This window comes from Rhizobium sp. BIGb0125, from assembly GCF_024810055.1.
In the GTDB taxonomy this organism is placed as follows: domain Bacteria; phylum Pseudomonadota; class Alphaproteobacteria; order Rhizobiales; family Rhizobiaceae; genus Agrobacterium.
In genome coordinates this window covers 573,650-629,134 of the sequence record NZ_JANUDV010000002.1, presented here as the reverse complement: position 1 = coordinate 629,134, position 55,485 = coordinate 573,650, and the positions used below count along the sequence as shown (strand labels likewise).

Genomic DNA, 55,485 nt, shown 5'->3' with positions numbered 1-55,485 from the left:
GTGGCATCCACCAAAGCCTTTCGGCGCAACGGCTCCATTCCAATCTTCGGCATGACTGTCTCCTGATATCAGTCAAAATTACATTTGATTGATTGATCAATCAATAAAAATAAATGGCACCTTTAAAGGCGCTTATTTGATGTTGCGCTAAATCAATTGCAGTCACCTATTAGGTGTATATGATGAAATCATACCGTGCGGATGGAGTGTCAAAAATGTCCGATTTCCAGCCTTTGAAAATGTCCGGTATTCACGCCAAATGGGGGTGGTTTGTCGCTCTCGGGGTTGCTCTTCTTGTTTTTGGTATCATCGCCTTTGCGAACCTGATGGTCGCGACCGCCGCCTCAGTCTTTTATGTCGGCCTGCTGATGCTGATGGGTGGTGTCATCCATCTTATCCATGCCTTCCAGGTCAAAGGTTGGGAAAGCATCCTGTTCTGGACGTTAAGCGGTGTCCTTTATCTGCTGGCAGGCATCATTGCGTTTCAGAACCCGAACCTGACAGCTGCCGTGCTGACTTTGATGATGGCCGTCGCCCTAGTCATTGCCGGTGTGTCGCGCATATGGCTTGGCGTGAAACTGCGTCCGCTGAAAAGCTGGGGTTGGGTGGTTGTCGCGGGTGTCGTCACCGCACTGGCGGGCTTCATCATCGCGCTTGGCTGGCCAGTCAACAGCATCTGGGTGCTGGGCCTTTTCCTGTCGATTGATTTGATGATGCAAGGCTGGGCGCTGATTGCGCTTGGGCTTGCGCTAAAATCCTGAACATCAAAATGCAGGTAAAATAACAAGGGCGGCGGAACCTGCAGCGTATCGTCTGCATTATTGCTCGGCTCAACCGGGTGCGCTTGCGTCGAACATTCATCCCGAATGAGTTTTGTAAGTTGCGGTAGTTTGTGCTAATATAATGTCTTCGGATTACCAATGTCCGGTGCCACGGTCAGGCTCAAAATAATAAGACCGCAACCAATCCAAAGCTGGCCCAATTTTTCGGCAGTTCTGCCAAGGGGCATGATTTGAGAAAAAGGGAGAAACAATATGCCTATGGTCACTGTGTCAGTTTCCCCGGAGCAGGCGGCGAGAATGCGCCATGCTGTTGAATGTGGTGCATACGCATCCGGCAGCGAGGTTGTGCGTGCCGCATTGCGTTTGTGGGTCGCATCGTCGCAGACAAACGACTTGGACGTTGCTGCTAAAGGTCAGCAAAATCATGAAGATGAGCGAGTGAATGTTGCAGAGCTTTTTGCAGCTCACGCAGACAAGAAGCGGTGCGGCTGATGCAGCGTCTTGTCTGACAATATTGGCCGGCTGAAGTGTGACAGTTATGTCATAAAACTTTCATCCAACATTCACATACGGTCAATCTTTTATTGACCAGTTTTCAGGATGCTTCTCCGTAAAAAGCGGTGTTGTCGCCGTGCCCAAAAGGCCGCGTAAACCCGTATAATTATGGTACGGAGAATAATCATGACAACGGCTCTGGCGTTGGATCACCCTTCGATACGTCGTTTTGCCAGCGGACAGATGATGTCCATGTCTAAATTGGTTCTGGAAACGGCATTTCAGCCGATTGTGGAAACCACAACAGGAACGGTGTTCGGTTACGAAACCCTGATGCGCGGTCACGAAAAGCTGGGCTTTTCTTCTCCCTTGGCGCTGCTTGATCAGGCGGAAAGTGACGGCCAACTTGTCGCGCTGGAAAACCTGCTGGCCAGCAGGGCACTGGCCAAGTTTTCGACCTTACCTGATTTTACCTCTGCCACGCTTTTTCTCAATCTTGATGTTCGATTGATACGTCATGGGGATGCCATTCTCGACAAGCTTGTTTCGCATCTTTCGGGCGCCGGTATCGCGCCGTCTTCAATCTGTTTTGAACTGTCTGAACGCTTCGACAATACCAGCGTGCCGGAATTTTCTTCGCTGATCGCCAGAATGCGCAAGGAAGGTTTCAAGATTGCCATCGACGATTTCGGTGTCGGTCATGGCGAAATGAAACTTCTTAGCGACTACCAGGTGGATTATCTTAAGATTGACCGCCACTTCATCGATGGTGTCGACAGCAATGCACGCAAACGCCATCTGGTGCGCCACATCGTCAACATTGCGCATGTTCTGGGTGTGCGGGTTATCGCTGAAGGCATTGAAACCGAAGCGGAATTCCTTGTATGCCGCGAATATGGCGTTGATCTGGTACAGGGCTGGCTCATTGCCCGGCCGACAACCTTTACCACTGAATTGCAGCCGGCCTTCCCACATCTCCAACATTTGGGCGAGAACCGTCGCAGCAGCCAGTCACTGGATGAAATACTCATCCGTAAACAGATTGAACGTCTGCCGACCGTTTATGAGAACGACAGCATCGACAGCGTGTTTGAACTGTTTCGCAGAAACCCTGCCCAAGGCTTTTTCCCGGTTCTCAATGCAAATGGCGAGCCGCGCGGTGTTATTAACGAGCACCACCTAAAAGAATATATCTATCAGCCCTTTGGTCGCGACCTGCTAAAGAACAAGGTCTATGAGCGCACCATATCGCACTTTGTCGACGCCGCGCCGATCGTTGGTCTGGACGCTGATGCAGACCAGTTGATGTCGATGTTTGCCAGCATGGATGGCAGCGCCTGCGTGATCTTGACGGAAAATCTACGTTACGTCGGTGTTGTCTCTGCGGCCTCGCTTATCAAGGTCGTCAATGAGAAAAAGCTGAAAATGGCGCAGGACCAGAACCCGTTGACGGCACTACCTGGCAACCGTGCCATCAGCAGCTTCATTGAAGAGGGCTGCCGCGACGACGACGATACCCGTTTCCTGTGTTACTGCGACTTTGACAACTTCAAGCCGTTCAACGACAAATACGGTTTTCACATCGGAGACCATGCAATTTCATTATTCGCCGCTCTTATGCGGCGTTACTTCTTTGCTGGCGGCTGTTTCCTCGGCCATATTGGCGGCGATGATTTCTTCATTGGCGTTCGTGGCTGGTCGCGTGAGGAAATCTTGGAGATTCTTGAAAGACTGCTCAGCGATTTTCACGGCGACGTCATCGAACTCTACTCTGAAGATGACCGGGAAGCAGGCCGTATCGTTGGTCACGACCGCTTCGGAACAGAGCGTTTCTTTGCGCTGCTGCGTTGTTCTATTGCCGTTCTGGAGCTGCCGAAAGGTCTGATGATTGGCGACAGCGAGCGTATCGGAAGTGAAATCGCTGCTATCAAGAAAGCCGCCAAGGACAGCAAGGACGGCCTGACGGTCCGGGTATTTAACGGGACAAAATGACGCCAGTGGCAAAGCGTCTTCTTTTCTTCGCCATACCATTCCTCTAAGCCTTTCCCCCTGCATTGTTTCAGGAGGATTGTTCTATGGCATTGCCGCATGAAATGAATTTTGTCGATCTGCCCTCTTTTGGCGGCGCCGAGGTTATGGTCTTGGCCAAGGGGCCTGTACCTCAACCGAAGACGGGCGAAATTCTGGTCCGGGTTGAAGCGGCAGGAATCAACAGGCCAGATGTGGCGCAGCGGCAGGGAACCTATCCGCCTCCCAAGGACGCCAATCCGATTCTGGGCCTGGAAATCGCCGGCGAAATTGTTGCGCTGGGCGAAGGCGTAAACGGTTTTGCCATCGGACAGAAGGTCTGCGCGCTCGCCAATGGTGGCGGTTATGCCGAATTTTGCGCCGTTCCGGCTAGCCAGACATTGCCGTTTCCCAAGGGATATGATGCAGAACGTGCAGCTGCATTGCCGGAAACCTTCTTCACCGTCTGGGCAAACCTGTTCCAGATGGCAGGTCTCGGCGAAGGCGAGAGCGTTCTTATTCATGGCGGAACAAGCGGCATTGGCACCACGGCCATCCAGCTTGCCAAGGCGTTCGGTGCCAAGGTCTATGTCACGGCGGGTTCTGCTGAGAAATGCGAAGCCTGCCTCAAGATCGGGGCCGATGTCGCCATCAATTACAAGACCGATGATTTTGTCGCCATCATCAAGGAAAATACCGGTGGAAAGGGTGTCAACGTCGTTCTGGATATGATCGGCGCTGATTATTTCGAGCGCAATCTGGCAAGCCTTGCCAAGGATGGTTGTCTGTCCATCATCGCATTTCTCGGCGGTGCGGTTGCCGAAAAGGTGAACCTGACACCAATCATGGTCAAGCGACTGACGGTAACCGGTTCTACCATGCGGCCGCGCACCGCGGCTGAAAAGCAGGTTATCCGGGACGAATTGTTACAACAGGTCTGGCCGCTCATCGAAAACGGAACCATTGCGCCTTGCATTCACAAGGTCATTCCATTCAGCGATGTGGTTGAAGGACACAGGCTGATGGAAAGCAGTCAGCACATCGGCAAAATCGTACTTAAGTTGAATACGTAAGAAAGCCCTTGAAATCGCCCATGGATGGATTACCTTTCTCTCATGTTCAACGTAGCGAAAGGAAGGTGATCCAATGTCTAATGAGATTTCGATCTTTGTACTGGGCTTGGGAAAGGAGAAGGTTTTGACGGGGCAGCCCTCGGCCTGACCAACCTTCCTTCGGACTGCCATCTTGAATGACAGTTCGGGTCCTCTATCAGGATCAAACTCATGGAAGGGTCGCGTGAGCGGCCCTTTTCCTGTTTTTACGACCTATCAAATCGCGATATTGCCGGTGCGTTGCATACCAAACCAGCCAAGGCCGGGGACCTTTATGCCGGGATTGACCACATCGATACCGGCGACAAGCCCAAGCAGATGGACTTCAAATCCGCTGCGCACGCCAGCGGCAACCCCGATCAGACCTCTCCAGGACACATGGACATCTTTCCAGTCGTCATCGACATGGAACAAGGCGGCATTCGGCACATAATCCCGCCCGACCGCATCTGGCGGCAAGGCTACACCCAGTTCCGGTACCGAGCGCAGCACATGCGCAACAAATGTATTGGAGTTGGGGCCGGGGTAGATCTGATAACCACCCTGTTTGGCGTACGGGTACGCGGCAATCGCCTTTTCGATTTTCGGGATCAGCCACTCAGCTTCATCACCCTTGATCGCAATGACCTGACGTGGCGGATTGGAATACCAGAAAGCGTCAGGCGGATAGTTGTTCACCCTGATAGGATTGCCCCAGCCAACCTTGTCATAGCGGTTGTAGCGCGCCGCGTTTCTTTCCTTGGTAACGATCCATGCATGGCTGGCCAGCGCGCCCTTAAAACCGCCAGTCATCGCGGAAAACACATAAACCGCAGCGTCCTTCTGGTCATCGGTTTTCGGCAATAGCCCAGATGATGACCACTTTGCCTCACGCCAGCTGGAGGGCTTGTCGCGAATGGCCCATAACCCGGCAGATGCGATGGCCGGTAAAAGGAAGATGACAAAAACCAGAACGAAGAAACGTTTGACGTATCTCATATTGCCCCGTGCGTTGTATCCACTACCTTTCAAAGCGCAACGCCTTCTGTACACTGCGCAAGGGAAGCTGGAATGGCTGCATGATCCATGCCTTGAATCAGTGCGATTTAAGGCGTCATGCGGTAGGAACCTATATTATCTGGAGTTTTTTGAGGCCGTTATGAACAATCCTGTTACTGTTGAAGTTACCCGCGGAAATTTGGTCGAAAGCCGTCATCATGGAATGGCAGTGGTGGTCGATGGTGACGGCAAGATCCTGTTTTCCGCCGGCGATATTGAAAGCGGTGTTTTCCCGCGTTCGGCCTGCAAAGCCATGCAGGCTCTGCCACTGGTGGAAAGTGGTGCCGCAGACGCCTATGGCTTCGGTAACCGGGAACTAGCGCTGGCCTGCTCGTCGCACAATGGCGAAGATGCCCATGTCGAGCTGGCGGCCTCGATGCTGGCAAAAGCAGGTCGAGACGTGAATGTGCTGGAGTGCGGCGCCCATTGGTCGTCCGATCAGGCAACACTCATTCATCAGGCCCGTACCTTGGAAAAACCGACAGCCCTGCACAACAACTGCTCCGGTAAACATTCCGGTTTTGTCTGCGCCTGCTGCCACATGGACGTCGATCCGCAAGGTTACGTCGGTTACGACCACCCTTTGCAGCAGGAAATCCGTACAACCATGCAGGCGCTGACTGGCGCCGTGCTGTCCCATGAAACTTGCGGCACCGATGGCTGTTCCATTCCCACCTATGCGGTTCCGTTGAAGGGGCTTGCACATGGCTTTGCGAAAATGGCAACCGGCACCGGGCTTGAGCCTTTGCGGGCGAAATCGGCGAAACGCCTGATCGACGCCTGCATGGCTGAACCATTTTATGTCGCCGGGACGGGCAGAACCTGCACGCGCCTGATGCAGGTTTCACCCGGTCGTATCTTTGCCAAGACCGGAGCGGAAGGTGTGTTCGTCGCGGCGCTGCCCGAGAGCGGAATTGCCATGGCGGTGAAATGCGAAGACGGAACAACGCGTGCGGCAGAAGCCATGATTGCGGCGCTGTTGGCGCGTTACTCTGAAAAGGGAAGTCAGCAACAGGCCGACCTGCTGGCCATGTCGAACCGTGGCATGAAAAACTGGAACAAGATCCACGTCGGCGACGTCAGGGTCGCTGCCGGTTTTTCGCAGTGAGGTCGCGAAACTTCGTCCTTGAGTGAAATTAAAGGAAATCGAAAATGTTTACGCTGTTTTCCATGCCGGGCACCTGCTCGCGGGCCAGCCATATTACGCTTGAAGAATCCGGTTTGCCCTACAAGGTCAAGCGGGTGGATTTCAGCAAGCAGGAGCAACTTTCGCAGGCGTTTTTGGCCGTTAATCCGAAGGGCAGGGTGCCAGCGCTGGTGACATCCAGCGGTGTTTTGACGGAAACACCTGCCATTCTGTCGTTCATTGCGCAAATGGCACCGGCCGCCAAACTGGCGCCGCTGGATGACGCCTTTGAATTTGCGCGCATGCAATCCTTCAACGCTTATATTTCATCCACCGTGCACGTTGCGCATGCCCATGGCCGTCGTGGCAGTCGGTGGGCGGATGAGGCGTCATCGCTGGAAGACATGAAACGCAAGGTGCCGCAGGTCATGAGCGACTGTTTCGAGATTATCGAGCAAGGTTTTCACGGCGGCCCATGGGTGCTGGGCAGCCAGTATTCAGTGTCCGATCCCTATCTGTTCGTGATGTCGGGATGGCTGGAAAGCGACGGTGTCGACATCGCCCGTTTTCCAAAAGTGCATGACCATTACCAGCGCATGTTGGCGCGCGCTGCCGTCATCAGGGTGCTTGAGGCTGAAAAGCAGGCTTGAAACATCAAGCCACCCCGGTCAACATTCGGGGTGGCTTGTTTTATCATTGGCGTGTCATGCGGCTTCAGCGCCACGTGCATCCCACATCGCCTTGAAAGCCGGGCGGGACTGGCAGCGTTCCAGCCAGGCTTTAAGTGCAGGATATGTGTCGATCAGTGCCGTATGGGCCTGCGCATAACGGACCACCTCAGCAACATTGATGTCGGCAACGGTAAAACGATCACCGATCAGGTAGTCGTGTGACGAAAGATGCTGCTCGAGAACACGCAACGGCCGTTGCAGCAGGCGGGCTGCGACATCAATCACCGCCTTGCCAGCAGCCGTTTCGGCCAGATCCTCAGCAAAGGTGGTGGATATTTTCAGTGACTGCGTTTCAATTTCGGTCGCAGCGAAGAATGACCACTGCATCACTGCGCCATCTTCGGACAGGTCTTTAGGCGCAAGCGCGCCACCATATTTGCGCGCAAGGTAAAGATTGATCGCCATCGATTCGTATAGAACTATGCCGTCATCTTCGATGCAGGGTATCGTCCCCATAGGATTGATTGTCAGAAAAGACGGGGAAAGCGTGTTCAGAGGTGCTGTGTCGGCAAGAGGGTTGTCGAGACGTCGGGCTTGAATGACCGGCACATGTTTGTAGGCGATACCAAGTTCTCCAGCCAACCAGAGAGTGCGCGTGGCGCGGGAGCGGTAAACACCGTAAATAGTCAGCATGAGGGTCCCCTGTGTGCAGTCGCGTCTCGCAACTGCGAAAGAAAGCAAATTATCTCAAAACCTTAAGGCCATGTAGGCGGCACTTTTGTGCTCTACAGCGGCCAGTTTTCGCGGTGAGCCTATTGGCGCTTTTGTCTAAACGAAAGGAAATTTAGACCGTTTATCATGAATTTTTCTGAACCTGCTATCCGGATCAGATTGCTACCTTTTCCGTTAATTTGTAATATTTTCTAACAAATCGGTTGCATGGTTGGTTTTTCCGGGAATCTTTAATCAAGCATAAGCAAATATTCGCTATGTCCTATAGAATAACGACGCAGATCAAATGAATTACCTGTTTTAAACGTGCATTTGAGGATGCGCAGAAAAATTTAAGGCAAGTTTGGATGGGTATTTCCTGAAACAGGCCGTGAAGAGATGGCGAAGCCCATGACAAAAGTTCTTGATGTATCTTTTCTCAGGAGTAACGGCGGCTTTACCGAAGCAGATCAACTTCTTGGCTTGGTCAATCTTTTGCCTGACATGGTGTTTGTCAAGGATGCCGCAGGTCGATTTATCTTTGCCAATGCAGCACTTCGCAAGTATCTCGGGCTGAGGTCTGACGAACCGCTGAACGATTTTCACGAAAGTCATTTCCTGCCCGAAAAGTCAGTCAGCAATATTCTTAGCGCCGAAGCTCGAATTCTGGAGACAGGCGAGTCGACTTCCGACGTGGAAGAGTGCTTTTCTTTTAGCGGCAGGCCTGTTTGTTGGCTTTCGACGACGAAAATTCCACTGCGAGACGAGCAGGGTCGCATCAACGGTCTGGTTGCCATTTGGCGCGACATTACCGAAAATAAAAGACAGGATACGATACGACGCGGCAGTGCAGCATTGTTCGAATTGATAGCGCGCAATCAGCCGCTGGACATGATCCTGCATGCACTGACTTTGCTGGTCGAGAGCATGGTTGAGGGCATTTGCGCGTCGGTTTTGCTATTTGATCAGGAAACCGGAAAGCTGCGTCACGGTGCTGCCCCCAGTTTGCCGGAAGCCTATTGCCGCGTGATCGATGGAATTACATTCGGCCCGAAGGTTGGTTCTTGCGGGACGGCTGCCTGGCGTAGTGAGCCGGTTATCGTCGAAGACATAGAAAATAGTCCGCTATGGGAGGACTATGTCGATATCGCAAGGCCGTTTAAGCTTCGCTCATGCTGGTCTACGCCGATCATGAACGCCAACAGGCAGGTGCTCGGCACCTTTGCGCTTTATTCCGGTGAGGTGCGCAAACCTTCCGCTCACGAAAAAGAGCTGATCGATATGGCGACCAGCATTGCCAGTATCGCGATTGATCGTTGGCACAATGAAGAGCGGGTGCGTTTCATGGCGCATCATGACCCGTTAACAGGCCTGTCCAACCGCACGCTGTTCTGGACGCAGTTCAATCGTGCGCTGCACGAGGCCAAGCGCGAGAACCGCATGGTGGCAATCACCTATCTCGATCTCGATGACTTCAAGCAGGTGAACGATCTGTTTGGCCACGCCGCCGGTGATGAGGTGCTGTGCAGGGTGGCGGACCGGCTCGTCTCCTGCATCCGTGCTGCCGATATTGCCGTACGTCTTGGCGGAGATGAGTTTGCGCTGGTGTTCAGCAATCCCAAGCATGATGAAGAGGGCGTGCGTCGACGTCTCGCGCAGATCAGGGAAAAGGTCGGCATGCCGATTGATGTTGAGAGCGCTCGACTCAAAGTCGATTGTTCGATCGGCGTTGCGTTTTACCCCGGCGATGGCCAAACGGCCGAAGACCTGCTCGCCGCAGCCGATGCCGATATGTACCGTGCCAAGAAGGCAGGTCGTAACCGATTGACGGTGGTGCAGGTCGAAGAATGATCTGCAAAAACGGACTTCAACGGTAAATCGCAGCCTGCGGCATTATGTGTCAGTCGCATGTGCAGTTTTCTCGCCATTGATTTTGTTGATGTATTTTTGATTTTGAGTCCGGGCGGAATGCTTGGACTGCGCGCGCATTTGATCTCGCTCAAATTCAGACAAAGCCGCCAGGCCTATAGTTTTCGTAAAGCATATCATTCGCTTTAGAGCTTTACGGAGATAATAAAATGTCACGCACAGATGCCGTAATCGATGCTTTCGCAGGTCCGGTTCTGGCCGGTTTCGCGATTGTTCTTCTTCTGTCTGCCCGTCATGCAGAGGCCTGGAAGCCGAGAAAAGGCTACCGCCAGATCCCGCACCACGCGCCACCGGCCGCCATTGCACAGCAGGGACCTGTCAGGCCGACAAGTCATGTGCGTTTCGCCCGTTTTGAGGGCTGACTCCCTTTGGCAAACCTGTCGTAAACGCTGATCACACCAGCTTCGCGCCAGCCGAAAGGTTCATCATGAGGGCAACGATATCTGTGTGAAGCGGTTCAATGACAGACAAATTCAAGAAAACCTGCCGTCGCTCGCTGTCCGTAGCGGCCTTGATGGTTCTGCCTTTTTTGGGGGGGTGCCTGTTCGTGACGGACACCAGCCGCATGAATGCGGATGTTTTCGTGCGCGAAACGGCACCGGTGTTCCAATATAATGATGTGAACTCCAACCGACAGCCGCCACGGGAGCGTCTGCCCGGCCAATTGTCGCCGCAGCCGCCAGATCTATTCCGCACACGCTTCCATCAGCAATATGGCTTACCTGTTCCGGGCCAGCCGTTGTCTTATGGCTTGCCAGTATCCAATCCGCTACACCGCGCCATGTATGGCGTGGTCAATGATGATGGCCACACGCTTCCAGCCATTCCCTACAGCCGCATCGATCAGCGTTTCCTACGGCAGGAAGTCAGTTATCAGACGAACGAACCGCCGGGCACGATCGTTGTCGATACCAACCAACATTTCCTTTATCTGGTGCAGGATGGCGGCAAGGCCGTCCGTTATGGCGTTGGGCTTGGAAAAGACGGATACGCCTGGTCTGGCCGTGGCAAAATTCAGTGGAAGGCCAAATGGCCACGTTGGACACCACCGGATGAAATGGTTCAGCGCCAGCCTGAACTCGCTTCCGTCTCTGCCCGCAATGGCGGGATGGTGCCCGGTTTGAACAACCCGCTCGGTGCGCGTGCGCTTTACATTTTCAAGGACGGCAAGGATACGCTGTACCGCGTTCATGGAACGCCTGACTGGCAGTCCGTTGGCAAGGCAACATCATCCGGCTGCGTGCGCCTGCTCAATCAGGACGTGATCGATCTCTATGAACGCGTGCCGCAGGGTGCGCCAATTGTGGTTATTTGAGCACGGTCGCCATTTGATCGTATCGCCGTGACTGCGGTTTAAAGCACCGGTTGCTGGAATTTAGGGATGCCTTAACTAATGTGGGAATAAATCCTTGACTGCGAAATGAGTACCGCACGTCAGTATGTGATGTCCCGCTTATGAAAGAATTCCGGCCTTCATGATGAACCCCGACCAACCAGATTTTTCCAAAAGATCCTTCCTGTCTTTGCTTGGCCTGTCTTCCGCGGCCCTGCTCACGGGCTGTGCATCTTCCGGCAACTACAATCCTTCCGCAGTCGCCAACAATATATCCGGTGGCGTTCGCCAGTTTTTTGGCGGTCGTTTGAGTGACGAAGAACTGAATGTCATGTACGGCTCGATTGAGGATGGCGGTTATGTCATCCCAGCCGTGCCTTTCAGGCAGATCGACTCGCGTTTTTACCGCCAGCGGGTTGTCGACCCGACCGGCGAACGGCCCGGCACCGTGGTTGTGGATACGCGGTCGCGCTTCCTCTACCTTGTTGAGCAGGGTGGTTCGGCCATGCGCTACGGCGTTGGCATCGGCCGCCAGGGTTTTGCATGGCAGGGTGAGGGCGTTATCCAGTGGCGTCAGAAATGGCCAAAGTGGACCCCGCCAGATGAAATGGTTGCCCGTCAGCCAGAACTCGCCAAATATTCTTCCAAGAATGGCGGCATGCAGCCTGGTTTGAAGAATCCGCTTGGCGCGCGTGCGCTCTACATTTTCCAGAACGGGCAGGATACGCTTTACCGCCTGCACGGTTCTCCCGAGTGGAATTCCATTGGCAAGGCCGTTTCCTCAGGCTGTGTACGCCTGATGAACCAGGACATCATTGACCTCTATGAGCGCGTTCCCAACAAGGCGCGTATCGTCGTCTGGCAGTAATTGTCCTGATATTAATATATGATTTCAAAACGCCGTATGCAGTTCGCATGCGGCGTTTTAGTTTTGGGTGTCGTTGAGCCGTGCGCTGAGGTTCTTGAGCGTGTCGCGTATGGCTGCCAATTCGTCAAATCCGCAACCGGTTGCCTGGCCAATCGCCTGCATCACGCCAACCGCATCTTTCTTCAAGTCCCGTCCACGATCGGTCAGCGTAATCAATACCTGACGCTCGTCTTCAAGGCTGCGCTTGCGACTGATCAGCCCTGCTTGCTCAAGCCGCTTGAGGAGGGGGGAGAGGGTGCCTGAATCTAGGCCCAACATTTCGCCGAGCGCCTTGACGGTGGCGGTCTCTTTTTCCCAAAGGGCCATCATGGCAATATACTGCGGGTAAGTCAGGCCAAGCGGATCCAAAAGAGGTTTATAGGCCCGCGTAAATGCGTGGGCCGCACCGTAAAGGGCAAAGCAAATCTGATGTTCCAGTTGTAGATGCTTCTCAAGTTCATCCCTGTCCATGGCGTCTCCTGCAAATCCCTCGCGTAATGGAACAATCGGCGGGGCTGTAAGTTCCTTGGTCATGTCGCCAAAGATTATTTCTGACGTTGTTCTGCTTTTCACAGATAATATTTTTGATGGCAATGTGCAAAATTATATTGCGCGCAATTAAATTGAGTGATAGGTAATGCTTATTAAATCAACCGAAGGGAGTTAATGCCATGCCAATTCTGTACAAGACAAAAGCAAGTGCAACCGGTGGCCGCGCTGGCCGCGCCGTTTCGGAAAATGGTGTTCTGGATGTAACACTGACAGTTCCTAAAGAACTCGGCGGCGACGGCGCAACCGGGACGAACCCAGAGCAGCTTTTTGCAGCCGGTTATTCGGCCTGCTTCCTCGGCGCGCTTAAGGTTGTTGCTGGCAAGGAAAAGGTAAAGATTTCTGAAGACACCACTGTGACAGCAACCGTGGGTATTGGTCCGCGCGAGGATGGCGGTGGTTTCGGAATTGATGTTGCTCTCAGCGTCCATATTCCAGGCGTCGAGCGCGAAGTGGCTGAAAAACTGGCTGCTGCAGCACACATCGTGTGCCCATACAGCCACGCCTTGCGCACCTCGACGGAAGTGCCTGTCACTGTTGAGTAATTGCAGTAATACGAACATAAAGCCGGCGGTTCATCCCGCCGGTTTTTTCATGGGTTTGTATGAAGGATGTTATCTGGAGATGTCGAGCAGGTCCTGCCGCAAACGGCTTGGGTCACCGCTGACGATACCCCGTTCAACATCCGCATGGACACTTTCCCAGATCGGAAAGGCGCTGACCAGCAGTTGCATGCCCGCTTCGGTCAAGCGCAGTCTTTTTCCCCGCTTGTCTCTGGGGTCGGGCTCAATGCTGACGAGGCCTTTTTTCTGAAGAGGTTTGAGGGCGGCCGTCAGTGTGGTCCTGTCCATGGCGAGCAGTTGCGCCACTGGTCCCATCGGCGGCGGTTCCGGTCTGTTGAGCGACATCAGCAGTGAGAACTGGCCATTGGTCATGCCCAAGGGCTTCAATGCATTGTCGAAACGCCGCGCCAGCGCACGCGCTGCCCTTTGTGCGTGAAGGCAAAGGCAACTATCGCGCACTAGAAGCGTTGTTGAAAAAGGAATCGCTGTAACATTTGACATGGCTAATATATGTTGATATCAACGTAAATAGTCAAGCAAAAGCTGATCGAAGGAGGATTGATCATGTCTCATGCTGTCGTTTCCCAAAAGGAATGGCTGGAAGCCCGTAAAAACCTTCTCGTGCTGGAGAAGGAAGCCACACGTGCGCGAGACCGGCTGAATGAAGCGCGACGAGAGCTGCCCTGGGAGAAGGTCAGCAAGGACTACATTTTCGACGCACCGTCTGGTCCCAAAAATCTTTCCGAACTATTTGATGGCCGCAGCCAGCTCATCATCTATCATTTCATGCTGGCACCGGACTGGGAGGAGGGCTGTGTCGGCTGTTCTTTCTTCGCCGATCACGTCGATGGCTCTGTCATACACATGCAGCATGCCGATGCCACATTCGTTGCCGTGTCTCGTGCGCCACTGGCAAAGATTGAGGCCTACAAGACACGTATGGGCTGGAAGTTTCCTTGGGTCTCGGCCGGGGACAGCGATTTCAATTACGACTATCAGGCGTCTTTCCGGGATGAAGAACTTTCAGACGGAGGGATCACTTATAACTACCGCGAGATACCGCCCATGGGCGACCTCAAGGATTTGCATGGTATCAGCGTGTTTGCAAAAGACGAAAATGGCGAGGTTTTCCATACCTATTCCACCTATGCCCGCGGCTGCGAACAGACCATCGGTACTTTGATGCTGCTGGATCTGGTGCCCAAGGGACGAAACGAAGACGGCGTGATGAACTGGGTGCGACGCCACGATCAGTACGAAGATGTACCGAAGGCCGCAAGCTGCTGCCATTGAAACATCATCTGGAAAGGCTGCAACACCGCCAACCGGATCATGCGTCAACAAAAGGATTCGGAGTGCTTAACACCCTTACGTAATCTCTGGAGGAAAAGATTATGGAAAGTGCCAAGCCGCAAAAACAGCATGAGTTCCTGCAACGGATCGTGGGTGACTGGGTTATGGTGTCCACGTCAGGCCATGAAAGCTATAATCCCGATGATCCCGAGCAGGTGTTTACCGAAACTGTTAAATCCATCGGCGGTCTTTGGATCGTTGGCGAAGGCAAGGGAAAGATGCCGGATGGCAGCCCGATGACTGCGCTTATTACGGTTGGCTATGACCCTGATAAGGGAGATTTTGTCGGCACCTGGGTCGGGTCTATGATGACCAACCTCTGGGTCTACAAGGGCTGGCTGGAAGCAGACGGCAAAACACTGACGCTGGAAGCCGAAGGTCCCGCCATGGATGGCACTGGCGGCACCGCCGTTTACCACGATGTCCTGACATTGCATGACGACAATAACAGAACATTTTCCGGCAGCGTCAGGCAGCCGGATGGCAGTTTCAAACAATTCATGTCTTCTGAATTTCGCCGGAAATGACAGCGGTTACGTTTGTGCCGCTTAACATGTGACCAATGGGAGAGTGCAATGTCTGATACGCATGGCAAGTTCATCTGGTATGAACTGATGACGCCCGATACCGAAGCTGCAGCACGGTTTTACGGTTTTGTTGTTGGATGGACGGCGGCGCCATTCGAAAATGCCGCCATGCCCTACACCATTTTCGAGACCAATGGCCGGGGTGTCGGCGGAATGATGGAGCTGACCGACGAGTTAGCGAGAAGTGGCATACCACCGAACTGGACCGGTTATGTCGCCGTCGACAATGTAGATGAGACTGTGCGCAAGATCGACGCCGAAGGCGGAAGCATCATGCGCCCTGCGGAAGACATTCCGGAAGTCGGCAGGTTCGCCGTGGTGAAAGATCCTGACGGGGCGGTTCTGTGCATCATGACACCTCTGCCTATGGATAACCAGCCACCGGAAGCAGCTCCGGATGCACCCGGCCATGTCGGCTGGAGCGAGCTTTTCACTGACGATGTCGAACGGGCGAGTACCTTTTATGGCAGTGTCTTTGGTTGGACGAAGGACCATGATATGGACATGGGTGAAATGGGGCCATACCGCATTTTTGCCTATAAGGGCAAAGCCATTGGCGGCATGATGAAACGCTTGCCACAGGTTCCCGTTTGTCACTGGGGTTACTACTTCAATGTCGACGCCATCGATCAGGCCGTTACACGTGTCAGCACCGGCGGCGGCCAGGTAATAAACGGTCCAATGGAAGTGCCCGGCGGCAGCTGGATCGTCAATTGCCTTGACCCAAATGGGGCCTATTTCTCGCTGGTCGCACCACGCAAGTAAACGTAGTGCTCGCGCGTGTCAGATATGTCCCCTTTGCCCTGACCAGGCAAAGGGGACATTTTTTATCCGAAGGACGCAAAGAAATCTTCGGGGTCATCGACCTCAATCAGTTTGCGTTTTTCGATCAGCCAGAAGCGGTTGGCAACATCCCTGATGAAGCTGCGGTCATGGGATACCAGAACGCAACTGGTGGTCTTGCCGGTCAGCTCTTCGCCAAGCGTTTCTTGGCCCTCGATGTCGAGATGGTTGGTTGGTTCATCCAGCAGGTAGAAATTGGGTGCCATCAACCGCAGCACCAGCATACTGAGCCGTGCCTTTTGCCCGCCTGACAACAGGCTGGTGGCGCGCTGTTGCATGATGATGCTGATGCCGGCCCCTGCCAGCAGGGTGTGAGCCTGCTGGTCGGAGATATCAAAACGCCGGGTTGTTGCGGCAAGCGGCGTTTCCTCTAGTGACAACACATTCAGCGCCTGATCAGCGTAGCCAAGCACCAGCGACGGTGTTGCGCGGATAATGCCGGTAGCCAACGGCTGTTCAATCGCGGCCTTCAACATCCGTATCAGGCAGGATTTTCCAACACCATTGCGACCCAGCAGGACAATGCGGTCGCCTTGGCGAATGTATTGTTTGCCGGTCCTGAACAACGGCGTTCCGTCCGGTGTCGTCACCTCGGCATCGTCAAGGCTAAGCAGCACCTTGGCGTGTGTACTGCGGCTGGCCAGTGCAATGTTGCCGCTCGACTGTTCGCGGTGGGCAGGACGCGAAGCGTCCTCCAATTTTTCTGCGCGCTCCTTCAGTTGTTTTGTTTTGACGACAAGCAGGTCGCTGCCGGAATTGATGCCAATGTTCTTCAGCTTGGCGGCCTGGTGGCGCAGTTGCTGCGCCACCTTGATGTTGCGCTGATAGAGGCGTTCTTCCGAGGCATCCACTTCATCAAGTGCAATACGTGCCTTGCTGTAGGGCAGGGCAAAGGATTGTGAACGTTCCGGCCGCAGGAACAGGGTGCTGCGAGTTGTTGCGTCCAGAAACGCCCGGTCGTGGCTGGCAATGACGATTGCCGTTTCTCGGGGCAGTCCGGCCAGCCAGTTCTCGAGGACAGCTATTCGTTCCAGATCGAGGTGATTGGTCGGTTCGTCCAGCAGCAACACGTCGGGCTCGCGTATCCAGACCCTGGCCAGAAGGGCCTGCCGTTGCCAGCCGCCACTCAATTCAAAAAGCGGCCGGTCCCTCATCTCAGCTGGTACCTCGAGCATGTCCAGCAGCATGTCGACACGCCAGCTTTCCATGGTCGCCTGCTCGTCAGGCAGGCCACTGGAGACCATGTCGTGAAAAGAAAGCTTCGCCAGTGCCGGTGTTACATGCTGGGTAACATGGCCGATGGTAACACCGCGCGCCGAGGTAAGCTGGCCTTCAGTTGTGTCGATTTCGCCTGCCATTGCCCGCAACAAGGTCGATTTACCGCGCCCATTGGCGGCAACAAGGCCGATGCGGTCACCGGCCGAAATGCTCAGATTGAGGTGCGTAAAAAGGGGCGTGGTGAGTGTGACGCCAAGGTCACGAATATTGATCAAAGTCATCGAAATTCTCGGGTCTGCCAAGCCGGAACCCATGGGGAATTACCCATGAGAACATGCTGATGGTGCCTTGGGCAACACGACAGCAAAATCCGGCGATCAACAACATGCAGGCACAACGCAAAAGGTCGTGCTGCGTCTAACCGCTACGGTAGGCAAACCAGAGTGATATGTGTCCGGTCAGCCCCGCAAACGCATTTGCAGGGCAGAAAGGTGCGTGATCTGGCAAAAACGCCAGAAGCATGAAATGTCCATGCGAAGCCTCCTTTCAAAACCGGTTTCAGATGCCAATTCATAACACAGGCTGTTTTCTGAAACAATCAACCGACATTGGTCACTTGGCGGTCAACTGCGCCGTGGCAGCCGGACGTGGTCAATGAAGGCCCGAAGTTTGGGCGCCAGGTTACGGCGGTTTGGATAATAGAGATAAAACCCCGCAAAGCTCGGGCAATAACCATCCAGTAACGACACCAATTGCCCACGTTCGATGTATGGGCGAAATGTCTCTTCCATACCGAAGGTAATGCCGGCACCGGCACAGGCCAACTTGATCATCAGCTGCATGTCATTGGTGGTAAATTCCGGTTCCACCGCCACGGCAAATTCACGGTCGTTTTCCGCAAACTCCCATCGATATGGGGCAACGCCGGGGCGGGCACGCCAACCGATGCATCTGTGGTCGATCAGCTCTGCAGGGTGTGAGGGTAGGCCATGCCGATCTCTGTAAGCCGGTGCGCAGACCGCAAGCTGACGCTGCTCGACCGAAACAGGCACCGCGATCATGTCTTGGGCAATCAACTCACCCAAGCGCACGCCCGCATCGTATTCTTCGGCAACAATGTCGAACTCCTCATCGGTGACGACAATATCCAGCTGAACTTCTGGATAGGTCTCGGCAAAACTGGCCAGCAGTGGCCCGGACAGAAAGCGTTCGGCGATCGACGACACCGCCAACCGCAATTGCCCGCGCACCGCACCGCTGAACGACGATGTGGTGAGGGTGGCCTGTACGAGATTGGCGATTGATGGTGACACGTCGGCATAAAGCTGTTGCCCTGCTTCGGTCAGGCTGACGCTGCGTGTCGTGCGCTGGACGAGCGCAATGCCCATCGTTTCCTCCAGCTTGCGAATGGTCTGGCTGACCGCGGAGCGCGTGACACCAAGACGGTCGGCTGCGGCGCGAAAATTACGCTCCTCGGCGACCAGGCAAAAAGCTGACAGTGCATTGAGATCGATATTCATTGGTTAGAAAATCTACCTACTGAGTTCATGATTGAGGCGGTTATCACGACAATGCCTGTGAATTATCTTCCTTGCAACAGCAGAGGCCGGAAAGGTCGAGCTGGCAAACCAAGGAGATGAAACATGGTAATGAACAAAGTCGTTCTTATTACAGGCGCATCCAGTGGTATCGGTGCAGGCATTGCACGCGAACTTGCTGCCGCTGGCGCCAAGCTGGTTTTGGGCGCCCGTCGCATGGATCGCTTGGAGGCATTGGCAGACGAGTTACGTCTCGCTGGTGCCGATGTGGTCGCCCATCCGTTGAATGTGACACACCGAGAAAGCGTCGCAGACTTCGTCGAGGCTGGTCGTAAGGCTTTCGGACAGGTCGACGTTATCGTCAATAATGCCGGTATCATGCCCTTGTCGCTGATGTCGTCGCTGAAGGTTGCCGAGTGGGACCGCATGATCGACGTCAACATCAAGGGTGTTCTCTACGGTGTTGCAGCCGTCCTGCCGGAAATGATCAACCGTAAGTCCGGTCAGATTATCAATATAGCCTCGATCGGTGCACTTGCAGTGTCTCCGACGGCAGCGGTCTATTGTGCGACCAAATTTGCGGTACGCGCCATCTCCGATGGTCTGCGTCAGGAGCACAAGGATATCAGGGTGACCTGCATCCATCCCGGCGTGGTGGAAAGCGAACTGGCCGACACCATCACCGATCCGGCAGCCGCCGAACTGATGAAAACCTACCGCGCCATTGCGTTGAAGCCAGATGCCATTGGCCGCGCCGTGCGGTTTGCCATCGAACAACCTGATGGCGTTGACGTTAATGAAATCGTCGTGCGCCCGACGGCTGCGTGACGCGGGGAGATCAAGCAAATGAAAATGGTTTCAACATCAATTGCGATGGCGCTCGCATCTGTCGCTGCAGATGCCAGCCCGTCCAGAGCGAGCTCCATGATGAAAACAGAAAACACCGAGCAGACGTCGCAAGCGGTTACACATCCTTACATTGGCATGTGGGTGACGAGCGATGGTCAGATCCGTCAGGAACTTTTGGCAAACGGGCGCTATGATGAGGCGCGCGGCCAACGCAAAAGCGCCTATCAGGGGCGTTACGAAGTCACCGGAAATCATATCGATTATTGGGATGACACCGGCTTTACTGCGGACGGCAAGTTTGTTGACGATGTGCTCTATCATGGCGGCATGATTTTTTACCGCGAGAAATAAGCCGTCGCCAGAACGTCAATAGATGCCACCGCCCGTGCCTCTCTGGCCGGGCGGTGGCATATTTTATCGCTTGAGGCTTCCGAGAATGCCACGCACAATCGCCCGACCGACCGATGTCGCGACCGAACGGGCGGCACTTTTCATTGCAGCTTCAATCACCGTCTCGCGCTGGTAACCACCGGTACGGCGTGGCGCAGAACCGCGCGAACCGGTTGTTGAGGCTTCTTTCGGTGCATCGCCAAATCCCGGCAGGGTCCAGCGTCCGGCAGCGCTGTCCGGCTGCGCGGCCTGCTCTTCGGCGGCACGCTTGGCGGCTTCGGCCTCAGCTGCTTTTTGAGCGCGGGCAGTCAGAATTTCAAACGCGGATTCACGGTCGAGGTCGGTGTCGTACTGTCCGGCAACCGGGCTGACATTCATCACGCTTTTGCGTTCCGCATCGGTCGAGGGACCGGCGCGACCAGAGGGGGGGCGGATGAGCGTGCGCTCCACGATTGAAGGGGCACCCTTCTCCTGCAGGGTGGAAACCAGCGCTTCACCGGTGCCAAGCGTGGTGATGACCTCAGCCGTGTTGAAGGCGGGGTTTTGGCGGAAGGTGTCGGCAGCGGTCTTGACCGCCTTCTGTTCGCGTGGGGTATAGGCGCGCAAGGCATGCTGCACACGGTTACCAAGCTGCGCCAATACTGTCTCTGGCACATCGAGCGGGTTTTGGGTCACGAAGTAGACGCCAACGCCCTTGGAGCGGATCAGGCGCACAACCTGTTCCACGCGCTCAATCAGAACCTTTGGTGCGTCGTTGAACAGCAGGTGTGCTTCGTCAAAGAAGAACACCAGTTTTGGTTTGTCCGGATCACCCACTTCAGGCAGTTCTTCAAACAGTTCCGACAGCAGCCACAACAGGAAGGTGCCGTAGAGACGAGGATTCATCATCAGCTTTTCAGCCGACAGAACAGAAACAGCGCCACGTCCATCATCGGTAACACGCATGATGTCGCTGATTTTCAGGGCTGGCTCACCGAAGAAATGTTCAGCACCCTGTTGCTCCAGCACTAGCAGACCACGCTGCAACGAACCGACCGATGACTTGGAAATCAGGCCAAACTGTCCCGAAAGCTCGGAGGCATTTTCCGCCATGTAGTTGAGCAACGATTGCAGATCTTTCAGGTCGAGAAGCGGTAGGCCACCCTTGTCTGCAATCTTGAAGGCAATGTTAAGCACGCCTTCCTGCGCCTCGGAGGCATCCATCAATCGGGCCAGCAAAAGTGGTCCCATTTCGGCGATAGTTGCGCGCACCCGGTGGCCTTTTTCACCATAGAGATCCCAGAAAATGACCGGGAATTCCTGGAAGGTGAAATCAGAAAAACCGATCTGTTCGGCGCGTTTGCTGACCCAATCTTTTGCCTCGCCAATCGCGGCAATGCCGGAGAGGTCGCCTTTGATATCGGCGCAGAATACTGGCACGCCGGCATTGGAAAAGCTTTCTGCCAGAACCTGCAAAGTCACGGTTTTACCGGTGCCGGTCGCACCGGTTATCAGGCCGTGCCTGTTGCCAAATTTTAGATCCAGATATTCGCCCTTGTTGAGAGTGTCGTCCGGATTGCGGCTTGTGCCGATGTAGAGTTTTCCATCCTGCAACATGTGGGCATCTCTCCTGTTAGGCGTCTGACTGTAAGCCGGTACACTCGTAAAAACACGAGGCACCCTTCGTTGTTTATCAATCTATTGCAATGTTCTTGTAAGGCTGCAAGCAATGTCCAACAACAAGTTGCTGTGCGCCATGCTAAACGCTGCATAGTTTGCCTCAGTGGCTTGAGTCGGCAAGATATTTGTTTTACCTTGACGTTAACGTCAAAATAATCAGGAGGTGACGATATGAACCAACTCGTAACGCAGGTGGCCGACAAGGTCGGTATCAGCCCGGAAGTGGCTGAAAAGGCCGTTGGCATGATGCTGGGTTTTCTACAGCGCGAAGCCGATGACGGTGCGATCGCCCGCATGATCGAAGCCATTCCCGGTGCGACCGAGCTGGTCGCGCGCTTTAACGGTGAAGGCGCCGGTGGCGGCGGCGGTCTGCTGGGTGGCTTGATGAGCGCCATCGGTGGCGGTGGCATCATGGGTCTTGGCCAGCAGCTAATGAGCCAGGGCCTTGGCATGGGCGAGATTACCGCTCTTGCAAAGGAAACCATCGCAGTTGCCCGCCAGCACGCTGGTGATGAAGTTGTCGATCAGGTTATCGCCTCCGTTCCAGGTCTCAGCCAGTTCACCTGATCGGGAATTGATCGCTTGAAGTTTCAAAGGGTGCATCTGCGGTTCGAACGCAGATGCACCCTTTTTGATTGAGGCAAGTCAAGGGACAGGGCAGGGCTCAGCCGGACGCTGCCGCAAAATTGCGCCGCGCCTTTTCAATTTCGGCGTGATGGGTCTCCGCCCAGATCCATACTCCGCAAAATGCACCACCCAGACTGCGGCCAAGATTGGTCAGGCTATAGTCGACATGCGGTGGAATAACCGGATGCACGGTGCGTTTCACCAGCCCGTCACTCTCCATCTGCCGAAGTGTCTTGGTCAGCATTTTCTGGCTGATGCCGCCCACCAACTTGCCCAGTTGTGTAAACCGCACGGTGCCGTGTTCTTCCAGAACCTCCAGAATGAGCATCGTCCATTTGTCTGCCACCTTGGCGATGATGTCCTGCACCAGCGCTTCAATCACCGGGTCAACCTTATCAGGTATCTCATCATGCAGGCGTTTTTCGATGATCGGATCGACGGAATGCCTTTTCATGCAGACACTCTCCTTTTGGTAAGTATAAATCTTTTGGGTGCCTTCTTTCGATTGGAGAGGATGATAGCTAATCTTTGTCCAGACAACAAGGAAAGGTCATCGCCATGAAAACCACAGGTAACACCATTCTCATCACCGGCGGCGGTTCCGGCATTGGTCGTGCATTGGCGGAAGCATTTCATGCCCTCGGCAATCAGGTCATCATCAGCGGTAGACGTGCTAACGTGCTGGACGAGGTCACCAAGGCAAATCCCGGCATGGCATCCTTTGTCATGGATGCGACGGACGCAGCCGACATCAGCGCATTCGCCGACAAAGTCGTGGCTGCCTATCCCGCCCTCAACGCCGTCATCAACAATGCCGGTATCATGAAAAACGAAGCCATTCCGTCAGCGCCTGACTACCTTGCGATTGCGGAAGAAACCATTGCCACAAATCTTCTGGCGCCCATTCGCCTGACGGCGGCATTGCTTCCGCATTTCCTGAAACAGAAGAACGCGACCGTGTTGACCGTATCGTCAGGTCTTGCCTTTGTGCCGATGGTTGCAACCCCGACCTACAGCGCCACCAAGTCGGCCATCCATGCCTATTCGGTGACGCTGCGCGAGCAGCTGAAGGCAACGCCGGTCGAGGTTATCGAGATTGTTCCGCCTTATGTGCAGACCACACTGCAGGGTGAGCATCAGGCAACGGACGAACGCGCCATGCCGCTGGAAGCCTTCATCACGGAAGTCATGGATATCCTGACAAATCGTCCGGATGAAAAGGAAGTGGTGGTCGAGCGCTGCAAGCCGCTGCGTTTTTCCGTTGAAAACGGTGCTTTCGACAAGGTCTTCCAGATGGTCAATGCCATCCACGCATAAACAGGCGCGATCCAGACAGACAACATCCGGCAACCATCACCCGTTGCCGGATGTGCTTTTATCCAGAACCTCCTGCAGCGCTGATATGAATACGCTGACCTTGGCTGGCAGCAGCTTGCGGGTGGGATAAACCGCCCAGATAGCGATTGTCTGAGGCGCCGCATCCTCAAGCTTGACCTCTACCAACCGCCCGGACTGCAAGTCCTTCTCGACATTCCAGTTGGCAAGCAGGGCAATGCCGCCACCGGCAATACTGACCGCGTGGCATCCCTCGATGCTGGTCGCGGAAAAGCGCGGGTTCAGCCGCATGTGTCGTTCATGTCCATCGGCGACGAAGTTCCACTGCTGGATGTTGGCAATTGGCAGGCAGTCATGCTGTTGCAGTTCTTCGAGTGTGCGCGGCGTGCCGTATTTTCTAAGGTAATCGGGCGACGCCACAAGAACACGCGGATTGTCTGCCAATTTGCGCGCAATCAGATTGCTGTCCTTTAACCTGGCAATACGAATGGCCAGATCCATACCGCTGGACACCAGATCGGGCAGGGCATCATTGAGATCAAGGGAGATGCGCAAGGAGGGATGGGCCTCTAGCAGTTGTGGCACTAGAGGTGCCACAAATTGGATGCCAAAAGCCACAGGAACCGACACGCGCAGCAAGCCGCTGGCCTTTTGTGTGCCGGAATTAAACTGGGCGAGTGCCTCTTCGGTATTTTCCACCAGTGCCTGCGCGTAAGGCAGAAATGTTTCGCCCTCCGCTGTTAGCGAAAGCGAGCGGGTGGTACGGTGCATCAGGCGCACCCCAACCGTTGCCTCTAGTGCAGCCAGGCGACGTGTGGCCGTCATGGATGGCATACCAAGCCGTCTTGCCGCCTCGGACAGGCTACCAGCAGCAACAGCCGTGGTGAAAACCAACACGTCTTGGATATTCATTATATCAATTTCCGTTATACAGGTTGAACTACATAGGTCACTAAATCTTATTTTGATTAAATTGTATATCTGCGCCAACTCTTCGGCCAGAAAGGCGTGAAACATGAACACGACGAAAACCAATGCACCGCAGGCTCATGCGGGCTTAAGCAAGTGGAGCTTGCTGGCAATGGCGATTGCCAGCGGCATTGCCGCCGCAAATATCTATTACAGCCAGCCGATGCTCGGCATCATGAAGGCAGGTTTCCCGCATGATGCGATCACCAGCTTTGTACCGACCGCCACACAGCTCGGATTTGCATTCGGCCTTTTGCTGCTTCTGCCGCTCGGGGACATCGTAAACCGCCGATATCTCATCATCGGGCAATTTGTGGCTCTGTCTGTCGCGCTGGCGGCAACGGCCGTCGCACCAACCGCATGGATCTTGGTCATCGCCTCATTTGCCGTCGGCGTCGGGTCCGCGGTTGCTCAGCAGATTGTGCCCTTTGCAGCCTCGCTGGCAGCGCCGGAAAAACGTGGCGCCACCATCGGTGCCGTTATGGCCGGTCTCCTGTCAGGCATTCTGTTAAGCCGCACCCTGTCCGGTTTTGTCGGCCAGCATGCCGGCTGGCGGGAAATGTTCTGGATCGGCGTGCCGATGGCGCTTTTTGCCGCCGCATTGATGTTCGTTGCTCTTCCAAACCACAAGCCATCGTCGCGTATGCCTTATCGTCAGGCGATGGTGTCCTTGGTGCACATCTGGAAGCGTGAACCGGATTTGCGTATCGCTGCATTGGTGCAGGCGGCGCTGTTCGGCTCCTTCTCGGCATTCTGGACCATCCTTGCGCTTTACCTGCAAGGTCCTGACTTCCATCTGGGTGCAGATGTCGCTGGTCTGTTCGGTGTGGTGGGTGCTGTCGGCATCTTCGCAGCACCGCTGGCAGGTCGTATCGCCGACAGTCGTGGACCAGACTTCGTGGTATGGTCAGGCGCGGTTCTAGCTCTTGTCTCCTGGATTGTCTTTGGCGCATGGGCGTCGCTGGCAGCACTCGTCATTGGCGTCATCATTCTCGACTTCGGGGTGCAGAGTGCCCTCGTGTCCAACCAGCACATCATCTATGCGCTGGATCAGGAAGCCCGTAGCCGTATCAACACCATCTTCATGACCAGTATGTTCCTGGGAGGTGCTAGCGGTTCTGCTCTCGCAACCGCCGCCTGGGGTTATGATGGATGGACTGCCGTCAGTGTTCTGGGCGCGGTCCTTGCCATTGCTGCTCTCGGCGTTCGAGTGTTCGACCATCGAACCCGCACCGCATTGGCGCGGTAAGATAGGCCCGATAGGCAGGGAAAGGACGGCTTCGGTCGTCCTTTCCTTATGCGGAAGGAACATTTCAGGCGACACTGCGTTTGGGGCAAAGGTGCAACCTGACATGAGGTGTCCGGAGCATTCTGTTTGCGTGCATCAGAAGCTCGTTAATTAGTATTTCCTTTCAAATTGAAACATGTCAAAAACATTGTCGCAACCGGTGCCTGAAATGTCGTTCAGCTACGACACCGGATTGTGGTCTTTGAAGAATGACGCCCGGCAAGATGGGCTCATCCACTGAAGCCACCCTGAGAAAAGAGCGCGCTTCACCTCTGCTGATGCTGGTGTCGAAAAGCCTTTCCGGCACCGGTGATTTTTTCAGATCTGCGAAAGGAGAACACATGTTTGTTCTCATTATTGGGGTTGTTGCAGCCATACTGGCTCTGGCGATACTGTATCCCGGTGTTCAACTCGCAATGGCTGGCGGAAGCGTCTTTTATGTCGTTATCGGTATTGGTCTGTTGCTGGCGTCCATCCAGCTCATTCGCCGTCGTCAATCTGGCTATTTTCTCTATGCACTGCTTCTGATCGCCACCTTCGTGTGGACCATCTGGGAAGTGGGTTTCGACAAGTGGCAATGGATACCGCGCGGTGCATTGCTGACCTTCCTCGGATTATTGCTCAGCCTGCCGCTGGTGCCCTATGGCTTAAAAACCAAAGGCAAAAGCGTTGCTTTGTTGCGCACCACAGTGTTTGTCATCGCTGTATTGGGTGTCGTGTCATGGTTTGTGGACCCGAGGCTGATCGATGGCGAACTTCAGCCGCAAACCGCCCAGGCCGAGCCCGCTGCGACTGGCACGCCGGCTTACCCGGCAGATGACTGGATTGCCTATGGCGGCAACAATCTTGGTCAACGTTATTCCTCCCTCAGTGATATCAACGTCGATACTGTCAAGGGGCTGACCGTTGCCTGGGAACACCATACCGGCGATTTGAAAACTGCCAATGACAGCAAGGAGTTTACCTTTGAGGTGGCACCTTTGAAGGTCAACGGACTGCTGTATCTCTGCACACCACACAACATTGTCGAGGCACTGGTCCCGGAAACGGGCGAAGTGAAATGGAAGTTTGACCCTGAGCTGAAACCCAGCACATTCTTCCAGCACCAGACATGCCGTGGTGTGTCCTATAATGACAGCAGCGATTTTGTCGCCGCCTCCGCAGCATCTGCTGCCACATCAGTTCCTGTAGCACCCGCTGCTCCAGCAACCGATGGCACGACACAGACCCAGCCACAAACGCAGACTCAAAGCCAAACACCGCAAGTGGTCGCGCCGGCTCCGGCTACATTGACCTGCCCACGGCGTATCATCTCCACCACGGTTGATGGTCGCCTTTATGCGCTGAATGCCGATACCGGTGCACTTTGCACCGAGTTTGGCGAAAATGGTTATGTCAATCTTCTGGCGCAAATGCCGATGTTGCATGAATCCTCTTACATGCAGACCTCAGCACCTCTGGTGACGAAAAACCTCATCATCATCGGCGGTTCGGTGTCTGACAATTATTACGAGGACAATACCTCGGGCGTGATCCGCGCCTATGATGTGCGCACGGGCAAAATCGTCTGGAAATTCGATGCCGGAAAACCGGATGACACAGCGCCTTTGGCCGCCGGTGAAACCTATGAGGCCAACTCTCCCACCGCATGGACAACCTTCAGTGCCGATGAAGCCCTGGGTCTTGTCTATGTGCCTTTCGGCAACAAGTCTCCTGACCAGTTCGGTATGAACCGCACTGAAGAGGACACACAATTTGTCGATGCGCTGGCAGCACTCGATATTGAAACCGGCAAGTTGCGCTGGAAATTCCAGACCTCCTATCACGATCTCTGGGACCGCGATAATCCATCGCAACCGACACTTCTCGACCTTCCCAAGGATGGCAAGAATGTACCGGCGGTGATCATGCCGACCAAGGGCGGCAACTTGTGGGTTCTCAACCGCCAGGACGGCACGCCGATCTTGCCGGTCAGTGAACAGAAGGTCAGCACGGAAACCGATGTACCCAATGAAAAACCGTCACCGGTGCAGCCGATCTCGTCGCTGAACTTCACACCGGCACCGCTGCGTGAAGTCGACATGTGGGGTGTCTCACCGATCGACCAGGCGATGTGCCGTCTGGCATTCAAGCAGGCACGATACGATGGAAATCCGTTTACACCTCCGGGTATCGGCAAACCTTCGCTTGTCTGGCCGGGTAATATCGGTGTGTTCAACTGGGGGTCGATCGCGGTTGATCCGGTCAACAAATGGCTGATCGGTACACCGCAATATCTGCCCTATCTTTATCAGGCCTATCCACGCAAACCGGATGATTTGAATGCCCGTCTCTTCACCAAGGAGGGCACTAACCCTGGCAATGAAAATCTAGGTGGGCCATTTGGCATAAGCATCCTTAACTTCCGGTCCGGCATCGGGCTGCCATGCAATACACCGCCATGGGGTGAAATGGTTGGCGTCGACCTGACAACGGGCAAAACCGCGTGGAAACGCCGCAACGGCACGGTGCAGGACCAGAAGATATTGGGATACTCATGGCCGATCCCGCTGCCGATGGGCATCCTCGCCCATGGTGGCACCTTGACCACGGCAGGCGGGGTGTCCTTCACCGCTGCCACGCTCGACAACTATCTGCGAGCTTACGACATGAAGTCAGGTGAAAAACTGTGGCAGGCTCGTCTGCCGGCCGGCGGGCAGGCAACGCCCGTCACCTATCGCGGAGCTGATGGCAAACAATATGTCGTCATTGCCGCCGGTGGTCATGGCTCAATCGGCACGACACTGGGTGACAGTGTTATTGCCTATCGGCTGAACTGATTGAAAAATGAAAGACCCCGCCCATGCATATGGGCGGGGTCTTTGTCTGTTTTGCTCGGGGCTACCGCTCGGCCGGCAGGATCACTTCTTGACAGCAACAACGAAAAGGCGCGGGAAGCGTAGCAGGACACGGCCGTCCGCCATCGGCGCGTAGGCCTTGGCGATGCGCGCCGTATAATCTGCCAGAAACGCGTCCTGATGTTCAGCACCTGCGGCATTCAGATAGGGTCGAAGTCCAGTACCTTTCACCCATTCGACGATCGCGCTGGCATCCGTCATCGGGTGATTATAGATCGTGTGCCAGACATCGACCCGTGCAGATTTCGGACCAAGCCGGTCGAGATAGGCGGTCGGGGAGGGCAGTGGTTTACGACGCAACGATCCCTCGGCAAAGGCCGGGGCCCAAGGCCCGACAGACGCGGTTTCTCCCATCGAGACATGGGTCGGTTCAGACAGATTGTCCGGCATCTGTACCGCCAGCACGCCGCCCGGTTTCAGGTGATCCATCAGCTTTTCCAGCACACTCAGATGGTCCGGTATCCACTGGAAAACCGCATTGGCATATAAAAGGTCGGCCGGGGTATCGGGTTGCCATGTGGAAAGATCGGCTTTGCGAAACTCGGTATTCGGTAGGCGATCTCTGGCCTTTTCCAACATGTCGTCGTCGCTGTCCACGCCGGTGATCACATTCAAGCCGTAGCGGTTTGTCAGCAGCTCTGTGGAGTTGCCGGGACCGCAGCCGAGGTCATAACCCGCCATTACCGTTTCCAGCGGAACCTGCGCCAGCAGATCGCGGGCAGGGCGTGTTCTTTCATCTTCAAACCGGAGGTATTGTGCGGCGGACCATGCCATATCTGTGAGTCTCCCATGCTGACACCTTCGCTCAGGTGTCCCGTTTCAATTACACAGTTTTTACCCGCTCCATCATTTATCGTTATACGTCCATTTATCAAGTTGTTGGTTCGATGGAAGATTCTTGCTCAGATGCAGCAGGTGGATATTGTTTTGCGTCGTTTTGTGTTTTTGCGGAAAAATTATCTTGACCTGATGCAGGTCGAGGCATTCACTCCGGCCACTTATCTATAGGAGACTTTGAGAATGGCCGTCGATACTTCACCGAAATCAAACACCTGGACCTATGTTGACGGTGAATGGCTGCCCGGCAATCCGCCGTTGATTGGCCCCACCTCGCATGCCATGTGGCTGGCTTCGACAGTGTTTGATGGCGCTCGTTGGTTTGACGGTCTGGCACCGGATCTGGATCTGCACTGCCAGCGCGTCAATCGCTCGGCCACCAACATGGGCATGATCCCGACCAAAACCCCTGAGGAAATCGAGGCGCTGGCACTCGAAGGCGTCAAGAAGTTTGATGGCAAGACCGCCATCTACATCAAGCCGATGTATTGGGCTGAACATGGCTCAGTTGGCAGCGTTGTTGCACCGGATGGTGCCTCCACCCGTTTTGCTCTTTGCCTGTTTGAAGCACCGATGGATGCGGGCAAGTCGCTGACGCTCACCGTTTCTCCGCTGCGTCGCCCTTCGCCGGAAACTGCGATGACCGATGCCAAGGCAGGCAGCCTTTATCCGAATAGCGGCCGTGCGATCATTGAGGCCCGTTCGCGTGGTTTCGACAATGCCCTGATGCGCGATATGAACGGCAATGTTGCTGAAACGGCAGCCTCCAACATTTTCATGGTCAAGGATGGCGTTGTCCTGACCCCGGTTCCAAACCGCACCTTCCTTGCCGGTATCACCCGCTCGCGCGTTATGGGTCTGCTTCGTCAGGCGGGTTTCGAGGTTCGCGAAGCAACGCTTTCGGTGGAAGACTTCAAGAACGCCGACGAGATTTTCTGCTCCGGCAACTATTCCAAGGTTTCTCCGGTCACAAAGCTGGACGAGAAGGAATTGCAGGCTGGCCCGGTCGCCCGCAAGGCGCTGGAGCTTTATCTCGAATGGGCCAAGTCAGGCACTGACGCCTAATTACATATCTACCAAACGGCCGGGTTCCCCGGCCGTTTTTTTATCCTGTCACACATATTCCGGATGACGGCAAATGGCCGAAAAATCTTCGCTTAACATCATTATTCGTCAGAGCCATACAGACGATATCCCAGCGATAACCGAAATTTACCGTGATGCTGTCCTGCACGGCAAAGCGAGTTTCGAAATCGATCCGCCCTCCGCTGATGAAATGCTCAAGCGTCGCGACGCTTTGGTCTCCGGCGGGTTTTCTTATCTGGTGGCAGAGGTTGAAGGCCGTATCGCTGGTTACGCCTATGCCGGTGCCTACCGTGCGCGCCCGGCCTATGGCGCAACGGTCGAGGATTCGGTCTATGTCAGCCCCGATGCCAAAGGCATGGGCATTGGCCGAAAATTGCTGGATGCGCTAATTGGCGACGCGACGGCCAAGGGCTTTCGGCAAATGGTGGCGGTGATCGGTGATTCCGCCAATGCCGCCTCGGTCGGGGTGCACCGCGCGGCAGGTTTTGAAATGGTCGGCACATTGAAGTCAATCGGCTGGAAGCATGGCCAGTGGCTTGATACTGTGCTGATGCAACGCCCGCTTGGTGAAGCAGATACGACGCCGCGCTTCCAGCCCTGATATGATTGGGGCAGTTTTGCCTTATGGCTCGGCCTGATCGGGAATATCGATCTTGACGGTGTCCGTCGTCATTTCACCGCCGATTTCCACGGTCTTTGCCTGCTTGTCGTAAACGCAGATATGGCTGATCGTCGCGTCGGCCCCCTTGGCTTTGCCGCTGACGATCGCAAGGCCGTAGCTTTCGCTACCAAACGGATCGACCACGATCTTGGCGTTCTCGATCATGCCTTCCGCGGCGGCAAGGCATTTCGCTTGGACGTCGGCAGTAAACTCCTGCCATGCTTCATCCGATGAGGCGGCAGCAGGGAGTGAGATCAGGCTTGCCAGAATTGCAGTGCAGAGGGTTTTCCTCATCTTGTCGCTTTCCTTGTCAGTAATGCCGAACCGAAGTTCTTGAATCGGTACGCAACCATCGAATGCGATTGTGAATTTCTGATGTTGGTAGTGGAATTTTCTCTTTTGCCGGAACATTTTGATATTTCGCAGGTTGCCTCAATTGAGTTCCGCTCCTATGGTCCGCGCACAAGGTTTCAAGGAGCGGGTCACCGCTGCAACAAGGAGTACCACCATGGCCTTCGAACTTCCCGAACTTCCATACGACTACGACGCTCTCGCACCATACATGTCGCGCGAAACGCTCGAATTCCACCACGACAAGCACCACAAGGCATACGTAGACAACGGCAACAAGCTTGCTGCTGAAGCTGGCCTTGCTGACCTGTCGCTGGAAGAAGTCGTCAAGAAGTCTTTCGGCACCAATGCTGGCCTGTTCAACAATGCTGCCCAGCACTACAACCACGTTCATTTCTGGAAGTGGATGAAGAAGGACGGCGGCGGCAACAAGCTGCCTGGCAAGCTGGAAGCTGCAATCAACTCCGACCTCGGCGGTTTTGACAAGTTCAAGGCAGACTTCATCGCTGCTGGTACCACACAGTTCGGCTCCGGCTGGGCATGGCTCTCGGTCAAGAACGGCAAGCTCGAAATCTCCAAGACCCCGAACGGCGAAAACCCGCTGGTTCACGGTGCAGAGCCGATCCTCGGCGTCGACGTTTGGGAACACTCCTACTACATCGACTACCGCAACCTGCGTCCAAAGTACCTCGAAGCCTTCGTTGATAACCTCATCAACTGGGACTACGTTCTGGAGCGCTTCGAAGCCGCTTCCAAGTAAGGTTTTCAACCTTCGATTTTACGAGACACCCGGCCTTCGTGCCGGGTGTCTTGCTATGTGGCTGCGATGTCATATCGCTGTCATCTGCAGGGCATAAAGCCGCCGCCATGACACATCTTGCTGCACCGCTATTTTCCTTCGGCATCATCGCCGACCCCCAATATGCCGACATCGAACCGAAGCCTGATATGGGGCGCTATTACGCCAGTAGCCCACGCAAGCTCGATGCGGCGATTGAAACGATGAATGGCGAGGATCTGGCCTTCGTCGTGACGCTGGGTGATCTGGTCGATCGTGACTGGAACAGCTACGATGTAATTCTTGCCTGTTATGACAAGCTGCGGCACCGTTCCGTTCTGTTGCCGGGCAATCACGACTTTGCCGTCGATGCTGAGAAATTGCCAGACGTCTATCAGCGACTGGGCATGCCATCGCCTTGGCATGACTTTGCCGAGCAGGGTATGCGTTTCATTGTTCTTGATGGATCTGACGTCAGTCTGTTTGCACCGGAAAGACATGACCCGAAGCGTGAAATCGCCGCCACGCGGCTGGAGACATTGCAGGCGGTTGGCGCCATCAATGCGCAGACCTGGAATGGTTCATTGAGTGATGAGCAGTTTGGCTGGCTGGAAAACACGCTGGAAGACGCAGCACGTCTCAATCAGAAGGTGGTGATCTTCTGCCACTATCCTGTCTTCCCTGATAATGCCCATAACCTGTGGGATACGCCACGCATTCTGTCGTTGTTGGCCGACCATGATTGTTTTGTGGCATGGTTCTGTGGCCATAACCATATCGGTAATTACGGCGAAATAGACGGCAAGCATTTTCTCAATTTCAAGGGCATGGTGGACACGCCTGACGAAAACACCTTTGCTATCGCCGATGTCTATGCCGACCGTATCGAGGTTCGTGGTTTCGGTCGTGAAGACAGCCGCACGCTAGCGCTTTGATCGCTCAAGGATTGGTCTTCGGCGTTTGACTATATTGCCAGTTGGCCATCCATAGCTGGCGCAAAGCCTCACCTTGCTGTTTGAAGAAGTCCTGCGTTTCGATGCAGCTTTTGACACGGTCCGCACGGAAGTTGCGGATCGCCTGCCGCAATTCGCACCAGGCGACGATATTGGCGGTTTCGGAATAATAGATCACCGCGATTGGCCCTATCCGCCGTTCGGTCAGCGAACCGGCTTCGTCCTGATAGGTGATATCAAGCTTTTCCTCGTTGCGAACTGCGCGTCGGATCATCGACAGGTCCACGCCATCAGGTGCATTGGCAATAATGCCCCAGGCATGTAGTGCAGTGGTGGACAGAATGCGGGAGAGGGGTTCGGGGACCGATGAGGCAATCTTGTCGCTGACCCGCTTGGCTGCCTGGCGTAACTCCGTGTCGCCGGTTCTGCTGACAAGTGCCAGTGCAAGAACGATTGCTTCCGTTTCCTCGATCGAAAACATCAGCGGTGGCAGGTTGAAGCCGGGCCTCATGATGTAACCCACGCCACGTTCCCCTTCGACCGGCACACGCATGGCCTGCAAGGCGGCAATGTCGCGGTAAACCGACCGAGGTGTCACCTCCAGCGTGTCGGCAATCTGCTGTGCGGTCACCGGCTGGCGTGCCACTCGCAATATCTGGATGATTTCGAAAAGCCGTGATGCTTTGCGCATTTCTGTCCCCGAGCGAAGGCTACTGACAGAACGCTGTCAGTAGCAGGAGATTATAGACAATAGAAACGGGTTGAAAACCTTGGATAGCGCGCAGTTCGCAGCAAATAATGCGGGGGAGATACTGACATGGCCTATAGCGAAAACCTTTGGCTGTTTTTCCTGCTTTTGTTTGGCATCATCATTGTGCCGGGCATGGACATGCTGTTTGTGCTGGCAAGCTCTTTGACCGGCGGAAAACGCACCGGCTTTTTCGCCATTCTCGGTATCGTGGCCGGTGGTGTCGTCCACTCGCTGTATGGTGCGGCCGGTGTCGGGCTACTGGCTGCCTGGATGCCCAGCCTGTTCACACCGCTGCTGGTGCTGGGCGCTGGTTACATGATCTGGATCGGCATCAGCCTGATGCGCAGTTCAATCACCGTGCAGGGCGATGAGGCATCGTCTAGCAAATCGGCATGGCGTGCCTTCCGGCGCGGCATCCTGACCTGCCTTGCCAACCCCAAGGCCTATCTGTTCATGCTGGCGGTTTATCCGCAGTTTCTGAAACCTGCCTATGGACCGGTGTGGACGCAAGGGGTGATCATGGGGGCCATGGTGGCTGCGACCCAGTTCAGCGTCTATGGCGCATTGGCGCTGACGGCGGATAAAAGTCGCAGGTTTCTGGTTTCATCACCTGCAGCAACGGTTTTTGTCGGACGTGCCGCGGGTCTGGTGCTGGTTGTTGTATCGGCGCTAACCCTGTGGGCGGAATTGACAAAAGTCTCTTAGATGACTGTTTTAGCAGCGAAAATCACCAAACCTCACCTTATTGTGACTTCTCTAGAAACGTCAAACGGGGCATGTTCGGGCGTCCCTTAATGTTGAATCGTCCCTTTGGCCGGTATCAAGGAGAGAAGCATATGAAATTGAAGACCATTGCGGCTGCCATGTTGTTCGGCTGTCTTTGCGCCGGAGCGGTTTCCGCTGCTGGCGAAATTGAAAAGCGCGAAGGCATGATGAAGCAAATCGGTGGCGCAATGGGCGCGCTGAATGCCATCGCCAAGGGCCAGAAGCCTTATGATGCTGAAGCGGTGAAAGCTGCTGTCACGACCATCAGCACCAACGCCAAGGCATTCCCTGATCAGTTCCCGGCGGGTACGGAGACCGGAAGTGCGGCGTCTCCAGCCATCTGGCAGAATTTCGATGACTTCAAGGCCAAGTCCGAAAAGCTCGGCGCAGACGCGGATGCCGTTCTGGCGCAGCTGCCTGCCGATCAGGCTGGCGTTGCAACCGCCATGCAGTCGCTCGGCGCTGATTGTGGTGTCTGCCACCAGACCTACCGCTTGAAGCGTTAAGCTTTAAGCCTGCTGAGAATGTGCGGCTGTTCAGCATGAGCCGCACATTCTGCTGACGATATCCATGGTCTGTCATCCCGATCGCTGGGGGTACGCGCAGACCGGCATTTTTCAGACTGTTTTTCAGACTGTGCATTTCGGGAGAATGATATGGCTTCGAAGCTTGTAAAGCTTGGTGCCGCCGCGGCTCTGGCTGCTGTTGCAGGTGCAGGCATTTTCTTCGTCGTTACAGGGCCGGACAGGCAGGCGCCAAGCCATTGGGCCAATGCCGGAACACCGGATCTCGTCAATGGAGAAAACCTGTTCTGGGCCGGTGGTTGCGCAAGCTGTCATGCAGCGCCTGACGCTACGGGGGACGCCCTGCTACAACTCTCTGGTGGCGCGCCGCTGCATAGCCCGTTCGGCACATTCTATGCGCCAAATATCTCGCCGGATCCAAAGGCCGGTATTGGTGAATGGACCCTTGCAGAATTTGGCGATGCCATGACCCGTGGCACCGGCCGCAATGGTGAGCACCTCTATCCGTCGTTCCCGTATGCTTCCTATGCGCGAATGCCCGCCAAGGATATCAGCGATCTGTTTGCCTATATCAAGACATTGCCTGCCAGCGATCACGTCGCACCGAACCACGACTTGCCATTCCCGTTCAACATCCGCCTGGCTCTCGGTGGCTGGAAGTTCCTGTATTTTGACGAAGGTGCGCCACGCGTCCAGCTGGCAAATGCCGATGCCGCACTGGTGCGCGGCCAGTATCTGGTCGAAGGGCCGGGCCATTGTGGTGAGTGTCATACACCCCGCAACCTGTTGGGTGGTTTCCTCAAAGACAAGTGGCTGGCCGGTGGCCCCAATCCGGAAGGCGAGGGCAGCATTCCCAATATCACCCCTGGTTCCAGCGATATGGAAAACTGGGCTGATGCAGATATCGCGAGCTATCTGGAAACCGGCTTCACGCCAGAGTTCGACAGTGTTGGCGGCTCAATGGTGAAGGTGCAGCAAAACATGGCGCGCCTGCCAGCCGAAGACCGTGATGCGATTGCCGCCTACCTCAAGGCCATCCCGGCACGGTAATATCCTGTCTGAAAACTGATGTGGACGAATGGTGTGGCAAAAGCACCGTCGTCAACAGTCGGTTCTAAGCGGCTGCCATCGTCGGCTGGCGGAAGGTAATGTCAGCGCATCCAGACATTTCGAACAGCCATGCCGATGATGAAAAGCGGTATGGACGCGCTGCTCACGATATGCAGCATTCGTATTCGCGGCCAATCGGTCGCCTTTCTGTGCGCGTTGTTTCAGGATGGTATTGATCTTCAAAACATTCCTCCATCCGCCGAACCATGGTGGCTTCTGGTCGTCCAGCCCATCTTCTCTGGCGATCTTGCGGGCGTAGAAATATGTTGTGTAACCACACACCATGCTCACTACGAGTACGACCACTATCCACTGGTGCATTTGTTTTCTTCAACAACTAAAAATCACAAAAAACGCTCTTAACGTGCAAGCCCTTAGTGGTTGATAATGCAGCGTTGAAGATGGATCGACTTCGTTAACCACGCCTTTGAGAACCCTGCGGATTTAATCATCTCGTAAGCTGTTGCCTTCAGTAATGCCCGGCCTAGACGGGCGCTACCATTGCTTATTTCAGGCATGTGACGTCTCTGCATATTCGGGGTATGAAATGAATTCGATACTGACGTGCTTGGTGTATGAGCACGATATGCGACTGGTAGTGCTTGCGGGAATATTGTGCCTTCTTTCCGCGACGGTAGCGATGTTGCTGCTGCGGCGCGCTGTAAAAAGCAGTGGCTTACCTCGTGTGATCTGGATTGCTGCGACCGGCGGGGCAAGCGGGTTTGGCATCTGGACCACCCATTTCGTGGCAATGCTTGCCTATGATCCCGGTTTTGTGTTCGGTTATGAAATTAATGGAACGCTGATTTCGCTGGCGGTTGCCATCGGAACGACCGTGGCGGCTGCGGCCTGCGCGACCTACGATACCGGTCGGCACGGTACTGTTGCTGCAGGTGTATTGTTCGGCATCGGCGTCACCAGCATGCACTTCATCGGCATGACGGCAATTGAACTGCCTGGCACCATTGTCTGGGATCGCTCCCTGGTCATTGCGGCTTCCATTTTGGCGGTTGTGCTATCTGTGCCAGCATTCGCGGTACGTCGCGCTGAAAAGACCAGCGGTTCACCTGTCATCCTGCCTGCCGCACTTTTGACGCTGGCAATCGTTGGCATGCACTTCACCGCCATGGCCGCGATCACTGTCGTACCGGATTACTCCGCGCCAGCCAGCAACGTCATCTCTGCGGGCGTGATGGTTCTCATCATCACCTGCGTGACACTGTCCTTCCTGTTTGCCGGGCTGACGGCAGCAATGTTTGCCATGCGGGCAGAAATTGCAACGGTAGCTGGTGAAACCAATTTCCGACGCCTCGTGCAGGGCGTTACCGACTACGCAATCTATATGCTGGATACTGAGGGACGGGTCAGCAACTGGAATGCGGGCGCCGAGCGTGCCAAGGGTTACACGGCAGATGAAATTGTCGGCCAGCATTTTTCACAATTCTATTCACAGGAAGACAGGGCCGCAGGACTTCCTGAAAAGGCGCTTGAGACAGCCCGGACGAAAGGCAAGTTTGAATCTGAAGGATTGCGTTACCGCAAGGACGGTTCGTCCTTCTGGGCAGCTGTGGTAATTGATGCAATCTACGCTGAAGACGGCACCTTGGCCGGGTTTGCCAAGATCACGCGGGATTGCACCGAGCAAAAACGTGCTGCCAACCGCATTCAGGAAGCTTCCGACAATCTGGCGCTTGCTCTGGACAACATGGCCAATGGCATCATGTTGTTCGACAAGGACGAGCGTCTGGTTCTGCAGAATACACGCCTCAATGAAATTGTTGGTATTCCCGATAACGCGGATCTGGTTGGTAAGACCTTCCGGGAAATCTGCGAACTGCCCTATGGCCATGATGCCGGCAGCAAGATCGACGCCTGTGATTTTTATCACGGCCATATCGACCTGATCCGCGCGCCGGAAGGTGGCGAAACCATTCGCACGATCCAGAATGAACGCACGGTGCGTGTCATTCATCGCCCGGCGGTGCAAGGTGCATGGGTGACAACCGTCGAGGATATTACCGAACGCGTTAAATCTGAAAACCGCATTGCCCATCTTGCTCGCCATGACGTTCTGACCGGCCTGCCAAACCGCCGCCAATTTGTTGAAACGCTGGATGCCGCTATTCGAGACGCAGACACACTGACTTCAAAGGTCGCCGTTATCGCAGTCGATCTCGATAATTTCAAAGAGGTCAATGACACGCTTGGCCATGCCGCAGGTGACAGCGTTCTGGTGACATTGGCAAAGCGTCTGCGTGAACGACTGCTAACTGGTGAAACGGTTGGCCGCCTGGGTGGCGACGAATTTGTTGCCATAAAAAGCTTTACCGATCAGACGGAGCTGGACGAATTCATCCGCCGCATGAACCGCTTGCTGACCACCAAAATCGAACTCTCTCACACCGAGATTGTGCCGGGTGCCAGCCTTGGCGTGGCGATTTATCCGCAGGATGCCACTGACCGGGAAAAGTTGCTCAGCAATGCCGATATGGCTATGTACCGTTCCAAGGCCAGCATCGAACAGAAGATCAGCTTCTATGAAGCCGCGATGGACGAAGCGGCCAGGGAACGGCGGGCCATGGGCCGCGATATCTGGACTGCCCTTGAACAGAAGCAGTTCTACTTGACCTATCAGGTGCAGCGTTCGGTAAAGACCGATGAGGTCACCGGCTACGAAGTGCTACTGCGCTGGCTGCATCCGGAAAGAGGTCTCGTTTCACCAGTCGATTTCATTCCGATTGCAGAAGAATGTGGTGCGATCTCGGCGATTGGCGAATGGGTGCTGCATCAGGCCTGCCGTGAGGCCGCAGATTGGGACATCCCGCATAAGATTGCGGTCAATCTGTCCCCATTGCAATTGAACAATGTCATACTGGTCGAGAAGGTCCGGGAAATCCTGCTGGACACCGGCCTGCCTGCCGCGCGTCTTGAGCTTGAAGTCACCGAAAGCGCCATCATTGGCGACAAGGCGCGTGCACTGCATATCCTGCGTCAGATCAAGGCGATGGGCGTAACGATTGCGATTGATGACTTCGGCACCGGTTATTCGTCGCTTGAAACACTGCGGTCCTTCCCGTTCGACAAGATCAAGCTCGACAAGAGCTTCGTACATGAGCTGGAAAGCCGACAGTCCAAGGCTTTCGTCCGGGCAATTGTTGCACTCGGCAAAAGCCTCGATGTGGCGGTGCTGGCTGAAGGTGTCGAGACACGCGAGCAATTGCAGGTGCTGTTGTCGGAAGGATGCGACGAGGTTCAAGGCTTCCTGTTTGGTCGCCCGGCAACGCGCGAACAGCTGTCAGCTTCCACACCTCTGCTTTTTGGTATCGGCAAAGCTGTCTGAGTTGATACAAAAAATTACTGCCCGTCTCGTGAAAAACGGGCAGGTTAAAAATTCGACGGTTTCAGTGACGTGTAGACGGATGAACAACAGGCAAGGAGCAATCCTTGCCTTTGCTGTTATGACGCCTTGGCCAATCCCTTGATGGCGGATTTTGGCTGGTAAATGGTGTTTTTGCCGTAACCGCGATCTTCGGGTCCAAGTTTGGAGGCATCCGAGCCCGGCTCACGCTGCCATTTGCGGCGGTTAAGCTTGAAGCGCTTGACGAGATGTTCAAGTTCACCAGCACCTTCGGCCAATGCTTCAGAAATGGCGCTCATGCTGCTGACCATTGCGGCATTCTGCTGGGTCATCTGATCGAGCGAGCCGATTGCCGAATTGATCTCTGACAGCTTCGTGGATTGTTCAGAAGAGCCAATCGCGATGGCCTCGACATTGCTTTCGATGCTCTGCACAAAGCCTTGAATGTTCTTGAGTGCATCACCCGTCTTGCCAACCAGTCTGACGCCTTCATTGACCTCATTGGTCGAGTTCTTGATCAGGCCGGAGATTTCCTTGGCGGCGGAGGCTGAACGCTGGGCAAGCTCACGCACCTCCTGCGCGACGACCGCAAAACCTTTGCCCGCTTCACCGGCGCGGGCAGCCTCAACACCGGCGTTGAGGGCAAGCAAATTGGTCTGGAAGGCGATTTCATCGATGACGCCGATGATCTTGGAAATCTCGCGTGATGCGGTTTCAATGCGCGCCATGGCATCAACCGTTGCATCAACAACCTGCACGGAATCGACAGCTGCAATGCGGGCGTCCTGAACCAGCTTACGGGCCTCGGCCGTGCGACCGGTGGATTCGCGAACCGTCTCGGTAATCTGTTCAAGTGCTGCGGAAGTTTCCTCGAGAGCCGCCGCCTGTTGCTCCGAGCGGGTGGCAATGCCACTGGCACTGGCGCGCATCTCGCCGCTTTTACTGGACAGCATGGCCGTTTCGGTCAGCACCTGCTCAAGGGTTTCCTGGAACTTCGCCAGCGATTGGTTGAAGTCGTGGCGCAGGTGGTCGAACTCAGGAACGAAGGGGTCGTCGATTGTCAGACGAATATTGCATTCCGCCAGACGTTCAAGACCAGCGCCCACTTCCTGAAGTGCCCGTACGCGACCAGAGACATCGGTGGCAAATTTCACAACCTTGATGACCTTGCCTTCATCATTGAGGATTGGGTTGTAGGTCGCCTGAATGAAGATGGCACTGCCATCCTTGGTAATGCGCTTGAACTCGTCGGCATAAAATTCACCAGCCGCCAGACGTGGCCAGAACCCGGCATATTCATTGGAGGCAACATAGTCGGCCTCACAGAACATCTTGTGGTGGCGTCCCTTGATCTCTTCGAGGCTGTAACCCAGCGCCGAGCAGAAGTTTTCATTGGCGGTCAGGATCGTGCCATCCGGCTTGAACTCGATGACGGCCTGTGCGCGCGACAGCGCGGAAATCTTGCCCTTGCTTTCCACGCTCTCCTGCTTGGCGGCAGTAATGTCGGTGGCGATCTTCACCACCTTGACTACCTTGCCGCCGCGGATAATCGGGTTATAGCTGGCCTGGATCCAGATTTCTTCACCGCTCTTCGTCAGGCGGCGGAACTGGCGTTGCTCATACTGGCCGGAAGCGAGGCCCTTCCAGAACGTCGTGTAGTCTGCTGCGGCAGCGTCTTCTGCGCGCATGAACATTCTGTGATGACGGCCTTTGATCTCATCTAGCCGGTAACCGAGCGTCGCGCAGAAATTTTCGTTGGCGTCGAGCACCATGCCGTCGGGTGTAAAAGATATGATGGCCTGCGATCGGCTGAATGCAGACAGGATAGCCGCGGCTTCCGTGCTGAAAATGCGATCAAACCCCATAACTCCACCTGTCAAACTTGGTTAATGTCTATAACTATTCACTGGCAAATTTTAGTTAAAACTTTGATTAGATTTCCGCATTTTCAGCTCTAACGGTACAATCACCTTGTCACGCAGCGACACTGATTGCCCGATTGAAACGTCGCCCATTGACTCAAACCGTGCCGCGCCGGATAACAAAGATGGATGGTTCCTTGCCGGGTTTTCCGGCTGGATGAAAAGGGAACACGATAGGGAATTGTCCTCATTCGTGGCTGCCCCCGCAACTGTGAACGGAGAGCCTGAAAACAAAGAGCCACTGGTCTGGCGCATCGATATGAAATCATAGTGATTTTGCACTGTCGATGCGAAAAAACAGACAGACCGGGAAGGTGTTTTCAGGTTACGACCCGTGAGCCAGGAGACCTGCCATCGCGAGAGTGTCCATGCCGGCGGGGTGTCCGGAATTTGCGCGGTTTTGCGGAAATGCTTCGGCGGTTTCCTCTTTCTTCGTGTGCTTCCCCGTGGTGACGGATGTCGATTGCGGATCCGCGTGTCCATTGCATACGCTGCCGGTTCCGTTTTTGAGACTGCGTATGCATTGAGCGAGAGGGTTCACCATGTCTGTCCAAAACAACGCCGCCACGCAGGCGGTATCTGTCAAATCTGCCAGCGCAGTCCAGTCGCTTCTGGCCGTGTTCTGCGGCCTGTTCATCATCGGTTTTGTCGGCTTTTCGCATATCGAGGCCGTGCATAATGCCGCGCATGATACGCGCCATGCCAACGCCTTTCCCTGCCACTGAGGGAGAGCGACATGTCGTCTTTTCGTAATATCGTTTTTACATCCGTTCTGGTGGGGCTGATCTGCGGACTTGCCGTCAGTATCATGCAATATGTCGGCACCACACCGTTGATCCTGCATGCCGAGACATTCGAATCGGCTGGCGGTGAGGCCGGGCATAATCATGACGCAGCACCGGCAACCGGTGAAGCGGCTGCGCCTGCTGGCCACGCTCATGACGAAGAAGCCTGGGGACCGGCGGATGGTTTTGAGCGGAATGCCTACACGGCTGCTGCCAATATTCTGACGGCAATCGGTTATGCACTGGTTCTGACCGGCCTCATCTCACTGCGGGGCAGCAATATTGGCTGGCGTGAAGGTCTGTTCTGGGGGCTTGGCGGCTTTGCGGCCGTGGCTCTGGCGCCGATGGTCGGTCTGCCGCCTGAATTGCCGGGAAGCCCGGCTGGTGAACTGGCCGCGCGTCAGGCCTGGTGGATTGGCACTGCGGTAGCAACAGCAGGTGGTTTAGCGCTTTTGGCTTTCCGTCGTGAGCCATGGGCTGCGGTTCTCGCCATCGTGCTGATTGCTGCGCCGCATGTCATTGGTGCGCCGTTGCCGCCAGAAGGCGAACATGCTTTGGCACCACTGCCACTGGAGCGCCGTTTCATCATCCTTGCCACACTCACTAGCTTTGTCTTCTGGGTGTTGCTGGGTGCTTTGAGCGGCACGTTCCTCAAGCGCTTTGAAGCGGCCAAGTGAACAACGGTTCTGCCGAATGGAGCGTGGCGCTTGATGCGCTGCGCTTTTCTGTTCCCGGGCATGGCGCGCCTTGCGCCGTGCACCGCCTTGCTTTCAAGGCACTGCTTGGTGCATCACCGGATAGCGAGGCCTGCCTTGCCTGTTTTACCGAGCATCAGGCTGCGTTTGAAGCTGCCGCCCTCGACAAGATCAAGCGACAAAACCTACCAATCGACAAAAGCCTTCATCTGAACAGTCGGGATATTCGTCGCGCATTGGGTAACGATATCGCGTCGGGTCCACAGCGTGTTTGCCGGGTTCTCGACCGCGATGTTGCCAGCTGAGTTATCTCAGCGGTGCTCGGCTGCAAACGCCTTGATTTCTGATTCTGCTTCCTGTCCCCACAGGTCAAGCGCCTTGAGGATCTCGGTGGTAAAACTGACCGGCGCGGTTCCCGCTGCCGTGATAACGCCTTGGTCGCGCACCGCCTGTGGCTGGTCGCGATAATAATCTGCACCCGAATAGGCTGGATAGGCGCGGTGTGAGGCAAGTGAGTTGCCGGTATGGGCAACGTCATTCAAAATGCCGGTGCCGGCCAGCATGCTGGCGGCCGCGCAAATGCCGGCGACCACACGTCCCTCCCGCCGGAACCGCTGCACCATCTCGGTAAAGTCCGGCGCGCCGCCACGCTCCCAACTCAGTCCGCCTGGAACAATCAGTGCATCGATCGAGGCCGGATCAAGTGCACCATAGGCCACATCGGGCATGACTTTCAGGCCACCCATTGACGTTACGGGCGAACCATCCGGTGACGCAATGATGATCTCGGCACCCAGATAGCTGCGCGCCACCGCACTGAACAGGGCGCTTTCCCAATCGGCGAACTCGGGCGTCAATGCAATTGCAATACGGGTCATTGTCTTTGTCCTTGCTGACAGCAATCCAACGTTACGCAATAGCCTGCATGTAGCGCATGCCGGTGACCGGACGCGGTGTGAAGTCCATGTTTTCGTAGAAACGATGTGCAGCAACATTACCGGTGGCGGCACTGACAGAAAGGTAGTCGCAGCCGCAACGCTTTGCGACATCGCGTGCACGCGATACCAGATGCTGGCCAGTACCGTGACCGCGGTGACCGTCGCGGACGTAGAGGTGGTGCAGTTCCATGCCGCGCCGCGCTTCCTGCGCTCTGTAGAGCGGAACGAGAATGGCGTAGCCGATCAACTCATCACCAGCTTCGGCAACAAGTGCGGTAATCCATGGGATAGGGCTGAACAGGTCGAGTTCCAGCTTTTCCGGCGTCATCACCGATGCGTCGCCATGATGTTTGGCAAGCAGAGCAATCATTTCGTTGAGCTGTGGCAGGTCAGCCTTGCGTGCGCCACGAATGGTTACAACGGCGGGGCGTGGAAGGGTAATGGCACTGTCTTCGGTCATTTTTCGGTCCTTCGGGTTTTTTGAGGTGCCATCAGGACGTTTGAAAAACAACAAAGCCGCCTGACGGCGGCTTGTTGACATTATGATCTGTCGAGCCGCCCTTTACAGGTAGGCCCAAAAATACGTGCAGGAGATTGGTGCGCGATTGTTGATCATGGGCGACTAGATGCTCCTGAATCACAAGATTGTCAATCGGGATTTTTGCAGATGTTTCGTTTCAGTAAGGCCGACTGAAATTAATGCTCACTTTCGCACAGCTTATGGTCCGAAAGCGCCCGAATGACATAGCAATCTTCTATGGAATGTCCGTCGCAATGCGAGACGATCCGCTCCAGTTCCTGCTCCAGTTTTTTCAGCTTGGCAATTTTCTCGCGCACGGCGACCAGATGATCAGCTGCGATCCTGTCAGCACCCTCACAGGGCTGTTGCCGATGGTGGCTGAGGCGGATCAACTCACGGATGGCATCAATGTTGAGACCGAGATCGCGTGCATGACGAATAAAGGCCAGCCGTTCCAGATCGGCCTTTTCATACCGGCGCTGATTGCCTTCGGATCGCTCTGCCGCCTCAATCAGCCCCATCTGTTCATAATAACGGATGGTCGGAACCTTGACGCCCGTTCGCTTGGAAAGATCACCGATGGAAAGCATGTCCCGCTCCTGAAACCTATAGCTCTAGAAGACTTAAGGTTTTTCGCGGTATATTTCAATGTCAAAGGGAAAGCAGGTCAAAACGCTCTCTGCCTTCGTTTGATGCCTGGCGGTTAGGGTCAAGTGATCGCTTGATCGCAGCTTCGATCATGTCCTCAACCGCTTTACGTTGGTCCGGAGGCATGGCCGCGAGTTCGTCTTCCGTAATGCCAATCTGTTCGAGCACCATGGCGCGGATCATATCCGCTGGGGTCATTTGCGACCACTCCTGCAGTTCTGCGAGAAGATTGTCGCTCGCCGATGTATCCACGGCTTTGCCCGACAGAGTGGTGCGCGCCGCCTTTGTGCTCTCCATATCGAGCAGGGCTAGGGAAAGTGTGGATGTACCCGTGTCCCTTCCGGCGCTTTCGCTGCCATTAAGACCGGTTTTGTCATTCGACGAAGGCTGTTCTGTCACAAGACCGCGAGGCGTAAAGCTGGCTTCTGTTCCCAGTTCACGTATTCTGGACCGTACTAGATGCTGGCTACCCAGATTTGAAATGGTCGTCATCGTGATTCTCCCCGTCGCATCTCGATGACGTTTGTCTATCGCCCGAAACATTCGCGAGGGTTGCGCAATCGCGCCTAGGTTGTGGCGATCAACTCTTCCATTAATGACGCACAAATAGTATACCCCCCTATATTATATCTAGGAGAACCTCATGTCTCATACCGTTCGTGACAAGGAAAAGCTGCTTGCTCGTGTTCGTCGTCTCAAGGGGCAGATGGAGGCGGTCGAGCGTGGGTTGGAGGCAGAGAAGCCCTGCGGCGAAATCTTGCAACTGTTGGCCTCGGTGCGCGGCGCACTGTCCGGACTGACGGGCGAGATCATGCACGATCACCTGCATGCACATGTTGTGCATGCGGAAAGCCATGCTGAGCGTGAAAAGGCCGCCGATGAACTGGCGCAGGTCCTCAAAACCTATATTCGATGAGCGAAAGGTAACGGCCATGGCTGTTGATGGAAACTTTGCGGACAATGCACGACATGAGCACGTGTTTCTGGGCCGCGACCACGAGCGGAACGAGCGCCGTGTGTGGATGGTAATCGCGCTGACAAGTGTAATGATGGTAGCGGAAATTGCCGCCGGTACGATTTACGGATCGATGGCGCTAACAGCCGATGGCTGGCACATGTCCACTCATGCCGGCGCAATGCTGATTTCGGCACTGGCTTACATGTTTGCCCGCAAATATGCCCGCGACCCCCGGTACTCCTTCGGCACTGGCAAGTTCGGTGATCTCGCAGGATTTGCCAGTGCGGTCATCCTGGCGCTGGTGGCGCTGCTGATTGCCTGGGAAAGTGTGGTCCGCCTGGTGGCGCCGGTCGAGATTGATTTCAACCAGGCTATTCTCGTTGCTGTGCTGGGGCTTGGCGTCAATCTGGTCAGCGCGTGGTTGTTGAAGGACGATCATTCGCACCATGGTCATGACCACGGACATGATGATCATCATGATCACGCCGGTCACGGCAACCACGCGCACGCGTCGCACGGTTCTCATGGATCGCACGGCAGTCATGGAGGGCACGACAACAATCTGCGCGCCGCCTATCTGCATGTGCTGGCAGATGCCTTGACCTCGGTTCTGGCCATCGTTGCGCTCATACTTGGTAAATGGCAGGGCTGGGTTGTGCTGGACCCATTTATGGGTGTTGTTGGTGGTCTTGTTATTGCGCGCTGGTCTTGGGGGCTAATTCGTGCCACCTCGGGTGTGTTGCTGGATGCGACACCTGCCGACAAGGGGCTGCCCAAAACAATCCGCGATATCGTCGAGAAAGACGGTGATGTGGTGACCGATCTGCATGTCTGGCAGGTTGGGCCGGGGCATTACGCAACCATTGTTGCTTTGGTGTCTCCGGCTGGAAAAAGTCCTGAGCTTTATAAAAAGGAATTAAGTAAAGTTCCGAAACTGGCGCATGTTACCGTGGAAGTCTCCGCTGCCGCGTAATGCGGCACGGTATGTCAGAACTCTTCATATTCCTGATAGGCGCCCTGAACCCATTCCATCTTGGCGGCAACTTTTTCTTCTGCCGAGATGGGCTTGGAGCCATCCTGATCAACAGGTGCGCGCGCCCCACCGACAGCCCAAAGAACATTGGCCAACGAACTGGATAGCACCGTGCTGCTGACGGTCGGCAAACCACTTCGTCTGCTCTGCTCCTGTTCCTGCTGCACAGGCTCGGCGTTCTTCTTGTCCAAGTCATGTATGCGACCCTGATAGGGGTTGCCACTAACGCTGCTTTCAATCTGCATGGCACTTATCCTGCGTTGAAAAATATGACGATTATCTATCGTCCAGAACTTGCGTCAGGCTGTTTTTTGCCGGTTTTCCGGGCTTGACAGGGGTAAAGGTGCTGCTTCGCGGCACTAAAACCACACATTCCGAGAAGAAATAACCGGTCATTACTTGGGGTGCGCAACCAATTTGCGTGCCAATGACTGTTTCAGCCAAGAATCGCCGGGGTGTTTATTTGGTTGTTGAGTCGGGGAGAGAATCGGTTGCTACACGGCCACTGAAATGCCGGCGGCATGACGTCCATCAAGACAGAGATATTCAGAAACGGAGATCGCCAAAAGCAACTGCCCCGGCATTGCGTTTGCAGTGCCGGGGCAGGGAATTTCGTATCAGGCCTTTGGCTTGCGCTTGGCGAAGGGCTTGTCCTTCTTGGCCGGCGGCTTGCCAGCATTGTCGCCGGTCTTTTCAAACTTCGGCTTGCTGTCTTTTTTCTTCCAAGGCTTGTCGCTGGTCTTGGCTGCGAAGTCAGGCTTGCCGCCAAACTTCTTCGGCCCGGAGGAGGAGGGGCGGTCATCACGACGCTCACCACGCTTCTCGTCGCGACGCTCAAAGCTGCGGTCGTCACGGCGCTCAGTCGACATGTCCGGCTTGCCCTCAAGGGCCTTGACGCGGATACCCTTTTCAAGGGCCATGTCTTTGCCGATCGAAGATACGAAACGGTCAACGGCATCAGCCGCCAGTTCCACATAGGTTTCGTTCTGCTGCATGCGGATCGCGCCAATATCCTGGCGGGTCAGCTTGCCGAAGCGGCACAGCATAGGAATGAGCCAACGTGGTTCTGCGCTCTGCTTACGGCCAACCGAAAGCGAGAACCATGCGCTGTCGGAAAACTCGTTGCGATCGCGGCGTGGCGCCGTATTGTTGTCGCCCTCAGCGTTTTCACGACGTGGCTTACGGGTATTATCAACCGAAACCTCGGTTAACTCTTCCGGAGCGGAACGGCCGGAGTGGTAGAGGCGGATAAAGGCCGCTGCCACCTGTTCTGCGCCGTGCGTTTCAAGCAGCGTCTTTACAAAGCCGCTTTCGTCGTCGCTGATTGCCTGCGAAAGCGAGGCATCGGCCAAAAGGCGCTCGGCGTCACGCTCGATGATCTCGTCGGCAGATGGGGGACGTACCCACTGTGGCTGTACGCGTGCACCCTCGAGCAGACGCTCGGCCTTGCGACGCTGGTTGACGGGCACGATTAGAGCGCTGACGCCCTTGTTGCCAGCGCGACCAGTACGGCCACTGCGGTGCAGCAATGTTTCCGAGTTGGTCGGCAGGTCGGCATGGATAACCAGTTCCAGACCGGGAAGGTCGATACCGCGTGCGGCAACGTCGGTTGCGATGCAGACGCGGGCACGTCCGTCACGCATGGCTTGCAGCGCGTGTGTGCGCTCGTTCTGTGTCAGTTCGCCGGACAGGGCAACAACAGAAAAACCACGGTTGTTGAAGCGCGCTGTCAGGTGATTAACGGCTGCACGGGTTGAGCAGAACACGATGGCATTGCGTGCTTCGTAGAAACGCAGCGCATTGATAATGGCGTTCTCGCGGTCGGCAGGTGCCGTCAGCATCGCGCGGTATTCAATGTCACCGTGCTGCTTCTGTTCGGAAGCGGCTGCGATACGAATGGCATTTTTCTGGTAGCTTTCAGCCAGCTTGGCGATGCTGCGCGGCACTGTTGCCGAGAACATCAGTGTGCGGCGATCCTTAGGAGAAGATTCCAGAATGAATTCGAGGTCTTCACGGAAGCCAAGGTCGAGCATTTCGTCGGCTTCATCCAGCACGACGGCGCGCAACGACGAAAGGTCGAGCCCACCGCGATTGATGTGGTCGCAAAGGCGGCCAGGTGTGCCGACAACAATGTGCGCGCCGCGTTCAAGCACGCGACGTTCGGTGCGAACATCCATGCCGCCGACGCACGACGCAATCGCTGCGCCAGACATTTCGTAGAGCCACTCGAGTTCGCGTTTTACCTGAAGGGCAAGTTCGCGGGTTGGCGCAATTACCAGCGCCAGAGGTGCAGCCGCAGGGCCGAAGGTTTTGCGGTCTTCCAGCAGGGTGGAAGCAAGCGCAAGACCGAAGGCTACGGTCTTGCCGGAGCCGGTTTGGGCGGAAACAAGCGCATCGGCGCCTTCCAGCTCAGGTGCAAGCATGGCCTGCTGCACAGGGGTCAAATCAGTATAGCCACGTTTTTGCAACGCCTGAGCGAGCGCCGGGGCAAGGCCCTGGATTTCTGTCATCTATCGTCTTTCGGAATTGGAGAGCGTCCGCCTGCACAGGTCTTGGAAACAGTGCTGGTGGACCATTCAGCCCCGGAAATACCGGTTCATTGGCCGCGCTTCTACTTGGAATACGCGGCTTTGTACAGTCCAGCAGTCTAAAATGCCTGAATTCAACGCTTCAAGCACACTAACATGGTGAATATTGCAGGGAAAAAGTCACAGGCCTTACCCTAATGCAGGATGGATTTACCCAAGAAATTGAGATTGCTTGATCGGCAGCTGCTGTATCTCTGCTTCGCACCTATCAAGCAAAGGAGCGCTCGCGATCAAGAATGCGATTGAGTGCCGCGGCCCTTTGCTATTTGCAATGGCATTTACTCCGCCGTGTGACCAATCAGGTTTTTGGCCGAGCGAACCGATCTGCGAAAAACCGGCATTGCGCGTGCTTGACCTTTTCGGTAATAGACGCGCAACTTGAGGCTCAAGGTCATATTGAGCTGGTATGAGGTGCCGTATCCGCCGTGCGGACGGCGTAACGGGTGGTACTGGTCAAGACTATGGCTCGCATTGTCATGAAATTCGGCGGAACGTCCGTCGCCAATCTCGAACGCATCCATAACGTGGCGCGCCATGTGAAACGTGAAGTAGATGCCGGTCACGAAGTGGCCGTTGTTGTGTCTGCCATGTCGGGCAAGACCAATGAACTGGTTGACTGGGTGCAGAACATGCCCAAGGTCGCCGGTGCGGATTCACCGTTTTATGACGCGCGCGAGTATGATGCCATTGTTGCATCCGGTGAGCAGGTAACGTCTGGTCTTCTGGCCATTGCCTTGCAGTCTTTGGGTGTCAATGCCCGTTCCTGGCAGGGCTGGCAGATCGCGATCCGCACGGATAACGCTCACGGCGCTGCCCGTATTCAGGAAATCGATGGTTCGGACATCATCCGTCGAATGGGCGAGGGGCAGGTTGCCGTTGTCGCCGGTTTCCAAGGCATTGGTCCTGACAACCGCATTGCAACGCTTGGCCGTGGCGGCTCCGACACCTCAGCTGTTGCTATTGCCGCTGCCGTCAAGGCAGATCGCTGCGATATCTACACCGACGTCGATGGCGTTTACACCACTGACCCGCGCATCGAGCCAAAAGCGCGCCGCATGAAAAAGATCGCGTTCGAGGAAATGCTTGAAATGGCATCGCTCGGCGCCAAGGTCTTGCAGGTCCGTTCCGTTGAGCTGGCCATGGTGCACAAGGTTCGTACCTTCGTGCGTTCAAGTTTCGAGGATCCCGATGCACCGGGCATGGGTGACCTTATCAATCCGCCCGGTACGTTGATTTGTGACGAGGATGAGATCGTGGAACAGGAAGTAGTCACCGGCATCGCTTACGCCAAGGATGAGGCTCAAATCTCCCTGCGCCGTCTGGCAGACCGCCCGGGCGTATCGGCAGCCATCTTTGGCCCGCTGGCAGAAGCACATATCAACGTCGACATGATCGTGCAGAACATCTCTGAAGATGGTTCGCGCACCGACATGACCTTCACCGTGCCGGCTGGCGACATGGACAAGGCGCTCAAGATCCTGGAAGAAAACAAGGTCCATATCGGCTTTGACGTTGTCCAGAGTGAGCCTGGCCTTGCCAAGGTTTCCGTCATCGGTATCGGCATGCGCAGCCATGCAGGTGTTGCTGCCAGCGCGTTCAAGGCGCTCGCCGCCAAGAACATCAACATCAGCGCCATCACCACGTCGGAAATCAAGATTTCTATCCTGATTGACGGTGCATATGCGGAACTTGCAGTTCGCACTTTGCATTCCGCTTACGGTCTGGATAAAAGTTGATTCGATAGCGGTGGTTCGCACTGCTTCGGTTTGCCGAAGCACTGTCCTCCGTTTGGAGCGTGCTTTGTATGATGCCTTGAGGAGTGGGCGTCGTACGAAGCACGCTCCAACTTGTTTGATGTGTGCATCACTCAAAACGTGAACCGTTTTCGTGCGGATGCTGTAGCGAATGAAGGAGCATCGCGATGAGAGACCTTGCAGCCGGTCCGCGCGTCCTCCTCAAGAAGCTTCGCGAAATGATGGCGGAGCAACTTGAGCCTCAGGAGCGCTTGGACCAGATTGTGCGGCAGATTGCCGGGAACATGGTCGCGGAGGTGTGTTCCGTTTACGTGCTGCGTTCTGATGGCGTCCTCGAACTTTACGCCACAGAGGGTCTGAACAAGGGTGCTGTCCACTTGGCCCAGCTAAAAATGGGGCAGGGCCTTGTCGGTACCATTGCCGCATCGGCGCAACCGCTCAACCTTTCCGATGCCCAATCGCATCCCGCTTTCCGCTACCTGCCGGAAACCGGCGAAGAAATTTATCACTCTTTCCTCGGTGTGCCGATTTTGAGATCTGGCCGCACTTTGGGCGTTCTCGTTGTGCAGAACAAGGTCAGCCGCAATTACCGCGAAGATGAGGTAGAGGCGCTGGAAACGACTGCCATGTTGATTGCCGAAATCGTTGCGAGTGGTGAACTAAAGAAGATAACCAAGCCCGGCGTGGAGCTTGACCTGACGCGCGCAGTCAGCGTCGATGGCGATGGCTATAGTGAAGGCATCGGCCTCGGCCACGTCGTGCTGCATGATCCGCGTGTCGTGGTCACCAATCTTCTAAACGAGGATGCCGATACCGAAATCCGTCGTCTGGCTGAGGCGATCGGTTCCCTGCGCCTGTCGATCGACGACATGCTGCAGCGCCGTGACGTACCGACCGAAGGTGAACACCGTGAGGTTCTGGAAACCTACCGCATGTTTGCTCATGATCAGGGCTGGGTGCGGCGCATGGAGGAAGCCATCCGCAACGGCCTGACGGCTGAGGCGGCGGTCGAAAAAGTGCAGAGCGATACCAAGGCGCGCATGATGCGCCTGACCGATCCCTATCTGCGCGAGCGCATGCATGATTTCGACGATCTTGCCAACCGCTTGCTGCGCCAGCTTACCGGCTTTAGCGGGCGTGGCCCGGGCGAGGATTTCCCGAGCGACGCCATCATTCTGGCACGTGCCATGGGCGCTGCCGAACTGCTGGACTATCCGCGGGAAAAACTGCGCGGTCTTGTGCTGGAGGACGGCGCGGTTACCAGCCACGTTGTAATCGTGGCGCGTGCCATGGGTATTCCTGTTATCGGGCAAGCCGCAGGCATCGTCGCGCTGGCCGAAAATAATGACGCCATCATCATTGATGGTGATGATGGGCAGGTGCATTTGCGTCCAATCATGGACCTGCAGCGCGCTTACGAAGAAAAAGTACGGCTGCGCGCGCGTCGTCAGGAACAGTTCCGCGCTTTGCGCTCTGTCGATCCAATCACCAAGGATGGCCAGTTCATTAATCTCAAGATGAATGCTGGCCTGCTCGTAGACCTGCCGCAACTGGCCGAATCCGGCGCTGATGGCATCGGTCTGTTCCGCACCGAACTGCAGTTCATGATTGCCTCGACGATGCCGAAAGGCGAGGAGCAGGAAGCCTTCTATCGCAGTGTTCTGCGCAATGCGAAAGGCAAGCCTGTTACCTTCCGTACGCTAGACATTGGCGGTGACAAGGTCGTGTCCTATATGCGCGGACAGGAAGAGGAAAACCCGGCGCTTGGCTGGCGTGCGATCCGCCTGTCGCTGGACCGTCCCGGTCTGTTGCGTACTCAGATGCGTGCTCTGTTGCGCGCCGCCTCCGGTGCCGAATTGAAGATGATGCTGCCGATGATTACGGAAGTGTCTGAAATTCACGCGGTGCGCGAACTGATGCAGAAGGAAATTCAGCATCTGTCCAAGTTCGGCCATGCCCTGCCGCGCAAGCTGCAATTTGGTGCGATGCTGGAAGTGCCGGCCTTGCTGTGGCAGTTGGATGAACTGATGCAGGAAGTCGACTTCGTGTCGGTTGGCTCGAATGATCTGTTCCAGTTTTCGATGGCGGTGGACCGTGGCAATGCGCGTGTTTCAGATCGCTTCGACATTCTGGGCAAACCGTTTCTGCGTATCCTGCGTGATATCGTGCGGGCCGGTGAGCGTAACAACAAGCCGGTGACGTTGTGCGGTGAAATGGCCGGCAGGCCGCTTTCAGCCATGGCACTCATCGGCCTTGGCTTCCGCTCAGTCTCCATGTCGCCCACATCGATTGGTCCGGTAAAGGCCATGCTGCTGGGGCTGGATGTTGGTGCGCTGTCGGTCGAGTTGAATGCGGCGCTCGATGACCATAAATCTCTGGAAAGTCCGCGCGTCCTGTTGCAGAGGTTCGCCGCGGAACATTCCATTCCAGTCTGAAGCACAAGGGATTTCCCGCGTTTTTAAGCGCAATGTGTTTCAGGTCTTTTTGAATTCAAATACCGGAGCGAAGGTTGGCAAAGCTACCCGTCGAAAAAATGCGCGAGCTTTCAAGGCGTTTCGAGGAAATCGAAGCGCGGATGTCGGCTGGCCCTGCTGCTGATGTCTATGTGAAGCTGGCGTCTGAATATTCCGAGCTTCAGCCTGTGGTGAAGAAGATCCAGGAATATGAAAAGGCATTGGCCGAACAGGCCGACCTGCAGGCGCTGCTGGCTGACAAGACGACGGACCGCGACATGCGTGATCTGGCCGAAGCTGAATTACCTGATCTTTCCGAGCGCATCGAGCAGCTCGAAAAAGAGATGCAAATTCTGCTGCTGCCCAAGGATGCCGCCGACGAAAAGAGCGCTATTCTGGAAATTCGTGCTGGTACTGGTGGCTCGGAAGCCGCTCTTTTTGCAGGCGACCTTTTCCGAATGTATGAACGATTTGCCAGCACCAAGGGCTGGAAGGTCGAGGTGCTGTCATCAAGCGAAGGTGACGCAGGCGGTTTCAAGGAAATCATCGCCACCATTACCGGGCGCGGCGTGTTTTCCAAGCTGAAATTCGAATCCGGTGTCCACCGCGTTCAGCGCGTGCCGGATACCGAAGCGAGCGGCCGTATTCACACGTCGGCCGCAACCGTTGCGGTGCTTCCCGAGGCCGAAGAAATCGATATTGAAATTCGCCCGGAAGACATTCGCATCGATACGATGCGGGCGTCCGGTGCCGGTGGTCAGCACGTTAACACCACGGACTCTGCGGTGCGCATCACTCACTTGCCGACCGGTCTGATTGTGACCAGTTCAGAGAAGTCGCAGCACCAGAACCGCGCCAAGGCCATGCAGGTGTTGCGTTCGCGCCTCTACGATATCGAACGACAGAAGGTCGACAGCGAACGGTCCGCCGATCGTAAAAGCCAGGTTGGTTCGGGCGATCGTTCTGAGCGTATCCGCACCTACAATTTCCCGCAGGGGCGGGTGACCGACCACCGTATCAACCTCACGCTTTACAAACTCGACCGGATGATCGAGGGCGAAATTGACGAGATGGTGGATGCGCTGATTGCCGATTATCAGGCCGGACAACTCGCACAGTTGGGTGAACAGCGCGGATGACGGTCGAACCGCGCACCATTGCCGACCTGTTGGCTGAGGCCCGCAAACGTTTCGACGCGGCCGGTGTGGCTGATCCGGTCTTTGATGCACGCCTTCTGGTCA

58 protein-coding genes and 1 riboswitch (2 of these 59 only partly in view) are annotated in these 55,485 nt (G+C 55.4%); of the genes, 38 read left to right on the top strand and 20 right to left on the bottom strand.

The annotated features are described in order from the left end of the window. Positions 1–53: the 5' end (the start) of a transcriptional regulator BetI gene (gene betI / locus M2418_RS07055; RefSeq protein ID WP_259145652.1), read on the bottom strand. Its footprint begins 553 nt before the window's first position; 53 of the gene's 606 nt are visible here — the first part of the coding sequence; the start codon lies at positions 51–53; its stop codon lies beyond the left edge, outside the window. A gap of 162 nt (positions 54–215) precedes the next feature. On the opposite strand from betI, the gene M2418_RS07050 reads away from it, so the two are divergent. The 4 genes from M2418_RS07050 to M2418_RS07035 all read left to right on the top strand — a co-directional run bounded on the left by M2418_RS07050 (position 216) and on the right by M2418_RS07035 (position 4,357). Beyond that, positions 216–761 (top strand): HdeD family acid-resistance protein, encoded by a 546-nt coding sequence (locus M2418_RS07050; protein WP_259145651.1) that lies wholly within the window; start codon positions 216–218, stop codon positions 759–761. Between the two features lie 273 nt (positions 762–1,034). After that, positions 1,035–1,274, top strand: coding sequence for a type II toxin-antitoxin system ParD family antitoxin (locus tag M2418_RS07045; RefSeq protein WP_259145649.1), 240 nt, complete (start codon positions 1,035–1,037; stop codon positions 1,272–1,274). 189 nt (positions 1,275–1,463) lie between these two features. After that, positions 1,464–3,269, top strand: coding sequence for a bifunctional diguanylate cyclase/phosphodiesterase (locus M2418_RS07040; protein ID WP_259145648.1), 1,806 nt, complete (start codon positions 1,464–1,466; stop codon positions 3,267–3,269). Between the two features lie 83 nt (positions 3,270–3,352). Continuing rightward, on the top strand, positions 3,353–4,357 hold the full coding sequence (locus tag M2418_RS07035) for an NAD(P)H-quinone oxidoreductase (protein ID WP_259145647.1): 1,005 nt from the start codon (positions 3,353–3,355) through the stop codon (positions 4,355–4,357). 255 nt (positions 4,358–4,612) lie between these two features. Here the strand turns inward: M2418_RS07035 and M2418_RS07030 are convergent, their stop codons facing one another. After that, positions 4,613–5,374, bottom strand: a complete 762-nt coding sequence (locus M2418_RS07030) for a DUF3750 domain-containing protein (protein ID WP_259145646.1) — start codon at positions 5,372–5,374, stop codon at positions 4,613–4,615. A gap of 160 nt (positions 5,375–5,534) precedes the next feature. Between M2418_RS07030 and M2418_RS07025 the strand changes: the two genes are divergently transcribed. Together M2418_RS07025 and M2418_RS07020 are read left to right on the top strand one after the other, a co-directional pair. Next, a complete protein-coding gene (locus M2418_RS07025; RefSeq protein WP_259145645.1) occupies positions 5,535–6,542 on the top strand; it encodes an asparaginase in 1,008 nt (335 codons plus the stop codon). A gap of 44 nt (positions 6,543–6,586) precedes the next feature. After that, positions 6,587–7,210 (top strand): glutathione S-transferase family protein, encoded by a 624-nt coding sequence (locus tag M2418_RS07020; RefSeq protein ID WP_250983125.1) that lies wholly within the window; start codon positions 6,587–6,589, stop codon positions 7,208–7,210. A 54-nt stretch (positions 7,211–7,264) separates the two neighbouring features. Here the strand turns inward: M2418_RS07020 and M2418_RS07015 are convergent, their stop codons facing one another. Beyond that, positions 7,265–7,924 (bottom strand): glutathione S-transferase family protein, encoded by a 660-nt coding sequence (locus M2418_RS07015; RefSeq protein WP_250983124.1) that lies wholly within the window; start codon positions 7,922–7,924, stop codon positions 7,265–7,267. A gap of 429 nt (positions 7,925–8,353) precedes the next feature. Here M2418_RS07015 and M2418_RS07010 point away from each other — a divergent pair, with 429 nt between their 5' ends. The 4 genes from M2418_RS07010 to M2418_RS06995 all read left to right on the top strand — a co-directional run bounded on the left by M2418_RS07010 (position 8,354) and on the right by M2418_RS06995 (position 12,072). Continuing rightward, the gene (locus M2418_RS07010) at positions 8,354–9,793 is read left to right on the top strand and encodes a diguanylate cyclase domain-containing protein (protein WP_259145643.1); all 1,440 of its coding nucleotides are present in this window, start codon (positions 8,354–8,356) and stop codon (positions 9,791–9,793) included. Positions 9,794–10,020: 227 nt separating this feature from the next. Continuing rightward, positions 10,021–10,233, top strand: a complete 213-nt coding sequence (locus M2418_RS07005; protein WP_259145641.1) for a hypothetical protein — start codon at positions 10,021–10,023, stop codon at positions 10,231–10,233. Positions 10,234–10,331: 98 nt separating this feature from the next. Beyond that, positions 10,332–11,186, top strand: a complete 855-nt coding sequence (locus M2418_RS07000) for a L,D-transpeptidase (protein WP_250983121.1) — start codon at positions 10,332–10,334, stop codon at positions 11,184–11,186. Positions 11,187–11,346: 160 nt separating this feature from the next. After that, positions 11,347–12,072 (top strand): L,D-transpeptidase, encoded by a 726-nt coding sequence (locus M2418_RS06995; protein WP_405049383.1) that lies wholly within the window; start codon positions 11,347–11,349, stop codon positions 12,070–12,072. Positions 12,073–12,129: 57 nt separating this feature from the next. Here the strand turns inward: M2418_RS06995 and M2418_RS06990 are convergent, their stop codons facing one another. Next, positions 12,130–12,582 carry a MarR family winged helix-turn-helix transcriptional regulator gene (locus tag M2418_RS06990; RefSeq protein ID WP_250983120.1) on the bottom strand — a complete coding sequence of 151 codons (453 nt, stop codon included), beginning with the start codon at positions 12,580–12,582 and terminating at the stop codon, positions 12,130–12,132. 200 nt (positions 12,583–12,782) lie between these two features. Here M2418_RS06990 and M2418_RS06985 point away from each other — a divergent pair, with 200 nt between their 5' ends. Beyond that, a complete protein-coding gene (locus M2418_RS06985) occupies positions 12,783–13,205 on the top strand; it encodes an organic hydroperoxide resistance protein (RefSeq protein ID WP_250983119.1) in 423 nt (140 codons plus the stop codon). A 69-nt stretch (positions 13,206–13,274) separates the two neighbouring features. Here the strand turns inward: M2418_RS06985 and M2418_RS06980 are convergent, their stop codons facing one another. Continuing rightward, positions 13,275–13,724: a MarR family winged helix-turn-helix transcriptional regulator gene (locus tag M2418_RS06980; RefSeq protein WP_250983118.1), complete on the bottom strand. Its 450-nt coding sequence runs from the start codon at positions 13,722–13,724 to the stop codon at positions 13,275–13,277. Positions 13,725–13,787: 63 nt separating this feature from the next. Between M2418_RS06980 and M2418_RS06975 the strand changes: the two genes are divergently transcribed. The 3 genes from M2418_RS06975 (at position 13,788) to M2418_RS06965 (ending at position 15,928) form a co-directional block, all read left to right on the top strand. Further along, positions 13,788–14,516: a thioredoxin family protein gene (locus M2418_RS06975; RefSeq protein ID WP_250983117.1), complete on the top strand. Its 729-nt coding sequence runs from the start codon at positions 13,788–13,790 to the stop codon at positions 14,514–14,516. Between the two features lie 101 nt (positions 14,517–14,617). Continuing rightward, positions 14,618–15,103: a DUF1579 domain-containing protein gene (locus M2418_RS06970; RefSeq protein WP_259145640.1), complete on the top strand. Its 486-nt coding sequence runs from the start codon at positions 14,618–14,620 to the stop codon at positions 15,101–15,103. A 48-nt stretch (positions 15,104–15,151) separates the two neighbouring features. Beyond that, positions 15,152–15,928: a VOC family protein gene (locus M2418_RS06965; protein WP_259145638.1), complete on the top strand. Its 777-nt coding sequence runs from the start codon at positions 15,152–15,154 to the stop codon at positions 15,926–15,928. A gap of 62 nt (positions 15,929–15,990) precedes the next feature. Here the strand turns inward: M2418_RS06965 and M2418_RS06960 are convergent, their stop codons facing one another. Together M2418_RS06960 and M2418_RS06955 are read right to left on the bottom strand one after the other, a co-directional pair. Continuing rightward, positions 15,991–17,505, bottom strand: coding sequence for an ABC-F family ATP-binding cassette domain-containing protein (locus M2418_RS06960; RefSeq protein ID WP_259145637.1), 1,515 nt, complete (start codon positions 17,503–17,505; stop codon positions 15,991–15,993). A gap of 342 nt (positions 17,506–17,847) precedes the next feature. Continuing rightward, positions 17,848–18,744: a LysR family transcriptional regulator gene (locus tag M2418_RS06955; protein WP_259145636.1), complete on the bottom strand. Its 897-nt coding sequence runs from the start codon at positions 18,742–18,744 to the stop codon at positions 17,848–17,850. A 123-nt stretch (positions 18,745–18,867) separates the two neighbouring features. On the opposite strand from M2418_RS06955, the gene M2418_RS06950 reads away from it, so the two are divergent. Beyond that, positions 18,868–19,590 (top strand): SDR family oxidoreductase, encoded by a 723-nt coding sequence (locus tag M2418_RS06950; RefSeq protein ID WP_259145635.1) that lies wholly within the window; start codon positions 18,868–18,870, stop codon positions 19,588–19,590. Positions 19,591–19,608: 18 nt separating this feature from the next. Then, positions 19,609–19,962 carry an Atu4866 domain-containing protein gene (locus M2418_RS06945; RefSeq protein ID WP_259145634.1) on the top strand — a complete coding sequence of 118 codons (354 nt, stop codon included), beginning with the start codon at positions 19,609–19,611 and terminating at the stop codon, positions 19,960–19,962. 63 nt (positions 19,963–20,025) lie between these two features. Here the strand turns inward: M2418_RS06945 and M2418_RS06940 are convergent, their stop codons facing one another. Continuing rightward, positions 20,026–21,597, bottom strand: coding sequence for a helicase HerA-like C-terminal domain-containing protein (locus M2418_RS06940; protein ID WP_259145633.1), 1,572 nt, complete (start codon positions 21,595–21,597; stop codon positions 20,026–20,028). A gap of 234 nt (positions 21,598–21,831) precedes the next feature. Here M2418_RS06940 and M2418_RS06935 point away from each other — a divergent pair, with 234 nt between their 5' ends. After that, positions 21,832–22,227, top strand: coding sequence for a hypothetical protein (locus M2418_RS06935; RefSeq protein WP_250983109.1), 396 nt, complete (start codon positions 21,832–21,834; stop codon positions 22,225–22,227). A 97-nt stretch (positions 22,228–22,324) separates the two neighbouring features. Here M2418_RS06935 and M2418_RS06930 read toward each other — a convergent pair whose 3' ends face one another. Beyond that, positions 22,325–22,741, bottom strand: a complete 417-nt coding sequence (locus M2418_RS06930) for a helix-turn-helix domain-containing protein (RefSeq protein ID WP_259145631.1) — start codon at positions 22,739–22,741, stop codon at positions 22,325–22,327. A 104-nt stretch (positions 22,742–22,845) separates the two neighbouring features. Here M2418_RS06930 and M2418_RS06925 point away from each other — a divergent pair, with 104 nt between their 5' ends. After that, positions 22,846–23,604, top strand: a complete 759-nt coding sequence (locus tag M2418_RS06925) for an SDR family oxidoreductase (RefSeq protein WP_259145630.1) — start codon at positions 22,846–22,848, stop codon at positions 23,602–23,604. Positions 23,605–23,640: 36 nt separating this feature from the next. Here M2418_RS06925 and M2418_RS06920 read toward each other — a convergent pair whose 3' ends face one another. After that, the gene (locus M2418_RS06920) at positions 23,641–24,534 is read right to left on the bottom strand and encodes a LysR family transcriptional regulator (RefSeq protein ID WP_259145629.1); all 894 of its coding nucleotides are present in this window, start codon (positions 24,532–24,534) and stop codon (positions 23,641–23,643) included. Positions 24,535–24,637: 103 nt separating this feature from the next. Between M2418_RS06920 and M2418_RS06915 the strand changes: the two genes are divergently transcribed. Beyond that, positions 24,638–25,840 carry an MFS transporter gene (locus M2418_RS06915; RefSeq protein ID WP_259145628.1) on the top strand — a complete coding sequence of 401 codons (1,203 nt, stop codon included), beginning with the start codon at positions 24,638–24,640 and terminating at the stop codon, positions 25,838–25,840. Between the two features lie 380 nt (positions 25,841–26,220). After that, a complete protein-coding gene (locus M2418_RS06910) occupies positions 26,221–28,698 on the top strand; it encodes a membrane-bound PQQ-dependent dehydrogenase, glucose/quinate/shikimate family (protein ID WP_259145627.1) in 2,478 nt (825 codons plus the stop codon). A gap of 81 nt (positions 28,699–28,779) precedes the next feature. Here the strand turns inward: M2418_RS06910 and tam are convergent, their stop codons facing one another. After that, positions 28,780–29,550 (bottom strand): trans-aconitate 2-methyltransferase, encoded by a 771-nt coding sequence (gene tam, locus M2418_RS06905; protein WP_259145626.1) that lies wholly within the window; start codon positions 29,548–29,550, stop codon positions 28,780–28,782. Between the two features lie 246 nt (positions 29,551–29,796). Here tam and M2418_RS06900 point away from each other — a divergent pair, with 246 nt between their 5' ends. Then, a complete protein-coding gene (locus tag M2418_RS06900) occupies positions 29,797–30,678 on the top strand; it encodes a branched-chain amino acid aminotransferase (protein WP_250983102.1) in 882 nt (293 codons plus the stop codon). A 73-nt stretch (positions 30,679–30,751) separates the two neighbouring features. After that, positions 30,752–31,300 (top strand): GNAT family N-acetyltransferase, encoded by a 549-nt coding sequence (locus tag M2418_RS06895; RefSeq protein ID WP_259145624.1) that lies wholly within the window; start codon positions 30,752–30,754, stop codon positions 31,298–31,300. Positions 31,301–31,321: 21 nt separating this feature from the next. Here M2418_RS06895 and M2418_RS06890 read toward each other — a convergent pair whose 3' ends face one another. Beyond that, a complete protein-coding gene (locus tag M2418_RS06890; RefSeq protein ID WP_259145623.1) occupies positions 31,322–31,654 on the bottom strand; it encodes a hypothetical protein in 333 nt (110 codons plus the stop codon). 214 nt (positions 31,655–31,868) lie between these two features. Here M2418_RS06890 and M2418_RS06885 point away from each other — a divergent pair, with 214 nt between their 5' ends. Continuing rightward, on the top strand, positions 31,869–32,471 hold the full coding sequence (locus tag M2418_RS06885) for a superoxide dismutase (protein WP_192487255.1): 603 nt from the start codon (positions 31,869–31,871) through the stop codon (positions 32,469–32,471). A gap of 107 nt (positions 32,472–32,578) precedes the next feature. Continuing rightward, positions 32,579–33,424, top strand: a complete 846-nt coding sequence (locus M2418_RS06880) for a metallophosphoesterase (protein WP_259145620.1) — start codon at positions 32,579–32,581, stop codon at positions 33,422–33,424. 4 nt (positions 33,425–33,428) lie between these two features. Here M2418_RS06880 and M2418_RS06875 read toward each other — a convergent pair whose 3' ends face one another. Beyond that, positions 33,429–34,133: a YafY family protein gene (locus M2418_RS06875; protein WP_259145618.1), complete on the bottom strand. Its 705-nt coding sequence runs from the start codon at positions 34,131–34,133 to the stop codon at positions 33,429–33,431. Positions 34,134–34,259: 126 nt separating this feature from the next. On the opposite strand from M2418_RS06875, the gene M2418_RS06870 reads away from it, so the two are divergent. The 5 genes from M2418_RS06870 (at position 34,260) to M2418_RS06850 (ending at position 39,932) form a co-directional block, all read left to right on the top strand. After that, a complete protein-coding gene (locus M2418_RS06870; RefSeq protein ID WP_259145616.1) occupies positions 34,260–34,898 on the top strand; it encodes a LysE family translocator in 639 nt (212 codons plus the stop codon). 131 nt (positions 34,899–35,029) lie between these two features. After that, positions 35,030–35,464 carry a cytochrome c gene (locus M2418_RS06865; RefSeq protein ID WP_192487259.1) on the top strand — a complete coding sequence of 145 codons (435 nt, stop codon included), beginning with the start codon at positions 35,030–35,032 and terminating at the stop codon, positions 35,462–35,464. 150 nt (positions 35,465–35,614) lie between these two features. Next, a complete protein-coding gene (locus tag M2418_RS06860; protein WP_259145615.1) occupies positions 35,615–36,532 on the top strand; it encodes a cytochrome c in 918 nt (305 codons plus the stop codon). Between the two features lie 150 nt (positions 36,533–36,682). Next, on the top strand, positions 36,683–36,955 hold the full coding sequence (locus tag M2418_RS06855) for a hypothetical protein (RefSeq protein WP_259145613.1): 273 nt from the start codon (positions 36,683–36,685) through the stop codon (positions 36,953–36,955). 184 nt (positions 36,956–37,139) lie between these two features. After that, entirely contained in the window at positions 37,140–39,932 is a 2,793-nt protein-coding gene (locus M2418_RS06850; RefSeq protein WP_259145612.1) for an EAL domain-containing protein, read from the top strand. A gap of 116 nt (positions 39,933–40,048) precedes the next feature. Here the strand turns inward: M2418_RS06850 and M2418_RS06845 are convergent, their stop codons facing one another. Next, positions 40,049–41,815: a PAS domain-containing methyl-accepting chemotaxis protein gene (locus M2418_RS06845; protein WP_259145611.1), complete on the bottom strand. Its 1,767-nt coding sequence runs from the start codon at positions 41,813–41,815 to the stop codon at positions 40,049–40,051. Positions 41,816–41,985: 170 nt separating this feature from the next. Further along, positions 41,986–42,243, top strand: a riboswitch (cobalamin riboswitch). A gap of 171 nt (positions 42,244–42,414) precedes the next feature. On the opposite strand from M2418_RS06845, the gene M2418_RS06840 reads away from it, so the two are divergent. The 3 genes from M2418_RS06840 to M2418_RS06830 are packed head-to-tail and all read left to right on the top strand — an operon-like array spanning position 42,415 to position 43,657. Further along, a complete protein-coding gene (locus tag M2418_RS06840) occupies positions 42,415–42,597 on the top strand; it encodes a CbtB-domain containing protein (RefSeq protein WP_259145610.1) in 183 nt (60 codons plus the stop codon). An 11-nt stretch (positions 42,598–42,608) separates the two neighbouring features. Beyond that, on the top strand, positions 42,609–43,334 hold the full coding sequence (locus tag M2418_RS06835) for a CbtA family protein (protein WP_259145609.1): 726 nt from the start codon (positions 42,609–42,611) through the stop codon (positions 43,332–43,334). After that, positions 43,331–43,657, top strand: coding sequence for a hypothetical protein (locus M2418_RS06830; RefSeq protein ID WP_250983091.1), 327 nt, complete (start codon positions 43,331–43,333; stop codon positions 43,655–43,657). The genes M2418_RS06835 and M2418_RS06830 overlap by 4 nt, the downstream gene beginning before the upstream one ends. A 6-nt stretch (positions 43,658–43,663) precedes the next feature. Here M2418_RS06830 and M2418_RS06825 read toward each other — a convergent pair whose 3' ends face one another. The 4 genes from M2418_RS06825 to M2418_RS06810 all read right to left on the bottom strand — a co-directional run bounded on the left by M2418_RS06825 (position 43,664) and on the right by M2418_RS06810 (position 45,950). Then, positions 43,664–44,230, bottom strand: a complete 567-nt coding sequence (locus M2418_RS06825) for a type 1 glutamine amidotransferase family protein (protein ID WP_259145608.1) — start codon at positions 44,228–44,230, stop codon at positions 43,664–43,666. A 31-nt stretch (positions 44,231–44,261) separates the two neighbouring features. Further along, positions 44,262–44,750 carry a GNAT family N-acetyltransferase gene (locus M2418_RS06820; protein WP_192487268.1) on the bottom strand — a complete coding sequence of 163 codons (489 nt, stop codon included), beginning with the start codon at positions 44,748–44,750 and terminating at the stop codon, positions 44,262–44,264. Between the two features lie 236 nt (positions 44,751–44,986). Further along, positions 44,987–45,400, bottom strand: coding sequence for a helix-turn-helix domain-containing protein (locus tag M2418_RS06815; protein WP_250983089.1), 414 nt, complete (start codon positions 45,398–45,400; stop codon positions 44,987–44,989). A gap of 61 nt (positions 45,401–45,461) precedes the next feature. Continuing rightward, entirely contained in the window at positions 45,462–45,950 is a 489-nt protein-coding gene (locus M2418_RS06810; RefSeq protein WP_259145606.1) for a hypothetical protein, read from the bottom strand. Positions 45,951–46,101: 151 nt separating this feature from the next. Between M2418_RS06810 and dmeR the strand changes: the two genes are divergently transcribed. Both dmeR and dmeF read left to right on the top strand, forming a co-directional pair. Further along, positions 46,102–46,374, top strand: coding sequence for a Ni(II)/Co(II)-sensing transcriptional repressor DmeR (gene dmeR / locus M2418_RS06805; protein ID WP_259145604.1), 273 nt, complete (start codon positions 46,102–46,104; stop codon positions 46,372–46,374). Positions 46,375–46,390: 16 nt separating this feature from the next. Next, positions 46,391–47,389: a CDF family Co(II)/Ni(II) efflux transporter DmeF gene (gene dmeF, locus M2418_RS06800; RefSeq protein ID WP_259145603.1), complete on the top strand. Its 999-nt coding sequence runs from the start codon at positions 46,391–46,393 to the stop codon at positions 47,387–47,389. Between the two features lie 14 nt (positions 47,390–47,403). On the opposite strand, the gene M2418_RS06795 is transcribed toward dmeF, so the two are convergent. Together M2418_RS06795 and M2418_RS06790 are read right to left on the bottom strand one after the other, a co-directional pair. Continuing rightward, entirely contained in the window at positions 47,404–47,694 is a 291-nt protein-coding gene (locus M2418_RS06795) for a hypothetical protein (RefSeq protein WP_250983085.1), read from the bottom strand. A gap of 372 nt (positions 47,695–48,066) precedes the next feature. After that, positions 48,067–49,959, bottom strand: a complete 1,893-nt coding sequence (locus M2418_RS06790) for a DEAD/DEAH box helicase (protein ID WP_259145601.1) — start codon at positions 49,957–49,959, stop codon at positions 48,067–48,069. Between the two features lie 539 nt (positions 49,960–50,498). Here M2418_RS06790 and M2418_RS06785 point away from each other — a divergent pair. The 4 genes from M2418_RS06785 to prmC all read left to right on the top strand — a co-directional run. Next, positions 50,499–51,773 (top strand): aspartate kinase, encoded by a 1,275-nt coding sequence (locus M2418_RS06785; protein WP_259145600.1) that lies wholly within the window; start codon positions 50,499–50,501, stop codon positions 51,771–51,773. 185 nt (positions 51,774–51,958) lie between these two features. Next, a complete protein-coding gene (ptsP, locus tag M2418_RS06780; protein WP_250983082.1) occupies positions 51,959–54,226 on the top strand; it encodes a phosphoenolpyruvate--protein phosphotransferase in 2,268 nt (755 codons plus the stop codon). 74 nt (positions 54,227–54,300) lie between these two features. Next, on the top strand, positions 54,301–55,383 hold the full coding sequence (gene prfA / locus M2418_RS06775) for a peptide chain release factor 1 (RefSeq protein ID WP_192487277.1): 1,083 nt from the start codon (positions 54,301–54,303) through the stop codon (positions 55,381–55,383). Beyond that, positions 55,380–55,485: the beginning of a peptide chain release factor N(5)-glutamine methyltransferase gene (prmC, locus tag M2418_RS06770; protein ID WP_259145597.1), read on the top strand. 761 nt of this gene lie beyond the right edge of the window; 106 of the gene's 867 nt are visible here — the first part of the coding sequence; it begins with the start codon at positions 55,380–55,382; its stop codon lies beyond the right edge, outside the window. The genes prfA and prmC overlap by 4 nt, the downstream gene beginning before the upstream one ends.

Bases quoted from the DNA above. Each gene is read 5' to 3' on its own strand.
- M2418_RS06795 (WP_250983085.1), bottom strand. From the start codon at position 47,694: ATGCAGATTGAAAGCAGCGTTAGTGGCAACCCCTATCAGGGTCGCATA.
- M2418_RS06970 (WP_259145640.1), top strand. From the start codon at position 14,618: ATGGAAAGTGCCAAGCCGCAAAAACAGCATGAGTTCCTGCAACGGATC.
- M2418_RS07015 (WP_250983124.1), bottom strand. From the start codon at position 7,924: ATGCTGACTATTTACGGTGTTTACCGCTCCCGCGCCACGCGCACTCTC.
- M2418_RS07040 (WP_259145648.1), top strand. From the start codon at position 1,464: ATGACAACGGCTCTGGCGTTGGATCACCCTTCGATACGTCGTTTTGCC.
- M2418_RS06860 (WP_259145615.1), top strand. From the start codon at position 35,615: ATGGCTTCGAAGCTTGTAAAGCTTGGTGCCGCCGCGGCTCTGGCTGCT.
- M2418_RS06985 (WP_250983119.1), top strand. From the start codon at position 12,783: ATGCCAATTCTGTACAAGACAAAAGCAAGTGCAACCGGTGGCCGCGCT.
- M2418_RS06950 (WP_259145635.1), top strand. From the start codon at position 18,868: ATGGTAATGAACAAAGTCGTTCTTATTACAGGCGCATCCAGTGGTATC.
- M2418_RS07020 (WP_250983125.1), top strand. From the start codon at position 6,587: ATGTTTACGCTGTTTTCCATGCCGGGCACCTGCTCGCGGGCCAGCCAT.
- M2418_RS06790 (WP_259145601.1), bottom strand. From the start codon at position 49,959: ATGACAGAAATCCAGGGCCTTGCCCCGGCGCTCGCTCAGGCGTTGCAA.
- M2418_RS06935 (WP_250983109.1), top strand. From the start codon at position 21,832: ATGAACCAACTCGTAACGCAGGTGGCCGACAAGGTCGGTATCAGCCCG.
- M2418_RS06815 (WP_250983089.1), bottom strand. From the start codon at position 45,400: ATGCTTTCCATCGGTGATCTTTCCAAGCGAACGGGCGTCAAGGTTCCG.
- M2418_RS07050 (WP_259145651.1), top strand. From the start codon at position 216: ATGTCCGATTTCCAGCCTTTGAAAATGTCCGGTATTCACGCCAAATGG.
- M2418_RS06995 (WP_405049383.1), top strand. From the start codon at position 11,347: ATGATGAACCCCGACCAACCAGATTTTTCCAAAAGATCCTTCCTGTCT.
- M2418_RS06835 (WP_259145609.1), top strand. From the start codon at position 42,609: ATGTCGTCTTTTCGTAATATCGTTTTTACATCCGTTCTGGTGGGGCTG.
- M2418_RS06885 (WP_192487255.1), top strand. From the start codon at position 31,869: ATGGCCTTCGAACTTCCCGAACTTCCATACGACTACGACGCTCTCGCA.
- M2418_RS06920 (WP_259145629.1), bottom strand. From the start codon at position 24,534: ATGAATATCCAAGACGTGTTGGTTTTCACCACGGCTGTTGCTGCTGGT.
- M2418_RS06880 (WP_259145620.1), top strand. From the start codon at position 32,579: ATGACACATCTTGCTGCACCGCTATTTTCCTTCGGCATCATCGCCGAC.
- M2418_RS06900 (WP_250983102.1), top strand. From the start codon at position 29,797: ATGGCCGTCGATACTTCACCGAAATCAAACACCTGGACCTATGTTGAC.
- M2418_RS07000 (WP_250983121.1), top strand. From the start codon at position 10,332: ATGACAGACAAATTCAAGAAAACCTGCCGTCGCTCGCTGTCCGTAGCG.
- M2418_RS06890 (WP_259145623.1), bottom strand. From the start codon at position 31,654: ATGAGGAAAACCCTCTGCACTGCAATTCTGGCAAGCCTGATCTCACTC.
- M2418_RS06960 (WP_259145637.1), bottom strand. From the start codon at position 17,505: ATGACTTTGATCAATATTCGTGACCTTGGCGTCACACTCACCACGCCC.
- M2418_RS06810 (WP_259145606.1), bottom strand. From the start codon at position 45,950: ATGACGACCATTTCAAATCTGGGTAGCCAGCATCTAGTACGGTCCAGA.
- M2418_RS06930 (WP_259145631.1), bottom strand. From the start codon at position 22,741: ATGAAAAGGCATTCCGTCGATCCGATCATCGAAAAACGCCTGCATGAT.
- M2418_RS07030 (WP_259145646.1), bottom strand. From the start codon at position 5,374: ATGAGATACGTCAAACGTTTCTTCGTTCTGGTTTTTGTCATCTTCCTT.
- M2418_RS07005 (WP_259145641.1), top strand. From the start codon at position 10,021: ATGTCACGCACAGATGCCGTAATCGATGCTTTCGCAGGTCCGGTTCTG.
- M2418_RS06980 (WP_250983118.1), bottom strand. From the start codon at position 13,724: ATGTCAAATGTTACAGCGATTCCTTTTTCAACAACGCTTCTAGTGCGC.
- M2418_RS07045 (WP_259145649.1), top strand. From the start codon at position 1,035: ATGCCTATGGTCACTGTGTCAGTTTCCCCGGAGCAGGCGGCGAGAATG.
- tam (WP_259145626.1), bottom strand. From the start codon at position 29,550: ATGGCATGGTCCGCCGCACAATACCTCCGGTTTGAAGATGAAAGAACA.
- M2418_RS06895 (WP_259145624.1), top strand. From the start codon at position 30,752: ATGGCCGAAAAATCTTCGCTTAACATCATTATTCGTCAGAGCCATACA.
- dmeR (WP_259145604.1), top strand. From the start codon at position 46,102: ATGTCTCATACCGTTCGTGACAAGGAAAAGCTGCTTGCTCGTGTTCGT.
- M2418_RS06820 (WP_192487268.1), bottom strand. From the start codon at position 44,750: ATGACCGAAGACAGTGCCATTACCCTTCCACGCCCCGCCGTTGTAACC.
- M2418_RS06910 (WP_259145627.1), top strand. From the start codon at position 26,221: ATGTTTGTTCTCATTATTGGGGTTGTTGCAGCCATACTGGCTCTGGCG.
- M2418_RS06840 (WP_259145610.1), top strand. From the start codon at position 42,415: ATGTCTGTCCAAAACAACGCCGCCACGCAGGCGGTATCTGTCAAATCT.
- M2418_RS06925 (WP_259145630.1), top strand. From the start codon at position 22,846: ATGAAAACCACAGGTAACACCATTCTCATCACCGGCGGCGGTTCCGGC.
- M2418_RS06990 (WP_250983120.1), bottom strand. From the start codon at position 12,582: ATGGACAGGGATGAACTTGAGAAGCATCTACAACTGGAACATCAGATT.
- M2418_RS06865 (WP_192487259.1), top strand. From the start codon at position 35,030: ATGAAATTGAAGACCATTGCGGCTGCCATGTTGTTCGGCTGTCTTTGC.
- M2418_RS06940 (WP_259145633.1), bottom strand. From the start codon at position 21,597: ATGTTGCAGGATGGAAAACTCTACATCGGCACAAGCCGCAATCCGGAC.
- M2418_RS07025 (WP_259145645.1), top strand. From the start codon at position 5,535: ATGAACAATCCTGTTACTGTTGAAGTTACCCGCGGAAATTTGGTCGAA.
- M2418_RS06850 (WP_259145612.1), top strand. From the start codon at position 37,140: ATGAATTCGATACTGACGTGCTTGGTGTATGAGCACGATATGCGACTG.
- M2418_RS06975 (WP_250983117.1), top strand. From the start codon at position 13,788: ATGTCTCATGCTGTCGTTTCCCAAAAGGAATGGCTGGAAGCCCGTAAA.
- M2418_RS06825 (WP_259145608.1), bottom strand. From the start codon at position 44,230: ATGACCCGTATTGCAATTGCATTGACGCCCGAGTTCGCCGATTGGGAA.
- M2418_RS06955 (WP_259145636.1), bottom strand. From the start codon at position 18,744: ATGAATATCGATCTCAATGCACTGTCAGCTTTTTGCCTGGTCGCCGAG.
- M2418_RS06785 (WP_259145600.1), top strand. From the start codon at position 50,499: ATGGCTCGCATTGTCATGAAATTCGGCGGAACGTCCGTCGCCAATCTC.
- M2418_RS06965 (WP_259145638.1), top strand. From the start codon at position 15,152: ATGTCTGATACGCATGGCAAGTTCATCTGGTATGAACTGATGACGCCC.
- dmeF (WP_259145603.1), top strand. From the start codon at position 46,391: ATGGCTGTTGATGGAAACTTTGCGGACAATGCACGACATGAGCACGTG.
- M2418_RS07010 (WP_259145643.1), top strand. From the start codon at position 8,354: ATGACAAAAGTTCTTGATGTATCTTTTCTCAGGAGTAACGGCGGCTTT.
- M2418_RS06845 (WP_259145611.1), bottom strand. From the start codon at position 41,815: ATGGGGTTTGATCGCATTTTCAGCACGGAAGCCGCGGCTATCCTGTCT.
- M2418_RS06855 (WP_259145613.1), top strand. From the start codon at position 36,683: ATGGACGCGCTGCTCACGATATGCAGCATTCGTATTCGCGGCCAATCG.
- M2418_RS06875 (WP_259145618.1), bottom strand. From the start codon at position 34,133: ATGCGCAAAGCATCACGGCTTTTCGAAATCATCCAGATATTGCGAGTG.
- M2418_RS06870 (WP_259145616.1), top strand. From the start codon at position 34,260: ATGGCCTATAGCGAAAACCTTTGGCTGTTTTTCCTGCTTTTGTTTGGC.
- ptsP (WP_250983082.1), top strand. From the start codon at position 51,959: ATGAGAGACCTTGCAGCCGGTCCGCGCGTCCTCCTCAAGAAGCTTCGC.
- M2418_RS06915 (WP_259145628.1), top strand. From the start codon at position 24,638: ATGAACACGACGAAAACCAATGCACCGCAGGCTCATGCGGGCTTAAGC.
- M2418_RS06945 (WP_259145634.1), top strand. From the start codon at position 19,609: ATGAAAATGGTTTCAACATCAATTGCGATGGCGCTCGCATCTGTCGCT.
- M2418_RS07035 (WP_259145647.1), top strand. From the start codon at position 3,353: ATGGCATTGCCGCATGAAATGAATTTTGTCGATCTGCCCTCTTTTGGC.